Genomic DNA, 57,671 nt, shown 5'->3' on the forward strand with positions numbered 1-57,671 from the left:
ATCTCCCGCGGTGTCGCCGAGCCCGTGGCCCGCCGTCGATGCGCTCTCGTCGAGCATGCGCTGTCTCGCTCTCTGTTTTCGGGACTAGTCGGTATCGGGACGCAGGTACCGGTCGACGACGCGGGCGAGCTCGACATCGAGCCCGGCGTCGTCGAGCAGATGGCTGACCGTGCTCGCCGACTGCACGGTGGACTGGCCGATCAGCAGCAGCATGGTGGCCAGGTGGTCGGGATCGCCGGCGCGGATGGAACCGTCGCGTTGTCCCTCGCGCACAGCGGTCGAGAACACCTGGATCAATTGCCGCTGGTTGCGGCCGAGCCGGCCGAACACGTAGGTCAGCATCAAGTCGGTGTCGATGCGGAAGATCTTGGCGAACAACGGGTTCGAGCGGATCTCGGCCGCGCCCGAGACGATGCCCTCCACCAGGCGCGCACGGGCCGGGCCTTCGATGGGAATGCTCGCCGCCACGATCTCGCTGAGCTCCCGGACCAGCAGCTCGGCGATCAGCGACCGGGTGTCGGGCCAGCGCCGGTACACCGTGGGGCGACTGACGCCGGCGCGCCGGGCGACTTCACTCAGCGTGGTCCGGCGTACGCCGAATTCCTCGACACAGGCGCGTCCCGCCTCCAGGATCGCCAGGTCGATGGCCGGCACTTCGCCGTCGGGGCCGGGGGATTCGTTGGGCTCCATCAACAACTCACCAATCGATCCGTATTCGTCAACTACGTTCATGTTCGTTACTGCTTGACAGTCTATGTCAGACTGTAACGCATGGTCGACACGCGACAGGACACATCGGCAGTAAAACCGGAAAACTCGACGCCGGGCGAGTCGTCCGATCGCCCGAGTATGGTCTGGGATGCCTGGGGCATCGCCTCGGCGCATGCGCCGCTTCCGGACCGGATCCGGACCCTGGTGGCGCAGGTGTTCGGAGTGTCCGGGGACCCGGTGGCCCGTCGTGATGAGGGCGACGTGCCGCTGCGGGAATCCGGCTTGACGGCCGCGCATCGAGCGGGGCTGTCGGCGGTGGTCGGTGCGGATCAAGTGTCGACCGACCACCGCGACCGGTTGTTGCATGCGGGCGGCAAGAGCACCCCCGACCTGCTGCGCCGCCGCGCCGAAGAGCCGCAGGACGCGCCCGACGCCGTCGTCTTTCCCGCCGACCACGACCAGGTGCTGGCCGTTCTGGCCTACTGCGCCGAACAGGCCATCGCGGTCGTTCCCTTCGGCGGCGGCACCAGTGTTGTGGGCGGGGTGGATCCCGCGCGGGGTCGCTTCGCCACCGTGATCGCGCTGGATCTGCGGCGCCTCGACGGACTGTCCGACGTCGACCCGGTGAGCGGCACCGCGACCCTGGGTGCCGGGCTGACCGGACCGCAGGCGGAGAAGCTGCTCGCCGGCCACGGCCTGTCGCTGGGGCATTTCCCGCAGAGCTTCGAATACGCGAGCATCGGCGGCTTCGCGGCCACCCGATCCTCGGGCCAGGCCTCGGCCGGCTACGGCCGCTTCGACGACATGATCATGCGCCTGAAGGTCGCAACACCCACGGGCACAGTCGATCTCGGCCGTGCGCCCGCCTCGGCCGCCGGACCCGATCTGCGCGAGTTGTTCGCCGGATCCGAGGGCACGCTCGGCGTCATCACCGAGGTGACGCTGCGGGTGCATCCGATTCCGGAGACCACCGCGTATCAGGCGTGGTCGTTCCCGGACTTCGTCACCGGCGCCGCCGCGCTGCGCACCGTGGTACAGAACGGCGCGGCGCCGACCGTGCTGCGCCTGTCCGACGAGGCCGAGACCGGGCTCAATCTGGCCCGTTCCGGTAATATCGGCGGTGCGTCGGTCGGTGGCTGCCTGGCCGTCAGCACGTTCGAGGGCACCGCGGCCCATGTGGCCGCGCGGAGTGCCGAGGCCTCGGCACTGCTCGCCGCGGCCGGCGGCACCGCACTCGGTGAACAGCCGGCGCGGGAATGGGAACACGGCCGTTTCGCCGCGCCGTATCTACGCGATGCGCTGCTCGACATCGGCGTGCTGTGCGAAACGCTCGAGACGGCGACCAGCTGGTCGAATGTCGAGCGGCTCAAGGCGGCGGTCACCACCGCACTCACCGAATCGCTCGGCGCACAAGGCACTCCCGCGCTGGTGATGTGTCATATCTCGCATACCTACCCGACCGGCGCCTCGCTGTATTTCACCGTCGTCGCCAAACAGGCCGACGATCCGCTGGCGCAGTGGGCGCAGGCCAAACGCGCCGTCGGTGACGCCATCGCCGGAAACGGTGGCACCATCACCCACCACCACGCCGTCGGCGCCGATCACCGGCCGTGGATGTCGGCCGAGATCGGCGACCTCGGCGCGCGCATCCTGCGTGCGGTCAAGGACGCCGTCGACCCGGCGGGAATCCTCAACCCGGGCAAGCTGATTCCATGACCACCATCCGATCGGTCGCGCTGGTGACCAACCCGCACTCCGGTCACGGCCGGGGACTGGCCGCGGCCGCCGCGGCCGCCGCCCGCTTCGCCGAACGCGGTGTGCGGGTGCGTGAGATCCGCGGTGCCGATGCCGCGGAAACCGTTCGCCTGATCCGGGATTCGGTGCGGGGACCCGAGTGTCCCGACGCCGTCGTCTGCGCGGGCGGTGACGGACTGGTCTGCGTCACACTGCAGGCCATCGCCTCGACCGGGGTGCCGCTGGGGCTGCTGCCCGGTGGGACCGGGAACGACCTGGCCCGGGAGCTGGGCGTGCCCGACGACGATCCGCGCGCCGCGGCCGATATCGTGCTCGGCGGATTCGTGCGCACCATCGACCTCGGCGCGATCGAATCCCGGCCCGACCCCGAGCACGCCCAGGGGTGGGCGGCCGGCATCGAACCCGCGGTCGCGCATCGGCCCATGCGATTCGCCACCGTCGCCGGCACCGGCTTCGACGCGCGAGTGACCTTGCGCGCCAACAGCATGCGCCGGCCGAAGGGCTCGCTGCGGTACTCCTTCGCCGCCGTGCCGGAACTGCTCGGGCAACTCGGGGTGCCCTACCGCATCGAATTGTCCGGCGAGCCGGGTTCGGCCGGTGATCGCGTCTTCGAGACCGAGGCCGTGATGGTGGCGGTCGGCAACACCCGGACCTACGGCGGGGGCATGCTCATCTGCCCCGACGCGATCGTCGACGACGGCCTGCTCGACCTGACCGTGGTCGGCGCCATGTCGCGGCTGCAGATGGTCCGTCTGCTCCCGGCGCTGGCCGCCGGCAAGCGCGTCGATCATCCGGCGGTCGGGCACTATCGGGCCCGGACCATCACCCTCACCGCCGCGGTACCGGCGACCGCCGACGGCGACCCGGCGGGACTGCTACCGGCTACCTTCCGCGCCGAACCCGGAGCGCTGGCGATACTCGTGCCGTGACCCGCCGCGCGCAGGCGGGGCGCGGCCTCCGCATCTCGGCGGCGAATCTGCGAGCATGCTGAGTGGCAAACCCGCACCTGCACAACGGATTCGGGCAAAAGCTGAGAATTGCATATGGATTGGTGTATTGCGCCGATCCGGGCGGTAGTCTCGAAGACGTGGGCGGGGTTTTCGGTGTCCCTCATCCGCCGAAACCCCCGCCCTGCATCTTTCTCCGGTGCCGTGTGCAGGGCCCTGTCGAGTGCTCCTGCTCAACTCCGTAGAATCGCACGGTGACCAGCGCAGCCCCTGATAACTCGCGAAATCGTGCCGACGCCCTCCCCAAGAGCTGGAACCCCAGCGATGTAGAGGCCGACCTGTACGAGCGCTGGGTAGCGGCCGGTTACTTCACCGCCGACCCGGCGAGCGACAAGCCGCCCTATTCGATCGTGCTGCCGCCGCCGAACGTCACCGGCAACCTGCACATGGGCCACGCCTTCGACCACACCCTGATGGACCTGCTCACCCGCCGCAAGCGGATGCAGGGCTACGAGGTGCTGTGGCTGCCCGGTATGGACCACGCCGGTATCGCCACCCAGACCGTGGTCGAGAAGCAGCTCGCCGTCGACGGCAAGACCAAGGAAGACTTCGGCCGCGAACTGTTCGTCGACAAGGTCTGGGATTGGAAGCGCGAATCCGGCGGCGCCATCCAGGGCCAGATGCGCCGCCTCGGCGACGGCATCGACTGGAGCCGCGACCGCTTCACCATGGACGACGGCCTGTCCCGCGCGGTGCAGACCATCTTCAAGCGCCTCTACGACGCAGGGCTGATCTACCGGGCCGAGCGCCTGGTGAACTGGTCGCCCTCGCTCGAGACCGCCATCTCCGACGTCGAGGTGAAATACGAGGACGTCGAGGGTGAGCTCGTCTCGCTGCGCTACGGCTCGCTGAACGACGACGAACCGCACGTCATCGTGGCCACCACCCGGGTGGAGACCATGCTCGGCGATACCGCGGTCGCGGTGCATCCGGACGACGAGCGATACCGGGCGCTGATCGGCACCACCGTCTACCACCCGATCACCGGTCGCCAGATCCCGATCGTCGCCGACGACTACGTCGACCCCGAATTCGGCTCCGGCGCAGTGAAGATCACCCCCGCGCACGACCCCAACGACTTCGAGATCGGCCTGCGGCACAACCTGCCGATGCCGACCATCATGGACAAGACCGGCAAGATCGCCGACACCGGAACCGAATTCGACGGGATGGACCGGTTCGAGGCGCGCGTCAAGATTCGCGAGCGGCTGGCCGACGAAGGGCGCATCGTCGCCGAGAAGCGTCCGTACGTGCACAGCGTCGGACACTCCGAGCGCTCCGGCGAACCGATCGAACCGCGCCTGTCGATGCAGTGGTGGGTGAAGGTCGAATCGCTGGCCAAGGCCGCCGGTGACGCCGTGCGCAACGGCGCGGTGAAGATCTACCCGGCGAGCCAGGAACCGCGCTGGTTCGAGTGGGTCGACAACATGCACGACTGGTGCATCTCGCGGCAGCTGTGGTGGGGCCACCGCATCCCGATCTGGTACGGCCCCGAGGGCGAGATCGCGTGTGTCGGACCCGACGAGCAGGCGCCCGAGGGCTGGGTGCAGGACCCGGATGTCCTCGACACCTGGTTCTCCTCCGGCCTGTGGCCCTTCTCCACGATGGGCTGGCCGGACCCCACCCCGGAACTGGCGAAGTTCTATCCCACCAGCGTGCTGGTCACCGGCTACGACATCCTGTTCTTCTGGGTGGCCCGGATGATGATGTTCGGCATGTTCGTCTCCGACGATCCGGTCATCGCCGCCGGGAAGGACTGCGGACGGCAGCAGGTTCCGTTCGACGACGTCTTCCTGCACGGCCTCATCCGCGACGAATTCGGCCGCAAATACTCCAAGTCCAAGGGCATCGGTGTCGACCCGCTGGTGTGGATCGACGAGTTCGGCGCGGACGCAACACGTTTCACCCTGGCCCGGGGCGCCCAGCCGGGCAGCGACCTGTCGGTCGGTCCGCCGCACGTGCAGGCCTCGCGCAACTTCATCACGAAGCTGTTCAACGCCAGCAAGTTCGCGCTCATGAACGGGGCCGCGCCGGGCGAACTGCCCGAACGCGCCACCCTCACCGACACCGACCGCTGGATCCTCGACCGGCTGGACGAGGTGCGCGCCGAGGTGGACGCGGCCTTCGACCGCTACGAATTCGGCAAGGCCTGTGAGGCGCTGTACCACTTCGCCTGGGACGAACTGTGTGACTGGTACCTGGAATTGGCCAAGGTGCAGTTCGCCGAGTCGGAGGAGCGGGCCGCGAGCACGCGCATCGTTCTCGGCAACGTGCTGGATTCGGTGCTGCGCCTGCTGCACCCGGCCATCCCGTTCGTGACCGAAACGCTGTGGCAGGCCCTCATCGAGGCCGGTGAGGACGACTCGCTGGTGATCGCCGCGTGGCCGCAGTCCTCGGGGGTCGCCACCGATACCGTTGCGGCGCAGCGCATCGCGGATCTGCAGAAGCTTGTCACCGAGATCCGCCGGTTCCGCAGCGATCAGGGCCTGACCGACAAGCAGAAGGTCGCCGCGAAACTGATCGGCATCGATACCGCCGACCTCACCGGGCTGCACGCGGAGATCGCCAGCCTGGCCCGGCTCACCGCTCCGGACGCCGACTTCTCCGCGACCGCCGCCGTGGAGGTGCGCCTGTCCGGCGCCACCGTCACCGTCGAACTGGACACCTCCGGCTCGGTCGACCTCGACGCCGAACGCCGCCGGCTGGAGAAGGATCTCGCGGCCGCGCAGAAGGACCTCGCCGCCACCAGCGCCAAACTCGGCAACGAGGCCTTCCTGGCCAAGGCGCCCGACGAGGTGGTCGCCAAGATCCGCACCCGCCGCGAGGTCGCCGAATCCGAGGTGACCCGGATCGGGGCGCGGCTGGCGCAGATCACGGAGCCGGCGGCGAAGAAGTGAGCGGCGGCGAAGGATTCGACCGCGAACCGCTCACCGGCGGTGCGGACCGGCTGCGCACCGGTCCCTCGCCGGTGGACCTCGCCGAAATGGCACTGGTCGAGGCCGAACTCGACCAGCGCTGGGGCGAAACCAAGATCGAGCCGTCGCTGACGCGGATCGCGACCCTGATGGACCTGCTCGGCTCCCCGCAGCAGAGCTATCCCGCCATCCACATCGCGGGCACCAACGGCAAGACCTCGGTCACCCGGATGGTCGACGCGCTGCTCACCGCGCTGCACCGGCGCACCGGGCGGTTCACCAGCCCGCATCTGCAACTGGCGACCGAACGGATCGCCATCGACAACGCGCCGATCAGCCCGGCCCGCTACGTCGAGATCTATCGGGAGTTGCTGCCCTACGTCGAGATGATCGACGCGCGTTCGACCGACGGCGCCCTCGGTGACGGACCGGGACCGCGGATGAGCAAATTCGAGGTCCTCGTCGCGATGGCATACGCGGCGTTCGCCGAGGCGCCGGTCGATGTCGCGGTCGTCGAGACCGGGATGGGCGGCACCTGGGACGCGACCAACGTCATCGACGGGCAGGTCGCGGTGATCACGCCGATCGGCCTGGACCACACCGACTACCTGGGGCCGGATCTGGCCTCGATCGCCGGTGAGAAGGCCGGGATCATCAAGAAGTCGCCGCAGGATCTGCTGGTTCCGCGCGACACCGTCGCCATCATCGCCGAACAGGATCCCGAGGCGATGGAGGTGCTGCTGCGGCGCGCGGTGGAGGCCGACGCCGCGGTGGCGCGCGCCGGGTCCGAGTTCCGGGTGCTGTCGCGCCGCGTCGCGATCGGTGGTCAGGTGCTGGAGATCCAGGGGCTCGGTGGCGTCTACGACGAGATCTTCCTGCCGCTGCACGGCGAACACCAGGCGCACAACGCGGCGCTTGCGCTCGCCGCGGTCGAGGCGTTCTTCGGCGCCGGCGCGCAGAAACAACTCGACATCGACGCGGTGCGCGCCGGATTCGCGGCGGCGGCCAGTCCGGGCCGGATGGAACGGATGCGCAGCGCGCCGACCATCTTCATCGACGCCGCGCACAATCCCGCCGGTGCGCGGGCGCTGGCCGCGACCCTCACCGAGGAATTCGACTTCCGTAAGTTGGTGGGCGTGGTCGCGGTGCTCTCGGACAAGGATGCGGCCGGCATTCTCGCCGCGCTGGAGCCGGTGCTGGACGAGATCGTTGTCACCACCAACGGTTCACCGCGGGCGCTCGGCGTCGACGAACTCGCCGACCTGGCCGTCCAGCGTTTCGGTGATGAGCGAGTCGTCACCGCGAACAGCCTCGCCGATGCGGTGGAAACCGCAATCGCCATCGCCGAGGAAGCGGGCGACGCCGGCGAACCGGTATCCGGCGCGGGCATCGTGGTCACCGGCTCGGTGGTCACCGCGGGTGCGGCGCGCTCGCTGTTCGGGAAGGACCCCGCGTGAAGCGGTGGGCCGGAGGCGGCAGCTTGCGTCACCACGCAGGCCCGGCGGAACGCGGCATCGGATACAGCGTGAAGCGGTGGGCCGGAGGCGGCAGCTTGCGTCACCACGCGGGCCCGGCGGAACGTGGATGCAGGGTGCAGTGGGAAGCTGGTGTCGAGGGCATCGGCGGTGCGGCGCGGAGGAGGCAACGTGGGTAGCGAGGACGATGTGCGCGGCGAGGCCGGCGCACCGAAGCCGGGTGTACCCGCGCCCGCGACCGACCCGTGGAAGGGTTTCCGCGGTGTGATGGCCGGTGCGCTGGTACTCGAGGCCATCACTGTGCTGCTGGCACTGCCGGTGGTCGGGGCCGTCGGCGGCGGACTGAGCTGGTGGTCGGTAACCTACCTGGTCGGCCTGGCCGTATTGATGTTCGTAGGCTCCGGAATGCAGCGCCGCTCGTGGGCCGTGCCGTTCAATCTCGGCCTGCAGGTGCTGGTGCTGGCCGGCGGATTCATCCATCTGTCGATCGGCATCATCGGCGTCGTGTTCGCGGCCGTGTGGGCGTTCATTCTGGTCCTGCGCTCCGACGTCAAACGCCGCATGGACCAGGGTTTACTGCCCAGCCAGCGGATGCCGGGCTCGTCCTGAGGGCTCGGTTCGGAATCCTTTTGCAACGCCGGTTAGAGTGGCGCCGTGACTGAGCAGACGTTGGTACTCATCAAGCCGGACGGCGTGGCCCGAGGCCTGGTTGGTGAGATCATCACCCGCATCGAACGCAAAGGCCTGAAGATCGCGGCCCTCAAGCTCGAGCAGGTTTCCGAAGAACTTGCCGCCGCCCACTACGCCGAACATGCCGACAAGCCGTTCTACGGCTCGCTGATCGAATTCATCACCTCCGGACCGGTCGTCGCGGCCATCCTCGAAGGCCCGCGCGCCATCGCCGCCTTCCGCCAGCTCGCCGGCGGCACCGACCCGGTCGAGAAGGCCGTTCCCGGCAGCATCCGTGGCGACTACGCCCTGGAAACCCAGTTCAACCTCGTGCACGGCTCCGACTCGCCCGAATCCGCGAAGCGCGAAATCGCACTCTGGTTCTAGCTCTGTCTTTCGGCTCCGATTCGTACCGGAGGGTTCGCGGCCTCTGGGGCTCGCCGTTGCACCCGACGGCGAGCCGGCCGCGAACGGTCGCTCGGAGGACTCGCTCCGGGCCGGGTGAGCCGGTTTGCTCGCGGGTCGCGGCGACACTCCAGCCGGTGATCGATGTCGGTCGGGAAAGACCTACTCAGGTGTAGGAAAGAGCCGCCGGTCGGGCCACGGAAACGGGTCGGTCCCGCTCCGATGGCGTACCAGTGGGTCGCTGTGTGGGATACTGGAAGCGGATGTGATCGACGCCTACCTATCGGGGCAGGTGGCGAACGCAACCGAATGGCACCGCGGCTCGACGCCGATCATCGCTGCCCCGGACGGTTACAAGACTCGCTGTTCGGCGGCACGCTGGATGAGCGCTCGAGCTCAGGTGTGCAAGCCAACAGCCAGGCGCCGCGTGACCAGTTAGCCCGAACGACGTACGACAGGTGATAACCGGGCACGCGGGGCGAGACCATCAGACCTTGCGCCACAGGCGTGAGGCGAACGGACAGCGCCCCCGCGTCGGCCGCGTCACTCTCGTACGAGTGGGACGCGCCCGGGGGCCCGAGGAGATTTCGTGGCCGATCAAGAGCCGCAAGGAACATCGCAAAGCAATGGTGAATCCACCTCGACCGAGGTGGCCGGGGTAGGGGAGGCAGCGCAGTTGCCCGAACGCATCCGGGTGCACGCGCTGGCGAAACTTCTGGGAACCACCAGCAAGCGCATCCTTGCCCACCTGACCGAACTGGGTGCGGAAGCCCGCAGCGCCCAATCCAGCCTGGACCGGACCGTCGCCGAATCCGTGCGCGACGCGCTCGTTCCCCCACAGGCCGGCACCGAGCAACCGGTGGCCGAGCCCGCGACCGAACAGGCCGAGACACCTGCTCCGGCGCCCGCCGAGAGTGCGTCTCCGGCGACCACATCCACCGCCGCGGCCGATACCGCGCAGACCGCCACCGCGCCGGATACGGCCGGCGAGCCCGTGCCGAGCGAGTCCGGCGCATCCACCGCGGTTGCCGAAACCGAGGTCGCCGATACCGTGCAGGCCGCGGGCGTCGCCGAGACCGCCGGCACGGCGAACTCCGCAGTGACATCCGAGTCGCCGGCGACCCCCGCCGAGCCCGAATCGGCGCCCCACACCTCGCTGTTCACCAGCCCGTTCCAGCAGCACGCCGCGCAGCCCGAGGAGCCGGTCGTCTTCGAGCCGGCGAGTATCGCGGCCGCGCCGCTGTTCCTGCCGCCGGATGCTGCGGCGGCCGAGGAGATGCGCCGCCGCCGGCGCGCCGAACGCGAGGCCAAGGCCGCCGAAAAAGCCGCCGAGAAAGCCGCCGAGAAAGCCGCCGAGAAAGCCGGCGAAAAGGCCACCGACACCGCGCCGGATGAAACTCCGGCGGAGCCCGAGTCCGTCGCGGCAGCCGAGCCCGAGACCGAAGCCGGCGGCGACTGGGACGACGAGCAGTCGCGTGACGAGCAGGAGGACGGCGGTCGCTCGCGTCGTCGCCGCCGTGGCCGTCGCGGTCGCGGCCGGGGCCGGGGCGAACAGCACGCCGATCACGAGTCCGACGACGAATCCGACGATGAGGACGCCGAGTCGCACGCCGACTCCGACGAATCCGCCGAGGAAGCGGCCGCCGAGCAGACCGGCGAGGAGAGCGACGACGAATCGGGTTCGACGCCGGAGGGTTCCACCCGCCGTCGCCGCCGTCGCCGTCGCCGCAAGGCCGGTGAGGACAACGAATCCGAGCCCGCCGACGACGATCCGCCGAACACCGTCGTGCACGAGCGGGAACCGCGCAACAAGCGCCGCACGGTCGACGAGGTGCAGGGCATCAGCGGGTCGACCCGGCTGGAGGCCAAGCGGCAGCGTCGTCGCGACGGTCGCGAGGCCGGTCGCCGCCGCCCGCCGATCCTCACCGAATCGGAATTCCTGGCCCGTCGCGAGGCGGTCGACCGGGTCATGGTGGTCCGCGAGAAGTCGTTCCCGGCCGGTGAACACTCGCATGTCGGCGCGACCACCCAGGTGGCGGTGCTCGAGGACAACATCCTGGTCGAGCATTTCGTCACCAACACCGGGACGGCGTCCATGGTCGGCAACGTCTACCTGGGCAAGGTGCAGAACGTGCTGCCCAGCATGGAGGCGGCGTTCGTCGATATCGGCCGCGGTCGCAACGGCGTGCTCTACGCCGGTGAGGTGAACTGGGAGGCCGCCGGGCTCGGCGGCAAGGAACGCAAGATCGAGCAGGCTCTCAAACCCGGCGACACCGTCCTGGTGCAGGTCAGCAAGGATCCGGTGGGGCACAAGGGAGCCCGGCTGACCACGCAGATCAGCCTGGCCGGTCGCTTCCTGGTCTATGTCCCGGGCGGGACCTCGACCGGTATCAGCCGCAAACTGCCCGACACCGAGCGCAAGCGGCTCAAGGAGATCCTGCGCGACATCGTCCCGCAGGACGCGGGAGTGATCATCCGCACCGCGTCCGAGGGTGTGAGCGAGACCGAGCTGGCTCGCGACGTCGAGCGGCTGCAGGCCACCTGGAAGACCATCGAGAAGCAGGCCGAGAACGGGTCGGGCTCGCCGAAGACCCTGTACGAAGAGCCGGACCTGCTGGTCAAGGTGGTCCGTGACCTGTTCAACGAGGACTTCTCCAAGCTGGTCATCGAGGGTGACCGGGCGTGGACGACCGTCGAGAACTACGTCCGCACCGTCGCTCCGGACATGCTGGCCCGGGTCGAGCGCTACGAGAACAACGGCGTGGACGTCTTCGGAAGCCTGCGCATCGACGAGCAGCTGGCGAAGGCGCTCGATCGCAAGGTGTGGCTGCCCTCCGGTGGCACCTTGGTCATCGACCGCACCGAGGCGATGACCGTGGTCGACGTCAATACCGGCAAATTCACCGGTTCCGGCGGCAGCAACCTGGAAGAGACGGTCACCCGCAACAATCTGGAGGCCGCCGAGGAGATCGTGCGCCAGATGCGGTTGCGCGATATCGGCGGCATGATCGTCGTCGACTTCATCGACATGGTGCTGGAATCCAACCGCGATCTGGTGCTGCGTCGCCTCACCGAGGCGCTCGGGCGCGACCGCACCCGTCATCAGGTGTCGGAGGTCACCTCGCTCGGCTTGGTCCAGATGACCCGCAAGAAGATGGGCACCGGACTGGTCGAGGCGTTCTCCACCACCTGTGAGCACTGCCACGGCCGCGGCATCATCGTGCACGACTACCCGGTCGAGACCGCGCCCGCCGAGGAAGGGGCCGGCCGCCGCGAAGGCCGTCGCCGCCGCAAGGACAAGGATCGCGACAAGGACACCAAGCAGGCGAGCACCGTCGCGCCCGAGACCGCGGATTCGCATCCCGAGGAGGAGGCGGCCGTCAAGCGCGCTCATCCGGTCGCGCTCGCGATGGCCAGCCATCACACCGACGACGAGGTGGCCGAGGCCGCCGCGCCGGTCGAGGCGAAGGCGGAACCGAGCCCACAGGCCAAGCGCTCGCGGGATTCGCGCCGGGGACGTGCGAGGGCGGCAGCGGCGGAGGTTACCGAATCCGCTGAAGCCGAAGCCGTCCGTGCGGAACCCGTGCCCGCGGAAGCAGCCGAATCCGTGGTTGCCGCCGGTCGGGACGGCTCCGAGCCGGTCGCGGAGTCCGAGCGGCCCGCACAGGAGCCCGCTGCCGAACGGGTGCCCGCGGTGACCGGCCGCATCGGAGCACAGTTGGCGCCGTCCGAGCCCGCGTCCACTCCAGCTCCGGCGGAGACGAAGCCGGTCGAGAAGACGCCGGTCGAGAAGAAGCCGATCGAGCAGGCTCCGGAGGCAGGCGCCCGTCGTGGCCGCCGCCGGGTGGCTCGCACCGCGTCGGCTCCGTCGACCGACAGCCGGGGCGCGGTCTTCGTCCTGACCGACGCCGATCAGGACAGCGCGCCGAAGTTCTCGCTCGACGAGCTGGCTCCGGCCGAGGTGACCCCGCGGCAGCGGACCCGTCGCCGGGCCGCCGGGCGCGCCGCGGGCGCGCCGGAATCGCCGAACTGATCTGGGGCGTCGAACCGGAGAACTCGCAGCACAGGCCCCGCCCGCACGGCGGGCGGGGCGCCGCCGCGGATCGCGTTCGGAGTGGTGGCGACCCGGTTTGGTGCGTGGGGTGGCAGTCCTGTAATCTTGGACAGTCGCTGCCCGGTGACAGCACCGCGTTGTGTTGAGAAAGCGCTGCGCTGTCATGAGATCCGGCTCGAAAACGAGCCCTCCGGTGCGGAAGAAGTACCGAGGCGGCGGTGACTATCAGACCAGTCGTACGGCGGTTTCCGGTGTCCACCGGCAGACGGCCGTGTGAGCAGAGTGCCGAGCACTAGTTGAGGAAAGAGGGCAGCCGACCGATGGCAACGTACGCGATCGTCAAGACCGGCGGAAAGCAGTACAAGGTCGCGGTCGGTGACCTGGTGAAGGTCGAGAAGATCGAGGGTGAACCGGGCACGGCCGTATCGCTGTCGCCGGTGCTGGTGGTTGACGGCGCCGAGCTGACTACCGATGCTGACAAGCTGGCGAAGGTTTCGGTGTCCGCCGAGGTGGTCGAGCAGACCAAGGGCCCGAAGATCCGGATCCACAAGTTCAAGAACAAGACCGGCTACCACAAGCGTCAGGGCCACCGTCAGAAGCTGACGGTCCTGAAGGTCACCGGCATCAAGTAATTTCGACCTAGCGGAACCACCCGGTTTCGAATCGAGGAGTTTTCAGCCATGGCACATAAGAAGGGTGCGTCCAGCTCTCGCAACGGTCGCGATTCCAACTCCAAGCGACTCGGCGTGAAGCGCTTCGGCGGCCAGGCCGTCAAGGCCGGCGAGATCCTGGTTCGCCAGCGCGGAACCCACTTCCACCCCGGCGTCAACGTCGGCCGCGGCGGCGACGACACGCTGTTCGCCCTCGAGGCGGGCGCGGTCCAGTTCGGCACCAAGCGGGGCCGCAAGACCGTCAACATCGTGGTACCGGAGCCGGTGCAGGCCTGAGCCGCGCCGGAGCCTTCTCCACACATTCTTCGAAGCGGGCCAGGGTTTAGCAGATAAACCCTGGCCCGTTCGCCGTTCCGGGAGGCTCACCACCACCGTCCACCGAAACACAGAGGTCCAGCTGGCATGTCCAAATTCATCGATCGTGTGGTACTGCACGTCCGCGCCGGTAAGGGCGGCCACGGCTGTGCCTCGGTGCATCGGGAGAAGTACAAGCCGCTCGGCGGACCCGACGGTGGCAACGGCGGCAACGGCGGGGACGTGATTCTCGAAGTCGACCCCAACGTGCACACGCTGCTGGACTTCCACTTCCACCCGCACGCCAAAGCCGGCAACGGCAAACCCGGCGAGGGCGGTAACCGCGACGGCAAACAGGGTTCGGAGCTGCTGCTGAAGGTGCCCGACGGCACGGTCGTCATCGGCGACGACGGGGAGGTCGTGGCCGATCTGATCGGCGCGGGCACCCGGTTCGTGGCGGCGCGCGGTGGCCGCGGGGGACTCGGCAATGCGGCGCTGGTGTCGCGCGCCCGCAAGGCGCCCGGCTTCGCGCTGCTGGGTGAGGAGGGCGAGGAGCGCGATCTCGTTCTCGAACTGAAATCCGTGGCCGATGTCGGCCTGGTCGGGTTCCCCTCGGCCGGAAAATCCTCGCTCGTTTCGGTGCTCTCGGCGGCCAAGCCCAAGATCGCCGATTACCCCTTCACCACGCTGGTGCCGAATCTCGGCGTGGTGTCCAGCGGGGACACCACCTTCACCGTCGCCGATGTGCCGGGCCTGATCCCCGGCGCCAGCGACGGACGCGGCCTGGGGCTGGACTTCCTGCGGCATCTCGAGCGATGCGCAGTGCTGGCCCACGTAGTCGATTGCGCCACACTGGAACCCGGCCGCGACCCGATCTCCGACGTCGACGCGCTCGAGGCCGAACTGGCGGCCTACCGCCCCGCTCTGCAGGCCGACGCCGGCCTGGGCGATCTGGCCGATCGGCCGCGCGTGGTCATCCTCAACAAGGCCGATATCCCCGACGCCGCCGAATTGGCCGAGATGGTGACGTCCGAGTTCATCGAGCGCGGCTGGCCGGTGTTCACGATTTCCGCGGTGAGCCGGGAAGGTTTGCGGCCGTTGACCTTCGCGCTGGCCGACATGGTCCGCGAGTATCGCGAGGCACATCCGAAGGCGGCGCCGAAGCGTCCGGTGATCCGGCCGGTGGTGGCCGGGGAGACCGGCTTCACCGTCGAACCCGATCCGGAGGTCGAGGGCGGCTTCATCGTCCGCGGTGAGCGCCCCGAAAGATGGGTGCGCCAAACGCAGTTCGACAACGACGAGGCCGTCGGCTACCTGGCCGACCGGCTCGCGCGCCTCGGCGTCGAGGACGAGCTGGTCCGCCAGGGTGCGGTGCCCGGCGCCGAGGTCACCATCGGCGATGTGAGCTTCGAGTGGGAGCCGCAGATCTCGGCCGGCGTCGATATGGTGATGACCGGGCGCGGGACCGACCCCCGCCTGGACCAGACCGACCGCATCTCCGCCGCCGAGCGCAAGCATGCCTCCCGGGTGCGCCGCGGCCTGGTCTCGGAGGACGAGGACCAACCGTGATCGCCCGCCACGCCGGTTTCGCCGGTGTGTGCGGGCGTGCCGGTTCGGTAGTCGTCGTGCGTCACGGTGGTGGCGCGTCAAGTGAGTGAGTGTTGTTGTGACACAGGTGGATTCCGATAAGGGAGCGGTAACTACTCGGCAGTCGATCCGGACCGCGCGCAGCGTGGTGGTCAAGATCGGCTCGTCGGCGCTGACGAGCCTCGAGGGCGGACTCGACAACGCGCGCCTGGACAAGCTCGCCGAGGCGATCGAGGCCCGTATGCGCGCGGGATCGGATGTGGTGGTGGTGTCCTCCGGTGCGATCGGCGCCGGTATAGCCCCGCTCGGATTGGCCGCCCGCCCAAGGGATCTCGCGACGAAGCAGGCCGCGGCGAGCGTCGGCCAGCTGGCGCTGGCCCACGCCTGGGGCACCTCGTTCGCCCGATTCGACCGGGTTGTGGGGCAGGTGTTGCTCACCGCGGGTGACTTCGCCCGGCGCGAACACCACCGCAACGCGCAGCGCACGCTCGACCGTTTGCGTGCCCTGCACGCGGTCGCGGTGGTCAACGAGAACGACACCATCGCCACCGAGGAGATTCGCTTCGGTGACAACGACCGGCTGGCCGCGCTGGTGGCGCATCTGGTCGGTGCGGATGCGCTGGTGCTGCTGTCGGATGTGGACGGACTCTACGACGGCGACCCCCGCAAGGGCGCCGCCACATTCATTCCCGAGGTGCGCAGCAGCGCCGACCTCGACGGTGTGATCGCCGGTAGCGGCGGCGCACTCGGCACCGGCGGTATGGCGTCGAAGCTCTCGGCCGCCCGCCTCGCCGCCGACGCCGGCGTGCCCGTCCTGTTGGCCGCCGCCTCCGATGCGGCGCTGGCGCTGCGCGACGCCTCGGTGGGCACGGCCTTCGCCGCGCGCCCGGTCCGGTTGTCGGCCCGCAAGTTCTGGGTCCGCCACGCCGCCGACAGCCGCGGCGCCATCCACCTCGACGCCGGCGCCGTCAGAGCGGTTGCGCATTCGCGCCGGTCACTCCTCGCCGCCGGCATCACCGGCGTCAAGGGCCGCTTCTACGGCGGTGATGTGGTCGACCTGCTCGCGCCCGACGGCCGCACCGTAGCGCGCGGCGTCGTCGAATACGACAGCACCGAACTGCAAGCCATGGCCGGCCACTCCACCTCCGAACTGCCGGAAGGTATGCAGCGCCCCGTCATTCACGCCGACGATCTGGTGAAGTTGTAGGGACGTCACCCCCCACACCGCCGCGAAATTGTCGCGGCCGGTTCCATACGTCGGCCGCGACGATCGAGAGCGATGCCACCCGTTCGGCCAGTGCCCCGCCGCAATGGCTGCGTGTAGTTCGCGCCGCGGTCCCACAGTTCGGACTGGCGGGGCGAGGATCGCAGGCCTTTCGCGACGTGGAACGAGTCCAGGCCAAGATCGTTCGTTACGCCGTCGGCGCGAATGCCACAGGTCATCCCCGCCACGCCATCCCGCGCTGATCAGCAGCTCTACCCGGATCAGCCCGGTGGCGAGACCCCGGGTTGGTCGGGAGTCGTCGGTGTATCGGTGTTGGGGATGGGGCCGGTGATACCTGGCTGGCCTTCCTGGTCGGTGAGCGGGGGCGCCGACGGGTCAGGTGGCTGCGGGGCCGGAGGTGGTGTGGGCGTGGGGGATTGGGGTGGTGGGGTGGATGCCGACGGGTCGGGCGAGTGCGGTGCGGGGGTGTCGGAGGGTGGCGGGGGAGCCGGTGCGGTGGTGGCCGGCGGCGCGGCATTCGGATCGGGCGTCGGTGGACCCGGCGGCACCGAACCGTCCGGACCGGACGGTGCCGGTGCCTGCGTCGGGTCGGGCGAGGTGGGAGCGGAGGAGGTCGGGGGCGCCGGGGTCGGCGCCGGGCCCGGATCGTGTGTCGGTGCGGCGGGGGGCGGCGCCGAGGGACTCGGTGCCGGGTCGCCGGGCGCGGGCGGGGGTTGCGTCTGCGAAGGTGCGGGAGCTGGGCTCTCGGGTGCGGGTGCAGACGGCGATTGCGGTGCGGGTGCGGATGGCGACTGCGGCATGGGTGCAGACGGCGACGGCGGCGTGGGTGTGCCGGGGGCAGTGGCCGAGTCCGGTGCCTGATCCGGTGTCGAGGACTCCGGCTCGGAAGACGGTGGGGCGGTGGGGCTTCGGTGTGATTGCGGCCGGTCGCCGTCCGGGCGTGCGGGTGCGCTGGGGCGCGGTCCGCCGGGGTCGGCTTGTGCCGGGGGTTCGGGCAGGGCCGGGACCGCGGTGCCCGCGGCGGAGTAGGCCGGTTTGTAGATCATGTTCATCGTCAGAATCGCCTCTTGACGCATGACCTCCTGGGCGATGCGCGCATCGATCACATGCGCGGCCTCCAGCGCCCGGGCGACGGCGCCCACCGGTCCGGAATCGCCCGGCGGTGGTACCGCCATCTTGACCGCTTCCGCGGCTCCGGCGACCGCCCCGAGCCGAGCACCGACCTCACCGAAGACAGCGGCCAACTCGTCGACGGAGGCGGCGAAGCTGTGTGCGCTCGCGGCGGCGGCCTCGGCGGCCGGGCCCTGCCAGCCGGCGTGATCCATGATTCGTTCGGCCTGAGAGCGGGTGGCGGGCATGGATCCGGTCAGCGTGGCGGCCGCCTCCAGCCAGATCAGCGAGGCCTGCAGAATCTCACCGGCCTCGATCTTCTCGGTTCCGGCGTGGATCTGCTCATGCGTCATCGACTCGAAATGTTCCATGGCGCTGACGTATTGGGGGTCGGTGCGCGAAGCGGCCGGCCCGTAACGGAATTCGGCGCTCATCGCGACAGTCCGGAGGAGATCGCCCGCAGCGCGGCCGCATGCGCGGAATCGGCCTCCTCGTAGAGCCCGGCGCTGGTCAGAAAGGCCTCTTTCATGCGGTAGGCGGCGGCGATGTACTGGTCGAGCAGTTCGGCCGCATCACGCGCCTTGCGGCCGAAGCCGGCCTGCAGCTGCTGCGCGGAGAAGAAGCCTCCGAAGCCGCTGAGCTGCGACACCGAATCGAGGCGCTGCTGTAGTTCCCGAAGCCGGTCGGCCTGCTGCTGATAGATCTCCGCGCACCCACGCGCGGCCGCCGGATCGAAGGTGACGGTTCCCCCGCGCGCGGCCTGCAAGAAACGGGTGATATCGGCCTGGCTGGTCTCGATCGTCATGCGCACCCCTGAGATCGGTCGGTCCGATCAGCCTAATGGGGAACGCCCGGAGGCGGCAGCGGAGCATTACCACGTAGGGCTCCCCATTGGGCTGTAATCACACAGCCCGATGAGGGATGGCCGAGGCGGCTTCCCGGTGAGGCTGCAGGTCGACCCAGCTTACTGGTTCCGGCGATGTCCGGTCAGCCCGAGTTGCCCGAATCCGTGCATGCCACAGTCATCGCGGAATGCGTTTTTGCAGATGAGTGCCGATCTGCTGCCGGCTCGCGGGCACGATATGGACTTCGTCGCCCGCCTTGATGAGATAGCGCCCGTCGTCGGCGACGTCGATCCAGGTGTAGTACAGCGGTGCGGGTGGTGTGGCCCGGTCCAATCCGGATTCGATGCGGATATGTCCTTCGGCGGTATGCGGTTTCAGCAGCAGGCGGCGTATCCGCGGCGCCGGCGGCGAGGTCGGCCGTGGGCAGTCGTCGTCGCGCACCGCTTCGCTCGGCGCCGAGCGTGCGGGTTCGCTTCCGGCCGGGCACTCGGGCAGCAGGGCGGCGATCCGGGCGCCCAGTTTGGCGGTGTGACCGATCGACAAGCGGATGGACCCGCCGAATCCGGGTGTGCGTCCCGGTTCCTGGATCGCGAGTACGGCGTGGTCGTAGATCGCCGCCGCCACCGCCCGGATTTCTGTTCCCGAGCTGTGGGCGCCCCCGATCGCGACCACGCGGGTGTGCGGCGCGGCCAGGATGCGCAGACATGCGGACAGGTCGGGGTCCGCGCCGAGCGGCAGCCGTACCTCGAGGGTCTTGCGCAAGGTGGCCGCCTCGTCCTCGGTGCGGGGTGACTCGAGGATGCGAAGCGGGAAGGGATGGCGATCGAGGTCGGTCTCGCGCCAGATGTGCGCGAACTCGTCCGGTGTGAATGTCCAACTCACGCCGAATTACACCCTCCACCGATCGTCACGAGCCTCAACGTAGCGTAGCCGCGCGCCCGGCGGGCGGCCAGCCGATCTTGTTCGGAATTCGGTTAACACCGGTGAGCGCGGCCGGTATATCGAGACAACGCCGTGGTGACCGCCTGTGCATCGCGGCATGCCGGATACGTGATCACCGGTATTCCGAAACGTCGACACTTCAGATATATCGTTACGAACTCTGCGAGCGACCGCTGGGCAGGCGCACGGTCCGCGATGACAGGAGACCTGGTGCACGAATCCGAAGCGAGCCTTGCCGAAGCCGCGGAGGCGGGCGGGAAGGCGGCCGGGCTGCGTCGATTGCGCGATGCGGCGTTGCCGGTGCCGGATTGGCTGGTCGTCGAGCCGTCGCTGTTCGAGCACATGCCGTCCGAGATCGTCGCGGCGGCAGCGGATTTCGTGGTCGCTACCGACCTCGACGAGGCCCTGATCCGCGGCGCCCGGCTGCGCGCGAGCATCATGACCGCCACACCTCCGGATGCTCTCGTCGGCGCGATGGACGAGGTGTGGCGGCGTCTCGGCCGTGGTCCGGTGGCGGTCCGGTCGTCGGCCGCGGTGGAGGACGGAACCACGTATTCGTTTGCCGGGCAATTCGATTCGTTCCTGAACGTCTCCGGCGCCGAGGCGATCGCCTCGGTGGTGACGGCCTGCTGGGCCTCGGCGTTGTCGCCGCGGGTGATCACCTACTGTTTCGCGCACGGACTGGCGCTTCCGGAGATGCCGGCGGTCATCGTGCAACGCCTGATCGCGGCGGAGGCCAGCGGTGTGCTGTTCACCTGCGATCCGAGCACCGGCGCTACGGACCGGATGCTGATCAGTGCCGTCTACGGACTGGGCGAAGGGCTGGTCTCCGGTGCGGTGGACGCCGATACCTATGTCGCGGACAAGTTTTCGGGCGAAGTCATCGATACGATCTTGGGAGAGAAGGCGACTCGCTACCGTCCCGACGGCGACCAGGGCTGCATCGCGGTGGAGGTCGATCCCGCGCTGCGTTCGTTCCCGGCGCTCACCCCGGATCAGGTGACCCGGCTGATCGAGGTCGGCCGTCGGATCGAGAGCTCGACCGGCGCCCCGCAGGACGTCGAATGGGCCTTCGACGCGGAAGGCCGGCTCTGGGTGCTGCAGGCACGCCCGGTGACCACCGCGGTCGGAGATTCGTTGCGCGGCGCCGGGGAGACGGTGCCGGACGGCGACCTGCGAATCTGGGACAACTCCAACATCATCGAGAGTTTCAGCGGCATCACCTCACCGCTCACCTTCACCACGGCGGCCGATATCTACGGCCGGGTGTATCGCGGATACGCCGAATCCCTGGGCGTGCCGCGGGCGCAGGTTGCGCAGACCGACAGCTGGACTCCGGTGCTGCTCGGCTACTTCCACGGCCGCGTCTACTACAACCTGCTGCACTGGTACCGGATGGTCGGCATCGCGCCCGGCTATCCGCTCAACCGCCGTGTCCTCGAGGCCGCGCTCGGCGTGGCCGAACCACTTTCCGACGACATCGCGAAGACGCTGCGCCCGTTCACTTTCGGCAATCCGGTGCGGCGAGTGCTGTCCCGGACGCGCACCACCGCGATCTATCTGCGCCGCATCGCCGGGATCGACGCCATGATGCGGCGGTTCCTCGACGATTTCTACCGCGTCTACGACGATTTCGAATCCCATGACGACAGCGCCGACACCGGCGCCCAAGCCTACGCCCGCTATCGCGAACTCGATCGGGAGCTGGTGCACCGCTGGGGTCCGATGATGGTTCTGGACGCGATGCTGCTGACCCTCACCGGCCTGTTGTACTTGCTCACCCGGCTATTCCTGCCGAAGGCGCCGGAGTGGTTCCTCTACGCCGTCGCGGGGCCCGGAGCCGACGTCGAATCCGCCGAGCCGGCCCGCGCCATGTCCGCCCTCGCCGCCACCGTCCGCGAGAACGCCGAACTGCGCAAACTACTGGAAAGCACTGCCCCGGAAGGTGTGTACGACGCGCTGGTGACGGCGGGCCACGACGAGTTCCGGACGCGCGTCGACGAATACATCGACCGCTACGGCTATCGCAGCCTCGACGAACTGAAGCTCGAGACGCCGGATCTGCGGGAGGATCCGTCGGGCCTGTTCGTGATGGTGCTGGCCGCGCTACCGGAGCAGCGGGACCGCGCCGCCGACGACGCGCAACGATATCTCGATGCGCACCTGCGTGGTTGGCGCCGTGCGATCTATGAACGCTTGCGGCGCAAGGTGGCTCGCTGTGCCGCGCATCGGGAGAGTCTGCGCTTCTGCCGTACCCGCGCCTTCGGCATGGTCAAGCGAACAATTCGAATCATGGGACGAGATCTGGTGCGGCGCAATATCATCGACGAATTCTCCGATGTGTTCTATCTGACGCTGCCGCAACTGCGGAGCTGCTACGAGGGCGGCGAGACGGCCGGTCTGCGCGCGGTGGTCGCCGCCCGCAAACAGCAGCGCGCCGCCGACGCACGCCTGGTCGCGCCGGCCCGCTTCGTCACCCACGGCGGTGGTTTCGGTCCGGCCGAACTCGCGGCGGTCGGCTGGGTGCCGATCACCGACACTCCGGCGGCGACCGCGGGCGCGGTCTTCACCGGGACGCCGTCGGGCGGCGGTATCGGGACGGGACCGGCGGTGGTGGTCGACGAACCGCGCGATGTGGCGGGCGGTGTGCTCGTCACCTATCGAACCGACCCGGGCTGGGTGGCGGTGTTGCCGTCGGCGACCGCACTGGTCGTCGAGCGCGGCAGCCCGCTCACTCATGTCGCCATCGTCGCGCGCGAACTCGGTGTGCCGACGGTGGTGCAGATTCCGGGCGTCACCAGATCCGTTCGTACCGGTATGCCGTTGCGGGTCGACGGCAGCAGCGGAACCGTCACCGTGCTCGACCAAGGGGAGGCAAGCGATGCCCAGTGAACTGCCGATGACCGGCGACGACCAGGAATTGGTGCGCGGCTGGCTGGTGAATCCCGCCACCGCCACCGGCATCCACCTCGCCGACGAAGCGGACGGCTGGCAGTTCCGGAGCTACGCGGAACTCGCCGAGCTGACCTGGTCGGTCGCGGGCCGGCTGCGCGAACGGGGGCTCGCGGGCGATGACGAGGCCGGCGTCTGCGTCGTCATGCCGACCGGATTCCCCTGTGTCGCCGCGTTTTACGCCGTCTGGGCCTGCGGCGGGGTGTTCACGCCCATCGCGCCGCCGATGTTCGCCGATGTGGAGCAGTACATCGCGCATGTCGCGGCGATACTCGACCAAGCCGCGCCTCGCGTGGTCGTCACCTCGGTGGAGCTGGAAGCACTGGTCCGGCAGGCGATGACCGCGGCCGGGCGCGCCGACGAACCGGTCGTCGTGGGCGAAACCGGGACGCCCGCCGAACGGACGCTCGTGCCCGTGGCCGAAACGGCACTGCTGCAGTTCACCTCCGGGTCGACCGGAACCCCGCGCGGCGTGCGCGTGTCGTGGCACAACCTGGCCAACAACATCCGGATGATCAGTCGGCTGATCGACTGGCGGCCCGGCGAGGCGATGGTCTCCTGGCTGCCGCTCTACCACGATATGGGCCTCGTCGGCGCATTCCTCACCACGGTCGCCAATCAGGGGGACCTGTATCTGATGCGGCCCGATCAGTTCGTACGCGATCCCGCGCGCTGGCTGCGGGCGATGGCGCACGCCCAGCATTCGCCGTCGCCGTCGTTCGCCCTCGGCTATGTCGCACACCGCGTGTCCCCGGACGACATCGCCGATCTGGACCTGTCGGGATGGCGGACCCTCGCGGTCGGTTCCGAACCGGTCGAAGTCGAGGATCTGCGGTCGTTCGCCGAACTCACCGGCGCACGCGGCTTTTCCGCTCGGGCCTACACCCTCGCCTACGGTTTGGCCGAGGCCACGCTGATGGTCACCTCCTCGGCGCGCGACCGGCCGCTGACGGCCCTGCGGGTCGATACCGCGACCCTGCGGCCCGGTGAGCGGGTGCGAGTCGTCGCGGAGGTCGCACTCGCCGACGATCGGTGGGTGAGCGGCCCGGGCTGGATCACCGGCCTCGGCTTCTCCACTCCCGAATCCACCGTCGTGGTCGTGGACGAGGACGGCCGCGAACTGACCGACGGGGTGCTCGGTGAGATGGTGGTGATCGGCGATTCGGTCGCACTCGGCTATACCGACGGCGCCGGCGGCGCAACACGCATCACCGACGGCCGGCTCTACACCGGCGACGCCGGATTCCGGTATCACGACGAGGTTTTCGTGCTGGGCCGGATGGGCACGAGCCTGAAGGTCCGGGGACGTTCGGTGTTCATGGAGGACATCGAATCGCGGGTGGCCCGCGAAACCGGTATCACCAAGGGCAAGCTCGCGGCGGTCTCGCTGACCGGCGGCGCCGCACCCGGCATCGTGCTGTTCGCCGAAACCGCGCCGGGGGAGTGGATTGCCCGAGCCCGGACCGTGGTGCGTGGCGAACTGGGTCCCGCGGGCACCGTGGGCGTCGTCACCGGACCGCGCGGCTTCATCCGCCGCACCTCGAGCGGCAAACCGCGCCGCCGCCACATGTGGCAGCTGTATACCGAGGGGCGTTTGGCCGGCGCCACCGAACATCCCGCCACCGACACCACCACGACCAGTCTGTCCACCGAGCCCGCGCTGCCGCTCGATCGTGCCGAGCGGCTGCTGGCCGCCGCACTGGAAACGGTCTCGATCCCGCCGAATTCCGCCGCCCTGTTCGAGGGGTCGCTGGCGGAGGGGTTCGGCAACGAGGGTTCCGATATCGACTTCCTGATCGTGGCACCCGGTGCCGAGGAGATGCCGACCCTACCGACCGTGGTGTTCGCCGACGGCCGCCGCATCGAGATCCGCACCAGGTCCGAGGCGCAACTGCGGGCGCAACTCGCGCGGGTGGCCGGTGCGGACGGCGCCGGTGACCTCGACGAGGACGTGCTGAACCGGTGCCAGCGGTTCCGGAACGCGACGGTGGTGCGGTCGAGCGCGGCCGTGGATCTGGACGGGTTGTCGGCGCTGCTGCCCGCCGGCACCTTCGCGGCGACCGTGTCCGACTGGTGGGCTCGGCGCAGCCGGCACGCGCTGTGGTTCGCGGTCGCGTTGCACGCGATGGGCGCCGACGCGGAAGCCGACGGGTGGGCCCGCGACGGCCTGCTCCAAGCCGTCAAATCGTGGGGCGCGACGCGCGGGGAAACCTATATCGAGACGAAATGGCTTCCGCGACAGCTCGATCGAATAGCCTCGGTCGATCCGGACGCCGCCGAGCTGATCGACGCCTACCGTGGTCTTCCGGACACCGCGACACTCGACGAGCTGCTCGCACTGGCTCGGCGATTCGGCATCGCGGACATCGCCGATGATCCCGACCGGATTCTGCTGGCCAGGATCGACGGCGTGACCACCTGGCCCATCGGGGACCGGATCCATGTCCTGCGCGACGACACCGATGTGTTCGCGCTCTCGGCTCGCGGTGCCGCGGCCTGGCGTGCCGTCGTCGCCCGCAAATCGGTCGCCGACATCCTGCGCCGGTCGCCGATCGGTACCGAACTCGCCGAATTCGTCCGCCTGGGCTTCATCGGGCTGGCCCTGCGCGGCGGCGAGACACTGCGTCCCGCGCTCGCCATGTGCAAACCGCTACGCCCCGTCACGCCGATTCCGTCCACGCGGATGCCCGCGCTCGGACTCGCCGGCGGCGGCGCGGACGGTGATATCGCGACCCTCTCACCGCTGCCGGCCCAGCGCTTCGTCGCCTGTGCGATGGAGGTGGTCTGGTCGAACGTGGTCCTGGAGAACGCGCGCGAGGATCTGATGGGCGCGGTCAAGGCGGGCCAGGGTGCGGTTGCCGATATCGCGGCGCATCGCGCCATCGCCATGTGTGTGCGAATGGTGCTGTCCACCTACGGTATTCACCCGCTGCCGGCGGATGTCGCGCCCGGTCCGACGCTGACCGCGCTGGTGCCGGGTGCGGGATCGCTGCGGGAGCTGGTCGACCGCGCGTCGGCACTGCGCTTCTCCGCGGTGCTCGGATCGGGTGCGAGCGGCCTGGACGAGCTGGCCGTGCTGGACGAACTCGCGGCGGCCGTGCGAGAGATCGCCGGTGGCACGCAGTTCCCGGCGTCGTTCGATTCGCGAGAGCAATGGCGGCGCACCCTCGACATCAGCTACGACTGGCTGCGCCCGGCCGCCTACCTCGATACCGAACTGCCCCTCGACGAGGCCCGCGACCTGCTCGGCTCGGGCGGGCAGCAACCCCACCAGCACGACGGAGGACAGTGATGACGAATGTGGACAGCCCAGTGGCGGAACGGGTTCGCCAACTCGTCGTCGCGATGGCGCCGGCGCCGGCCGCCGAACCGCGTGACCGGTTGCGGCTGATCGAGGATCTCGGCTTCGACTCGCTGCGCTTGATGGAGCTGACGCTGGTCCTCGAACAGGCCTTCGGCCTACCGCGCTACCGCCCCGAACAGCTGGCCGGCGTGCGCCGCATCGGGGACGTGGTGACCCTGATCGAGGGGGTGGGATTGTGACCGGCCACGACGCCGTACTGGTGACCGGCGCGGGCGGCCTGGTCGGCGCCGAGGTGGTGGCGCGCCTCGGTGCGGCGGGACGGCCCGTTGTCGGTGTGCTGCACAGCAATTCGCGGATCGTCGGCAACGACGGTACGCAGCTGGACGGCATCGAGACGGTGCGCGGCGATATCCGGCGGCTGGGGTTCGGCCTGTCCCGGCACGACGCCGCCGAACTCGGTTCCCGCGTCGGCATGATCGTGCACGCCGCCGCGACCACCGCTTTCGATGCCACCGCCGGCGACTACGAGGAACTGAACGTGCGTGGCACCGCGCACGCGATCGAGCTGGCGCTGCGCTGGGACGTGCCGCTGGTGTACGTGAGCACCGCCTATGTCTGCGGGATGCGGACCGGTGTCGTCGCCGAGGCGGAACTCGACGTCGGGCAAGCGTTCGGAAACGGCTACGAGGACAGTAAATTCCGCGCCGAACGCCAGGTGCGCTGCACACCGGGACTGCGCTGGGCGGTCGTGCGCCCCGGTGTCGTCACCGGCGCCGCCGGCACCGGCGTGATCCGTGACTACAAGAACCTCTACACCGTGGTGAAGTTGATCGTCGAGGGCAAACTGCGCTCGCTGCCCGGCCGCTACGACGCCACGATCGCACCCGCCCCGGTCGACTTCGTCGCCGATGTGATCACCGCCGCCGCCACCGACTTCGAATCCGCTGTGGGACAGACCTTTCACGCCGTCGGCGCCGATGCGCTGTCGCTGCGCGATATTTCGGACGTCCTCGCCGAATATCCGTCCTTCCACGTCGCGACCTTCGTTCCCGAAGCCACCTTCTCGGTGGACGACCTGGAACCGCTGGAACGTGAATACTTCCAGCGTATCGGCGCGCTCTATACGAGCTACTTCGCCCGCCGCCCGCTGTTCGACACCACCGCGACCCACGCCCTGCTCGGACGGGATTGTCCCGCGACCGGCAAGCCGTATCTGCGAGTGCTCCTGGACCACTGCCTGGAGAGCGGCTACCTCGGCGATCCGCTGCCCTCGGTACCGGAGGTGCTGGCGCGCTTCACCTCGGGCGCGAAGGCGGGAGGCAACCGATGAACCTGGCGCAACTGCTGGCGGCGTCGACACCGCTGCCGGACAAGGCGGCCGCCTATGCCGAGGACACCTACGTCCAGGAGACCGTCGACCACCTCGGTGAGGCCGGACTCGACGCGGCCGGATTCTCCCGCCGATACTCACTGCTGCTGCTGAAACCGGATGCGATCGTGGCCCGGGCCGTCGAACCGACCCTGCAGTGGTTGCGGGACAACGACTTCCGTGTCGTGGCGGCCCGCATCTGCGCGGTCGACCGGCATCTGGTGCGCGCGCTGTGGTATTTCGCGTGGAATATCGCCTCGCCGGAGCGGCGGCGACTGGCCGATCTGCTGACCGAGATTTCCGACGCGCTGGTCCTCGTCGTCTCCGGCGAACCGGAGGCGCTGCCGACCTCGGTGCGGCTCACGGCGGCCAAGGGACCGACCGATCCGGGTAAGCGACAGCCGGGCGAATTACGTTATGTTCTGGGCAGATACAGCTATCTGCTGAATCTGGTGCACTCGCCGGACGATCCGGCCGATGTGCTGCGGGAGTTCGCGATCTACTTCGACACCGACACGCGCGCGCGGGTGCTGCGTGAGATCGGGACCGGGGAGGATCGAGGTGCCGAAGCCGCCGCCTGCGCGGTGAAGCTGTACTCCCGCACTCCCGCACGGGTTTTCACCCGTTCCGCCGCCACCGCGCGTCTGCTCGCCGACCTGGGCGACGTTCCGGCGGACTTCGATCCCGATCGGGACGAGGACTGTGCGCTGCTGTTGCGGCGCGCCTGGGCCACGGGCCGTGCGATCGATCCGTGGTCGGCCATCGTCCTCGGCTCCCAGGTACTTCCCATGCGCAACGGCGGGCGGCGCCAGACCCTGCCCCCGGTATCCGCACACGACTGGTTGGAGGCACGACCATGACGATCGACACCGCGACCATCCCGACCGCGAGCCATGTGCACACCATCTCCCGCCATCTCGCCCACCGCTGCGCGGTATCGGAAGTCTTCGTCACCTCCCTGCACGCCGCGCGGTCCGACGAATTCGTCGTCGGCGCCCAGCTACCCCGCATGCACGCCTTCTACGGCGACCACCTGGCACCGTGGGACGGCACCTACGACCCCCTGCTGGTGATGGAGGCGGCCCGCCAGGCGGCGATCGCTCTCACGCACGAATACTTCGGCGTTCCACAGGATTTCGGCTTCGTCGTGCGCACCTTCAACGGTGCGGTGGCCGAGAGCGACAACTGGGCGATCGGGCCCGCGCCCGCGGATCTTGTGATGTCGGTGCAGATTTCGCGCCGCCATCGGCGCGGCGAGGTGCTGCAGGGTGTGGATATGGTGCTCGACATCGAATGCGGGGGAGTGCCGCTGATGATCGTGGACGGATCCTTCACCTGGGTGTCGCCGTCGCGCTGGGAGGCGCTGCGCGGCGGTTTGCGCACCGCACTGGGGCTCGGCGACATCGGCGCCGTGCTGCCACCGGGGCAGTCGGCCGCGGCGATCGACGTGGGCCGGGCCAACGCGCGCAATGTGGTGATCGGCCCGTTGCGACGGGTGGGCGCGGCGGCGGGCGCCGAGCTGGTGATCGACACCGGGCATCCGATCCTGTTCGACCATCCGGTGGATCACGTGCCCGGCAGTGTGCTGCTCGAGGCGGCACGTCAGACGGTCACCGCGATGGCGGTGTCGGAGCCGGGCCGGCTGATCGGGGTCTCCAGTTCCTTCGAGCGGTTCGTGGAACTGGACCACCGCGCCGAATGCGTGGCGCGCGCCTCGGATTCCGTTCCGGGACAGATCGATTGCGAAATCCACCAATGCGGTGGGGTGGCCGCGCGCATCGGCCTGCGCTACGACACCGACGAGGCGGAATGCTGAGCGGTTCCGCCGCGCCCGCCGGCCGGTCGGAGCAGGAAGTGTCCGCGAACCGATATCGAGCGGCCGGATCGGCCCTCGCGCGGATCGCGCGGTTCACCGTCGCGCGTTACGAAACGCATCATCTGCTCTACGCGGTCATGTTCGTCGCCGCTGTGGAGGGCACCGCGGCGGTGGTGTCGCATCCGGACTCCGCATGGCGCCCGGGATGGGCGACGGCGGTGCGCGTCGTCGTCGTCGCGCTCCTGCTGCTGTATCTGCGCATGGTGGACGAGATCAAGGACCTCGACTACGACCGCGTGCACAATCCGGAGCGGCCGCTGGTCACGGGGGCGGTAGGTGTCGGCGAACTATGGGTCGCGATCGGGGTGATCGCGGTGGCGCTGACCGTGGTGTCGTCGCTGCTGTCGTGGTGGTCCGCGGCCCTCGTCCTCGCCGCGATGGGGTACGGCCTCGCGCTGTGGGGGCTGGAGAGCGTGTCGGCGCGGATACGCGGCGACCTGCTGCTGAACCTGGCCGTGACCTACCCGGTGCAGTTGTGGATCATCGCCTACCTCGTGCGCTCGGCGATCGATACCGGGCAGGTCGAAAACGGTTGGCGGACAGCCTGGATCGTACTGATCTTCGCGGGCGCCTTCCTGCACTTCGAATTCGCGCGCAAGACGGTGGCCGACGTCAGGCCGGGGCAGTGGTACTACTCGAATGTGCTGGGAGTGCGGGGGAGCGTCGTCGCGACCGCGGGTTTCGCGGCCCTCGCGGTCGGTGCCGATGTGTTGCTCAGCCGACCGTGGGATCATCCGCTGCCGTGGGCACTGCTGCTGTGGATACCGGTGGGACTGTTGCTACTTCCGGCCCTCGCGGCAGGCTCGTTCCTCACCAGGACATCGGCCTCGCCGTCGCCGCCCGAACCTGTCCGAGCCGGTCCGGCGTCGCCCGGTGAATCGGGCCGGGAGTCGGATTCGGCCACCCGCGCGTATCCCGTCGTCCCGGCTGTGGTATTCGTACTGGTGTTGTATCTGATTCTCATCGTCACGGCCGCGACCTGGCGATAGTTCCCATGGCGGACAGGGGCTCACGGTCCAGGGGCATCGGAAGGCCACTGAAAGGGCAGTGACCGGGCCGCCGCGAGCGCGCACGCTTGGAAGTAGCACCCGGCGCCGCAGGATTGCCCCCTTCGCATCGTGCGGCACACCGGATCCGGCGCGGTTTGCCCTTGCCGCGTCGGGCTCGCGGTCCGGTGTCTCGTTCGTGGCGTCGGGTGCAACCACGACCCTTCCGGAGGTATCCGATGTCCGCCGCCCCGCAGCCGTACGGCCGCGCCGCGCGGACCGGCCCGGGTGGGCTGCGCGGCCGGTGCGCCGCCGCGGTGGACCGGGGCGCCGTGGGGACGGGCGCCCCGGGCACGGCCGCGGAACTGCACCCCGGAATACCTGGCGGGCACGAACTACTCGCCGCCTGCTGCGGCCATATCGGCGACCAGGCCGACGACCATCCGGTCACCCGGGCCGCCCGCCAACTGGCCGAACTCCACCTCGCCCGCCGTCGCTCCCCGGTGCGCGCAGCGGAGATCGACTGCCGCAGAAGGGAAATCGTCGTCCGAATCGACCGCTGGGTCAGCGACCACACCGGCGCCCCGGCGCATGCGCGGTCCCTCGGCGCGGCCGTCGACGGACTCGCCGCCGCGCAGGTGCGCGCCACGGTCCTGCTGCGCGACGCCGAGACGGTCGACGACGAACGAATCCGAGCCGCATGGTTTCTGGTCGGCTCCCTGGCCAACTGGTGGGGTGAACTGGTCGAGCAGCATGTCGGCAATGCCCGCCCGTATCCGCGTCGGCGGCCGGGCGGACCGCGATAGCGCAGGCGGGCCCTTATACCGGTCGCGCCTCGATCACGGATTCCGGTGACACCGTCTCGGTGATGCGGGTCAGCGCGAAACCGCAGCGCGCGAGCAGAGCGCGGTAGTCACCGGCGGTGCGCTCGCGGCCGCCGCTGTTGATCAACATCTCCAGGTCGGTGTACTTGCCCGGATGCGGCCGATTGTCCTGGGGCAGCACGATTTCCACGATGATCAGCCGTGCGTCCGGGGCCATCGCGGCGCGTACGGTGCGCAGGATCTGCTCGGCGTGCGCATCCGGCCAATCGTGAATGACGTGTTTGAGCAGATACGCGTCCGCGCCCGCGGGAACCGATTCGAAAAAGGACCCCGGCGCCACCTGGGCTCGCCCGTCGAATCCGGCGGCCGCGAACCGCTCCGCCGCACCGGCCACCACATCGGGCAGGTCGAACAGGATGCCCCGGGTGCCGGGTGCGCGCGAGAGGATCTCGGAGAGCATCGCGCCGCGTCCGCCGCCGACGTCCACGATCGTCGCGAAGCGCCCGAAATCGTAAGCGGCGAACAAGGATTCTGTGGTGAGGGATCCGATGCTGGTCATCGCGCGGTCGAACAGATCACCGAATCGACGGTCGGTGCGGATGTATTCGAAGAAGGGCGCCCCGTCCAGCTGTGGCCCCACCGGCTTGCCGGTCCGTACCGCATCGACCACATGTGTCCAATGCGCCCGGTGCGTGGCCGAGCCGAAGAACAGTGCGGCATCACGCAGCGATTCCGGGGAGTCGCTGCACAGTGCACGAGCGGGCGCGGTGAGCCCATACCGTCCGTCGCGTCGCTGAGCGAAGATGCCGTGACTGATGAGCAGCCGCAACAGCCGGCGCAGCGCGTCCTCGTCCGCGCCCACGCGCCGCGCCAGCTCGGCGCCGGTCAGCGGTCCCTGCACCAGCTCATCGGCGATCCCCAGTGCCGCCGCCGCGTGAATAGCCTGCGCCAGCCACCCCGCCGCCAGTAACTCCATCAACGACAGCGGCGCCGGCGCCAACCGCCGATAAGCTTCGCCCAGCGCGTAGCGAACGGTCTCGACGGCCCGCACCACCGGTAGCGGCGGCAGTTTCGGTAACCCGAACACCATGCACAACTCCTCCGATAGGCGGACAGGGTCGCGCTCCGCAGCCTACGGCGTAAACCGGAAACGCGGCCACCGTACCGCAGGGGAGGGTGGAGACTGCCCGTCGCGGGAGCCTCTGCTCGGTCAGGTGTTGTCGGCGTTTGTGGTCGGGATGAAGCTGAACGCGGGGGCGGATCGGGGAGTAGCCGGGGCATGTCACGCCATGCGGTGTCCGCTACGTCTCACTCGGTGGTGCCGGCCCCGTTCCGGCTCTCGGTGTGCGGGTGGCCGATCGGGAAAAGTATGGGGCTCAACAGATATTGTGTCCGGCCGTCGGCCGGCTCGTTGCGCAGGCGCGGAACGATCGCGGCACGCAAATCGGCGATGAGGTCCGCCAGCTCGTCCGGGTCGAGCCACAGGGCATGCTGGCGGTACCCGACAGAGTCGGTTGCGGGATCGGCGTTCTCGCGATCGAGATAGGCGTTGAACTCCGCGAGCAGGGTGGTCATCGCGGTGGTGAAGACGGCGCGATGCTCGTCACGGCTCGCGGCGGCTACCGCGTCGGCGTCGATGACGGCTCGCTCGCGGCGCAGCCGGTAATGCCGCTCCACCGCCCCGCGCACCCGCCGCTCCTCGGTCACCTCGAGAATCCCGCCAGCGGTCAGTAGATCCACGTGGCGATAGACCGTGGCCTTCGAGACGTCGGGAAGGCGTGTGCACAACTGCGCGGTGGTCAGCGTATGGCCGCCGGACATCGCGTGCACGATGCGCAGGCGCACCGGATGTGCCAGCAGTTCGATCGGTCCCATTGGCAAATTTTCTCATCCTTGCTACCTTTCTCAAAGTTGAGAACAATAGCCGCCGCGATATGCGGTGTAAGGGAGGACCCGATGAACCGCAACGACGCCGCAGTGGGTGAGGCCGTGGTCCGGATGCTGTGCGCGGGCCGATTCGGCGAGGCCTACGAGCATTTCGGGACCTCGCTGCGCGCGCTGCTGTCGCTGGAAAACCTCACCGCCGCTTGGCATCGGGAGATCGGGCCGGGTGCGACGCCCGGCGCCGCGGAGGTCCGCGACGGCGTAGTGGCGGTGCCGGTCCCGGACCGGGAGGCGACGATCCTCATGTCGGTCGTGCGCGGGAAACTGAGCGGTCTGCGCATCGCGCACGATGTGCCGCCGTGGCAACCGCCGCACTACGCCGACTCGGCGGCGTTCGACGACGAGGAGATCGCCCTCGAGACCGCGGCCGGTCCGGTCCCGGGCACGGTGAGCGTTCCGCGTCGAACCGCCACGCGGCATCCCGCCGTCGTATTGCTCAGTGGCGGTGGACCTTTCGATCGAGACGGTACGGCAGGCGCGAACAAGACGATGAAGGACATCGCCTGGGGCCTGGCGACCGGCGGGATTGTCGTGCTGCGCTTCGACAAGCCGAGTCATCTCGAAGCGGCGCGCGGCGGGAACTGGGCGGACATCAGTCCGACCGCCGATTACGTGCCGCCGGCGGTCGCGGCCGTGCGGGCCCTGCGGGCGCGTGCCGACGTCGATCCGTGCCGGATATTCGTCCTCGGGCACAGCATGGGTGGCAGATACGCGCCGCGCGTCGCGGCGGCCGAACCGGCGATCGCCGGTGTGATCCTGCTGGCCGCCGATATCCAGCCGATGCAGCGCGCGGCCGTGCGCGTCGCCCGCTATCTGACGGCGGTCGCGCCGGAGTCCGCGCGAGCTGTGCTGCCGGATCCCGAGGAACTTCTCGTCCAGGCCGAACGAGTGGAACGCGCCGATCTGTCCGAATCCACTCCGGTCGGTGAATTGCCCCTGGGGCTGGCCGCCGAGACCTGGCTGGACCTGCGCGAATACGAGCCGGTCGCCACCGCGCTCGCGGTGCGCAAGCCCATGTTCATCGCCCAGGGCGGACGCGATTATCAGGTCACCGTCGCCGACGATCTGGCCGGATGGCGGCAGGCTTTCGACGGCCGAGGCGACGTGGACATTCGCGTATACGAATCCGACGACCACATGTTCTTCGCGGGAACCGGTGCGTCCACGCCGTCGGATTACGAAGCGCCACAACACGTCGACGAGGCTGTGGTCGCCGACATCGCAGCCTGGGTGGCGGCGGTCGCGGAGGTGGGGGCCGAGGCGGCAAGCGGGCGATCGTAAGGGCGCGGCTGCGAGTCGGAACGAGGGGGCGCCGAATGGTTGGAGCTGAACTCAGGCCCGGCGCGCCCGTCGTTCGTTCGGTTCGCCGGGCGGTGCGGCCGAAAGTGTCCGAGCGGCCGCGGATTTCGCTACCGACGCGATCTCGGGGTCGCCGGTGATGCCCGCGGTGACAATGGCCCCCTCGGCGAGCAGGTAGATCGCGTCGGCCGCGTCGGTCCCGGTCGCGTCCACCCATCCGGCGATCATGGTGCGAAACGCCGCCTTGTGTGACCGCACTTCCGCCAGGACGGCCGGGGAGTCGGCGCCGAGTTCACCGTGGATATTGATCCACGCGCAGCCGCGAAACCCGTTCTCGCCGAACCACTCCCGAAGCCACTCGAAGATCGCGAGCACTCGCCGCGTGGGGTCCTCGTGCCGTTCGACATGTTCGGCCAGCGCATGTCGCCATCGCTCGTCGCGGCGGCGCAGCATCGCCACGACGAGGTCCTCCTTGGTGGGGAACATGGAGTAGATCCGCTTCAGCGACAGACCGGACGCTTCGCGGATCCGGTCCATGCCCACCGCCTGCACGCCGTGCGCGTACATCAACTGCTCGGCGGCGTCGAGCAGCGCCGTGCGGTCGGAGGCATTGCGTTCGGCGCTGAGCGCGGCGGGCATGGACCGGACTCCCTTGACATCGAGAACGTACGTTCCCTACTGTAACGCATCGGTGGAGAATGAACGTTCTCCGTTGAAAGGCAGGAATCCGATGTCCGAAACACGCCCGCCCTATCCGCCGTTCACCCTGGAAACCGCCGCACAGAAGGTGCAGGCGGCCGAGGATGCGTGGAACACCCGCGACCCGCAGCGGGTTGCGCTCGCGTACACCCCCGACTCGGCCTGGCGGAACCGGGACGAATTCATCACCGGCCGGGAGCAGATCGTCGAATTCCTGACCGCGAAGTGGGAACGCGAACTCGACTACGCGCTGCGCAAGAGCCTGTGGGGCTTCCGCGGAAACCGCATGGCCGTCCGGTTCCAGTACGAATGGCACGACCGTACCGGTCAGTGGTGGCGCAGCTACGGCAACGAGCTGTGGGAATTCACCGATCGGGGGTTGATGGCACGCCGGGAAGCGAGCATCAACGACGTGCCCATCACCGAGGCCGAACGCCGGATATTCGGTCCGCGCCCGGCCGAGGAGCACGGGGTCGACATCCCCCTGCGGTAGCCGTCGGCGGTGATCAGTAACCGGCGGCCGGATCGATTCGGGCGATGAGCTCACGCCCTTGCGCGAAGCGGCGGACGTTCTCGGCGACGTGTTCGGCGAACGCGGCCGTCCGCAGCTGCGGCGGGTTGGAATCGTGCGGGGTGATGATCACATTCGGGAGGTCCCAGAGCGGATGGCCATCGGGGAGCGGTTCGGGATCGGTCACGTCCAGGCCCGCGCCGCCGATGGCGCCCTGCCGCAGTGCGGCGACCAGAGCTTCGGTGTCGATGAGCGAGCCGCGGGCGACATTGACCACCCACGAATGCGGTTTCAGCTGGGCGAGTTCGTCTTTGCCGATCAGGTGCCGGGTGCCGTCGGTCGCGGGGGCGGCGACGACCACGTGATCGGCGCGAGCCCACACCTCCGAAAGCCGTTGCGCCGGAATCGTGTCCGCCACATTGGGAGCCTCGATCGGCCGGCCGGAGCGGTTGACGGCGATCACCCGGGCCCCTAACGGCTCCAGCATGGCGATGACCTCGCGACCGATACCGCCCGCGCCGACGACCGCGACGGTCGCCCCGCGCAAGGTCCCGATATGGGGAAAGAACTCGCCCTGCCGCCAGCTGTGGGCGCGGATATGTTCCGGCAGATACCGCACACCGGCGAGCAGCAGCGCCATCGTGCCCTCGGCAACACTTTTCGCGAAAGCGCCCGCGGCCGAGGTGAACACCACATTCGGGCAGCGTTCGAAGATGCCGGCGGCGAAGAACTCCTCGACCCCGGCGGAGTACAGCTGCACCCATTCGATCGATGCGGGCAGGTCGGGGAATCCGTTCGGACCGCCGTCCCACACCAGCGCCCTGGCCTCACCCAGCTCCGCGAGTTGTGCTCCCGCGCCGGTGATCGCCTGTGCCACACGGTCGTCGGTGATCGGTGCCAGTGCGATGCGGGGTGCGCCCGTCATGCCTCGTGTGCTCCTTCGTCGTCGTCGAGGTCCACCTCGACCCGGTCGCGGTCCGCCCATTCCAGCAGCGTGTTCAGGTCGAAGACCGCGTCGTCGATGCCCGCGTGCAGATCGCCGAGTTCGGCGTAGCGGGCGGGGACGGTGTTGATCGTGAAGTCGTTCGGTTCGATATCGGGAATCTCGTTCCACCGCACCGGGGTCGAGACGGTCGCGGCCGCATTACCGCGTACCGAGTAGGCGGCAGCGATCGTGTGATCGCGAGCGTTCTGGTTGTAGTCGACGAACAGCAGTGCCGGATCGCGGTCGCGGCGCCACCACGTCGTGGTCACATCCTCGGGGGCGCGGCGCTCCACCTCCTGCGCGAAGGCCAGCGCGGCGCGGCGCACCTGCTGGAAGCCGTGCTCGGGGGCGATGCGCACGTAGATGTGCAGGCCGTGTCCGCCGGAGGTTTTGGGCCAGCCGACCGCGCCCAGCTCGTCGAGAACCTCGTGTGCGACCTCCGCGACGCGCTGAACCCGCGACCACGGGCAATCCGGCATCGGATCCAGATCGATGCGCCATTCGTCCGGCTTCTCGGTGTCGAAGCGGCGCGAGTTCCACGGATGAAACTCCACCGTCGACATCTGCACCGCCCAGATCACGTCCGCCAGTTCCCGCACGCACAGTTCGTCCGCATACCGGTTGTAGCGCGGAAAGTGCACGCGCACGGTCGGAATCCAGTCCGGCGCCCCCGCCGGCAGCCGCTTCTGATGTACCTTCCCGCCCGGCAATCCCTTCGGGAAGCGGTGCAGCATGCACGGCCGGTCCCGCAGGGCGTTGACGATCCCGTCGCCGACGCTCAGGTAGTACTGCACCAGATCGAGTTTCGTCGCCCCGAGTTCCGGGAAGTACACCCGATCGGGATTCGACACCCGCACCGTATGCTCGCCGACCGTCAACTCCACCGCCGGCGTCGACTTACTGGTCACCGGATCGACGATAGTGGGTGATCGATCGCCGGGCACTGTACGCGCCGCGTGCGGGCCTCACGTCGGGGTCGCCAGGGCGAAGGGAAGGACGGCGGGGGCGCCGGCGTGGCGGAGGGTGCGGGCCGCGAGGGTGAGAGTCCAGCCGGTGTCGGTGTGGGTGTCGACCAGCAGGACGGGAGTGTCGAGGCCGGTGAGGTCGGGGGTTTCCCACGAGTCGAACAGGGCTGCGACGCGGTGGGCGGAGTTGGCCGCCGACACCGGTGGCCGGTCGGGCCGGGTGTGCAGGACCCCGAGGTCGGTGAGACGGCCGATGCGGGCCAGGCGGGCGGCCAGGTCGGCGGCCAGCGCCGGATGCGTCGCCGATTGCAGTGCCATCACCGCCCCGGGGCGTTGCGTCCAATTCCATTCGCGCAGAACGGCGATGCAGGCGTCGACGATGTGGTCGGGCGCCGGGCCGTCGGGGGCGTCGAGCAGCGTTCGCAGGCGCTGGCCCCACCCCAGATCGCTGAGCCGGCCCAGGACCCGGCCCACCTCGGGGCCGTCGGAAATCTTGCCGGACAACGGAACTCCCAACTTCGACAGACCGGTCGGCCATTGCTTGCGGGGGAGCAGATCGATTCCGGGCCGGTCCAGGCGGGCGCGGATGGTGGCCACCTCGTCGGCGTCGACCGAGACGTCGAAACGGCGGCCGGTGCAGTTGTCGCAGCGACCACAGCCGGGCGCGTCCGGGGCGAGGCCCGGATCGTCGAGTTGGCGGCGCAGGAAGTTCATCCGGCACTCGGTGGTGCTCTGATACTCGAGCATGGCGTTCTGTTCCGCTTCGCGCGCCCGGTCGAGACGCTCGTAGCGTTCGGTGTCGTAGGTCCACGGTTGCCCGGTGGCCAGCCAGCCGCCGCGCACCCGCCGCACGGCGCCGTCCACATCCAGCACCTTGAGCACCATCTCCAACCGCGACCGGCTCAGTTCCACCAGCGGTTCGAGGGCCACCGTGGACAGGGGCCGTTCGTAGTCCAGCGCGGCCAGCACCGACCGCACCACCTGCTCCCGCGGAAAGGCCACGGACGCAAAGTAATTCCAGATCCGCCGGTCCTCGGGACCGGGCAACAGGATGACCTCGGCGCGGTTGGAAGGGCCGGAACCGCTCGCGACCAGTCCGCGTCCGGCGCGCCCGACCTGCTGGTAGTAGGCGATGGGGGAGGAGGGGGCGCCGACGTGGACCACGAATCCGAGGTCGGGTTTGTCGAAGCCCATGCCGAGCGCCGACGTGGCGACCAGCGCCTTGACTTCGTTGTCCAGCAGGGCCTGTTCGAGGGTTTCGCGTTCCCCGGGTTCGGTGCGGCCGGTGTAGGCCGCGACGGGGTAGCCGTGGTCGGCGAGGACGTCGGCCAGGTCGTGGGCGGCCGCGACGGTGAGGGTGTAGATGATTCCGGAGCCGGGCAGCTCGCCCAGTTGCCGGCTGAGCCAGGTGGTGCGCTGGACTGCGTCGTCGATCCGCACGACGGACAGATGCAGCGACTCCCGGTCCAGGGTGCCGCGCAACACCAGGGTGCCGGTGCCGATCTGCGTGGCGACGTCGGTGACCACGCGGTCGTTGGCGGTCGCGGTGGTCGCCAGCACCGGGATGTCCTCACCGAGGTCGGCGATCAGGGTCCGGATGCGGCGGTAGTCGGGGCGGAAATCGTGGCCCCAGTCGGAGATGCAGTGCGCCTCGTCGACCACGACCAGGCCGGCGTCGGCGGCCAGTTTGGGCAGCACCGAATCACGGAAATCGGGATTGTTCAACCGTTCCGGACTGACGAGCAGCACATCGACCTCACCGGCGGCGACCCGCTGGTGGATCTCGTCCCATTCGGTGACGTTGCCGGAGTTGATCGTCTCCGCGATCACGCCCGCCCGGCGCGCGGCGGCGACCTGGTTGCGCATCAACGCCAGCAGCGGTGACACGATCACCGTCGGCCCGCGCCCCTGCGACCGCAGCAACCGCGCGGCGATGAAGTACACCGCCGATTTGCCCCAGCCGGTGCGCTGGACGACGAGCGCCCGCCGCCGCTGGACGACCAGCGCCTCGATGGCCGTCCACTGATCCTCGCGCAGCCGCGCCTCGGGCCCGGCCAGCTCGCGCAGCAGGGATTCGGCGGATTCGCGCAGCTCGGTGGTAGTCACGCGCTCCATCGTGCCCGACCCCTCCGACACCTGGCCACCATCCGGCTACAGCCGCACCCCGTGCCCGGAAACTCGGCCCGAGAACCGGCCGGCCTGGCGGCGGACCGCCCGGTCACGGCGATATCTAACCGGTTTCGGCGGCCAGCGCCAGCAGCCGGTCCCGGACGAGGTCCGGTCGCTCCTCCGGGATGAAATGCCCGCAGCCGTGGACATATTCGACGGTGTAGTCGTCGGCCCGCGCGGTCTCCGCGGCCGCCAGCGCCGGGTGGATGGCCGCGTCGCCGGTGCCGAACAGCGCTCGGATCGGGATCGTCGCGCGGCGGCGTTCCGGATGGCGGGCGGCGGGAAGTTCCCGCAACCAGAAGGTGCGGTAGGTGTCGGTGGCCGCGCGGGCCACTGCCGGATCGCGGAACCGCTCGCCGTAGATCCGGGCGAGTTCCGGGGTGAACGTGCGCCGGGCCTCGGCGTTGAGCCGCAACAGGCGATCGACGAACGGCGTGTACCGCTGCAGCGGCACGCCGAATGTGGCCACCAGCGGCTGGTACATCAGGAAGCGCCACGCATGCGGCGCGAACGTCTTGGCGGTGATCCACGGGTGCGCGATATTGAGCGGCAGATAGCCCTCGAACCGCTCCGGCTCCCGCAGCACCATCAGGAATCCGACGAACCCGCCCCAGTCGTGACCGGCGAGCAGCAGCCCGGACAATTCGAGCTCGTCGACCAGCGCCAGCAGATCGGAGGCGACGTCCTCCTTGGCCCAGCGATGCGGAGGTGGTCCGGACCATCCGTACCCCGGCAGATCCGGGGCGATGAGGCGCAGCCCGGCGGGAGGATCGGCGAGCAGATGCCGATAGGCGTAGTGGTGCTGAGGCCATCCGTGCAGCAGCAGCACCGGCCGGCCGTCGGGCACACCGGCCTCGGTGACGTGGAATCGCACGCCGCGGGCCTCGATGAAACTGCGGCGCACTCCGGGAATTTCGGGCGGTCGGGCAGATCCGGATGTCGAGGGCATAGCCGATGCTAACCATCGGCAACCCGGGACCGCCACGCCACGAACGTTTTCCGCCCGGCGTCGGGCATTTTCGGCCGCGAGGCAGGACAATGAGGGCGATCGGACTGCGAGGTCCACTGGCATGCGCGGGAATGCGGGAGGAACGGGCGATGGCCAAGAAGTTCGAATCACCTGCGGATTGGGCCCCACCGGGGGCGCAGTTCCAAAGCCGTGGTGTCACCAGCCGGACCCTCTCGGGCGTGCTGTTCGGGCTGATCGTGACGCCCATCGGAATCGCGTTCGCCGCCAAGGGAGGAGCCGATATCCGGTACTGGGTCATCGTCGGCGCGGTGACCGATCGCTGGACCGCGGCGCTGGAGATCTTCGGCGGCTCCCTGCTGTTGTTGTTCGTCGCGGCGATGGCGGCTTTCTCGCCGGTCGGCACGATCGTGGCCAGTCTGGTGTGGGGGATCTTCCCCGGTGTGCTGCATCTGCTGTACCCGGACGACACCTTCCGCCTGATCGGCGACCTCCCCTTCACCGATGCCACGATGCAGGTGGCGCTGCACTCCTGGGTGACCTACGGCTTCGCGCTCATCTCGGGCATGATGCTGCTGGGCGCGGGCATGGTCGGAGTGCTGCGCAAATGACTCCGGTCGTTCCGGCACGCCGACCCGGCATGCCGGAACGAATCCGCATTCAGCCCTTCACACACAGCACCTGACGCAGCGTCGCGACCACGTCGACCAGATCGCTCTGCGCCGCGATGACGGTGTCGATGTCCTTGTAGGCCGCGGGGATCTCGTCGATCACCCCGGCGTCCTTGCGCGACTCCACGCCGTCGGTCTGCGCGATCAGATCCGCGACGGTGAACTGCCGCTTCGCCGCGTTGCGGCTCATGCGGCGGCCCGCACCGTGCGATGCGGACTGGAACGAGGCGGGATTTCCCTTGCCCCGCACCACATACGAGCGGGTACCCATGGATCCCGGAATCAGAGCGAGGTCGCCGGCCCCGGCCCGGACCGCGCCCTTGCGGGTCACCAGCATCGGCATGCCGTCGATGATCTCCTCCGACACGTAGTTGTGGTGGCAGGAGATGGGCTCGTCGAAACGCACCGCCAGCGAATCGAATTCGTCACGCACCGCACCACACACCAGGTCGAGCATCACCGCCCGATTACGCGCCGCGTACTCCTGCGCCCAGGTGAGGTCGCGCCGGTAGGCATCCATTTCCGGTGTGCCGGAAAGGAATACCGCCAGATCGCGATCCGGCAGATCCCGGTTCTGCGGCAGGGTGCGTGCCACGGCGATATGCCGCTCCGCCAGTTCCTTGCCGATATTGCGGCTTCCGGAGTGCAGCAGAATCCACACGCGCTGTTCGGTGTCGAGGCAGACCTCGATGAAGTGATTGCCGCCGCCGAGGGTGCCCATCTGCTTGTGCGCCTTGGACTCTCGCTGCTGCACCGCCGGGTCGAGATCGCCGAACCGGCTCCAGAACGCGGACCATCCGGCGCGCAGCGTGGCGCCGGTCGCCCGGCGGCCGTGCACGTCCATCTGCAGGCGGGTGACCTTCACCGGCTCCTTGTGCGCGTTGAATCCGACCGGAACGGCCGCCTCGATGCGCGAACGCAGCGAATGCAGATCGTCCGGCAGATCGGAGGCGGTCAGCGAGGTCTTGACAGCTTCCATCCCGCAGCCGATGTCGACGCCGACGGCGGCCGGGGCGACGGCGTCCTTCATGGCGATGACGGACCCGACCGTGGCTCCCTTACCGAGATGCACGTCGGGCATCACGCGGACGCCGTAGACCCATTCCAGTTGGGCGAGGGTGCGCAGCTGCTGCAGCGCGGCCGGCTCGACCTCGTGCTCGTGGGCCCACATGAGCGTCTGCGCCTTGGTGCCGCGCAGCTCGACGGGAAACATGATCCGATCCTTTCGTGAACGAACTCTCCCTGTTCACGGTAGGGATCTCGGGGCGAGGACGCACTCGAATATTCGATCGGTTGCCCGCCGCGGGCGACCCGCGCGTCAGCCCATCGGCCAGGACCTCCGCTGGACGGTCACGGCGTGCTCCCCGCGCGGAGCGCGAACGCCCGGCGCAGTGCCGCGAAGGCGCGTTCGTTCGCGGTGGCGGTTTCGGGCAGCGCATCGCCCATGGTCATGAACCCGTGGAACATGCCCTCATAGCGGTGCACCTCGACCGGGACACCGGCCGCGGCCAGGTGCGCCCCGTAGGCCTCGCCCTCGTCGCGCAGTGGGTCGTACTCCGCGGTGGCGATATGAGCCGGGGGCAGCCCGGCCGGCTCCGCCAGCAGGGGCGCCGCGTACGGGTCTGTGCCGTCGGCATCGCCGAGGTACTGCTCCCAGTACCAGCGCAGATGATCGGCGGTGACGAAATAGCCCTGTGCGTTGTCCCGGTACGACGCGCCGGCGCGCGTCGGGTCCAGCATCGGATACATCAGCAGCTGCGCTGCCACCGCCGGGCCGCCCAGATCGCGCGCCATCAGGGCCGCGACCGCCGCCAGATTGCCGCCCGCGCTGTCCCCGGCCACGGCGATCCGGGTGGGGTCGCCACCGTACTGCGCGATGGCCGCGCCGATCCAGCACAGCACGGCGTACGCGTCCTGCGCGGCGGCCGGGAACCGATGTTCCGGGGCTTTCCGGTAATCCACCGAAACCACCAGTGCGCCGGTCTCGTTCGCCATCGTCCGGCAGAACTGTTCGTGGCTGTCGAGACTGCAGATCACGAAGCCACCGCCATGGCAGAACAGCACGACCGGCAGCGGCTCGGCGCCACCCCGCGGGGTATACACCCGCACCGGGATGTCGACGTCATCGGGGCCCGGGACGATCGAATCCCGCACCGTCGCAACCGGAATCGGCACGATCGGCGCCGCGGGGCGGGACGCGAGCTGTCGCCGGGCCTGGGCCGCGTCGAGCACTTCGGTTCCGAGCTTGGGAAACGCGGCGGTCGCCGCATCGACCACCGCGCGTGTACGCGGCGTCATCGGCATGGGATACCGCCCGTCGCCGCGTACGCGTTCGGCCTGCTCACAGCGCCTCCTGCAGCTCCGGAGGCATGAACTTTCCGGCGGCGAGTCCGCCGTCGATGGTGACTTCCGCGCCGGTGACATACGACGATGCGTCCGAGGCGAGGAAGGCGACCAGCTCCGCGACCTCCTCCGGCACACCGGTGCGCTGCAGCGGCAGGGTCGGGAAGCTACCCGGACCGGTGGTCAGATACGGGACCATCGGGGTCGCGATCGGGCCGGGGTGGACGGAGTTGACGCGAATTCCCTTGGGCCCCAGTTCGAGTGCCGCGGTCTTGGTGAGACCGCGCAGGCCCCATTTGGAGCTGCCGTACGCGGAGTGGCCCATCAGCCCCTCGAGCCCGGCCTGCGACGAGATGTTCACGATCGACCCGCCCGCCCCGGACATCGGCCCCACGACCGACCGGATCCCCCGGAACGCGCCCACCAGATTGACCTGGAGAATCTTCTCGAGCTCTTCCGGCGTGGTGTCGGTGAGCGGTTTCGCGGTGTAGATCGCGGCGTTGTTCACCAGTACGTTCAGCGCACCGAATTCCGAAAGGGCCACGGCGACAGCGGCATTCCAATCGTCGGCGGAGGTGACGTCGTGGCGGACGAAGCGCGCCGCCTCGCCGAGCTCGTCGGCCAACCGCTTTCCGTCGGCGTCGAGTACGTCGGTGAGCACGACCCGCGCACCGCGTTCGACGAACAGGCGTGCCTCCGCCGCGCCCTGCCCGCGTGCCGCACCGGTGATCAACGCGACTTTGCCTGTGAGATCGACCATTCGACTTCTCCTCCTCGAAAATATGCCGAGATCCTGCGCCGCATGCGGCGTACTCGGCTCGCGGCAGTCTCGATGAGCGAGATCGGCGCGGGGTTCGGCTGTGACGGGTTCACTGATTCCGGAAGTGCGGGATGACCTTTTCGCCCCAGTGCCGGATCGTCTCGAGGCATGCCTCCTGCGGCACGGTGCCCATCTGGATCAGGCACAGGATCTCGTCGGCGCCGGCATCGCGCAGTCGTTCGACGTAGGCGATCGCGTCCTCCGGGCTGCCGTAGGCGTGGTCGGCGTTGAACACCGAGGTCGACCCCGCCTTCACCGGAATCTCGGCCTCGTGCAGGTAGGCGACGTGCTCGTCGGCGGCCTCCTTGATCCGCGCCATCTCGTCCACGGTGGGATCCACGGCCTCGTCCGGCACCGGGCCCGCGCCGTAGTAGTGCTTGATCGACTGCGCGAAGAACCGCTGGCCGCGGGCGCCGATCTGCTGTGCCCGCTCCCGGTCGTCGAGCACGATGGTGGGGCACAGGGCGGCGAAGTGGTCGTTGGTCACCGTCGAGACGAACCGCTCGCCGGTGCGGGCCGCGATCGCCGCGTCGTAGGTGCGGCGCAGTTCCGCGATCTCCGCCACACCCGCGAAACCCAGTACCAGAGCGCCGATTCCGTAGTCGGCGGCCAGCTTCAGGGTGTCTTTCTTGGTGCATGCCATGAACAGCGGCGGATGCGGACGCTGCACCGGACGCGGCAGCAGCGCGTGCGGCTCGATGTCGAGCAGGTCGCCGTGATACTCGAAGTCGCCTTCGGGGTCTTGCCACGCGGTGCCGATCATCCGCAGCGACTCCTCGACCTCGGCATAGGTGCGTGCCGGGTCCACCCCGCACATGGAGGTCTCGACCGGTGTCGCACCGCGCCCGGCGCCCAGATTCAGCCGGCCGCCGGAGAGCACGTCCAGCATCGCCGCGCGCTCGGCCGCGCGCACCGGATGGTTGAAGTTGAAGGGCATGCACACCACGCCGTGGCCGATCCGGATGCGCTGTGTCTTGGCCGCCACCCAGGTCAGGAAGATCTCGGGGGCGCTCATATGCGCGTACCACTTGAGCCCGTGGTGCTCGACGGCCCAGACGGTGTCGAAGCCCATCTCGTCGGCCAGCACGGCTTGCTCCACACAGTCGCGCAGCACCTGCGCCTCGTGCTCGGCGGTCGGATCGGTCATCTGGGCTTCGAAGATCATCGAGAACTTCATCCGCGTGCTCCCTGTCGTCGCGTGTATGCCTAATCGAAATAGTCCTTTCCGGACCCGCACTGGTCAGCCCGAAGTCCCGCTGGTCGGGACCGTGCCGTGTCGGCGCGGCCGAGCGGCCATAGCGTCGAATGCAACGACGGGGAAGAAGGACGGATGACACAGGAATTCGAATTCGACGTGGTGGTCGTCGGCTCGGGCGCGGCCGGTATGACCGCGGCATTGACCGCCGCCTATCGCGGGCTGTCGGTGACGCTGATCGAGAAGAGCCGCAGCTTCGGCGGATCCACCGCGCGCTCCGGTGGTGGTATCTGGATCCCGAACAATCCGGTGTTGCAGGCCGCGGGGGTGCCGGACAGTCCCGAACTGGCTCGGACATATCTGAAAGCCGTTGTGGGCGACCGCGTTCCGCAGGAAAAGCAGCGTGCCTTCCTCGATCACGGGCCGGAGATGATGCGCTACATCGGTGCGCGCAGCAAATACTGGCAGTTCGTCTACGACCGCGGCTACTCCGACTACCACCCGGAATTCCCGGGCGGGCTGGCTCAGGGGCGCAGCATCGAACCGGCTCCGATCGACGGCCGGCTGCTCGGTGGTGATCTGCACAAGATCAACCAGCCCACCATGTCGGGGCCGAAGGGAATCGCCTTCACCGTCAGCGACTTCCACGATCTGAACATGATCGCCCGCACCTGGGCGGGTAAGCGCACCGCGATGAAGGTGGGCGCGCAGGCCGTGGCGAACAAGCTGCGCGGCCGGCGGCCGCTGAGCCTGGGCAAGGCCCTGGCCGCGCGGCTGTGGCTGTCACTGCGCGACGCGGGGGTGCCGGTGTGGCTGAACACCCCGCTGACCGAGCTGGTCACCGAGGCCGGCGCGGTGGTCGGGGTGCGCGCCGAACACCAGGGCGTTCCGGTGCTGATCAAGGCGCGTCGCGGCGTGGTGCTGGCGGCGGGCGGTTTCGAACACAACCTGGAGATGCGCAAGCAGTACATCTCCGGGCCGCAGTCCACCGACTGGACGGTCGGCGCCACCGAGAATGTCGGCGAGGGCATCGTCGCGGGCCAGAAGGCGGGCGGCGCGGTCGATCTCATGGACGACGCGTGGTGGGGTCCCTCGGTGCGCAACCCCGAGGGGCCGCCGTTCTTCTGCCTGGCCGAACGCGCGCAACCCGGCGGCATCATGGTCAATCACGCCGGGCAACGGTTCGTCAACGAGTCGGCGCCGTATGTGAATGTCGTGCACACCATGTACGAGCAGCAGGCCGCAGGGGTGGACCACATCCCGGCGTACTTCATCATGGATCAGACCTTCCGGGATCGGTATCTGTTCCTCGGCAATTTCCCGAAGCGCCCGATTCCGCAGAAGTATCTCGATGCCGGAATCATCACCCAGGCCGATACGCTCGAGCAGCTGGCGAACAAGATCGGCGTTCCCGCGGCGACGTTGGCGGCCACGGTGCAGCGCTTCAACGGTTTCGCCCGCAGCGGGCGCGACGAGGATTACGGTCGCGGCGATTCCGCCTACGACCGGTATTACGGCGACCCCACCGTGCAGCCGAATCCCTGTCTGGCCCCGCTCGAGCGAGGGCCGTTCTACGCCGTGGAAATGGTGCCCGGCGACCTGGGCACCAAGGGCGGGCTGTGCACCGACGAATATGCCCGCGTGCTCGACGAACAGAACGCACCGATCGCGGGTTTGTATGCGGCGGGCAACAATTCGGCGTCGGTCATGGGTAACGACTACGCGGGCGCGGGCGCGACGATCGGGCCCGCCATGGTCTTCGGGTACATCGCCGCCAACCATCTCGCCGACGCACGCGAACCGCAGGCCGCGGCCGCCGCATCGGCGTCGAAGCGGGCGAGCAACGGCCGCAGGGCCGCCGCACGCACGGGACAGGAGTGACCATGGGCAGGATCGACGGTAAAACGGTCGTCGTCACCGGCGCAGCCCGGGGAATGGGCGCGGCGTTCGCGCAGCGGCTCGTCTCCGAAGGCGCCTCCGTCGTGATCACCGATGTGCTGGCGGAGGAGGGCAAGCAGACCGCCGCACGGCTGGGCGATGCGGCGCTGTTCCTCACCCACGACGTGACCGACGAAGCCGCGTGGAACGACGTTGTCGCGCAGGCGGAATCGGCGTTCGGACCCGTCTCGGGCCTGGTCAACAATGCCGGCATCGTGCATGTGGATCCGATCGAAACCCTCGCCGAAGCCGACTACCGCAAGGTGATCGAGGTAAATCAGGTCGGTGTCTTCCTGGGTATGAAGGCCGTTGTCGGATCGATGCGGCGGGCCGGTGGCGGGTCGATCGTGAACATCTCCTCGGTCGGCGGGATCATCGGCTTCTCCAACATCCTCGGTTACACCGCCTCCAAATGGGCGGTGCGCGGCATGACCAAAACCGCGGCACAAGAGTTCGGCCCCATGGGAATTCGCGTCAACTCGGTGCATCCGGGTGTGGTGATGACCGAAATGACCACCGATTCGGCGCGGTCGAATTCGATGTTCCACGATCAGCCGCTGGCGCGTCCCGGCACCCCGGAGGAATTGGCGAATCTCGTGCTGTTCCTCATTTCCGACGAGTCCGGTTACAGCACCGGTTCGGAATTCGTCGCCGACGGCGGATTCACCTCCCACTGACACAAAGGATTTCCGCGGTGAAGAATTTCGCAGGTAAGACCGCCGTGATCACCGGCGCCGGCGCCGGCATCGGCCGTGCGCTGGCATTGGAGCTGGCCGGCCACGGCGCTCGCCTGGCCCTGTCCGGCCGCAATATCGACAATGTCGCCGAGACCGCCGCACTGTGCGAGAAGAAGGGCGCACACGCTCGCGCCTACCGTCTCGACGTCACCGACCGGGACGCGGTGTACGCCCACGCCGACCAGGTGGCCGGCGATTTCGGTGGGGTGAACATCGTGGTCAACAACGCGGGTGTGTCGCTGACCGCCAGCACCGAAGAGGTCAGCTGGGACGATTTCGAATGGATCGTCAACATCAACTTCTGGGGCGTGGCCTACGGGACGAAAGCGTTTCTGCCGCACGTGATCGCGTCCGGTGACGGTGCGATCGTCAATGTGTCGAGCATGTTCGGCCTGGCCGCCTGCCCGACCCAGGGTGCCTACAACGCGACGAAGTTCGCGATCCGGGGTTTCACCGACGCGTTGCGCCAGGAGATGAAGATCGCCGGGCACAACGTCGCGGTGAGCTGCGTCCATCCCGGCATGATTCGGACCGAGATCGCGTGGAAGGCGCGCGCGGGAGCCACCCGGGACCGCGATGCGCTGGCCGCCAACTTCGACCGGCTCGCCAAGACCAGTCCGGAGCAGGCCGCCAACGCGATCGTCGACGGCATTCGCAAGGACAAGGCGAAGGTGCTGATCGGCAACGACGCCCGGATGATCGACCTGCTGCCGCGGATCTTCGGTTCCGGATATCAGAAGATCCTCACCGCGCAGATGCGCAACGAAGTCAGCAAGTAGGCCACTCGCGGCCGGGCCGGCGATCACCGGCCCGGCCGCGAACATCATTGCGCGCAACGTAATCGGCGCTTGTCCACCTTTCCCGCCGGAGTGCGAGGCAACCGGTCGAGGATCCGCACCGTGCGCGGAATCTTGTATCCGGCCAACCGGGTGCGACACCACGCGAGCAGATCGTCCGCGTCGAACGGCACCGTCCCGGAGGGCACCACGAAGGCGGCGCCGACCTCTCCGAGGCGCTCGTCGGGTGCGCCGACGACCGCGACCTCGGCGATCCCCGGATAGCCGCGCAACGTCTGTTCGACCTCGGCCGGAGAAACGTTGAAACCGCCGACGATGAACATATCCTCGAGCCGATCGGTGACCCGCAGATAACCGTCGGAGTCGAGTGCGCCGACGTCACCGGTATGCAGCCACCCCTGCGGATCGACGGCGGCGGCAGTGGCGTCCGGGTCGTCGAGATATCCGCCCATCACATTCGGGCCGCGCACCACGATCCTGCCCGGCGTACCGACCGGCACCTCGCGACCATCGGTACCCAGGATGCGAATCTCGCTGCCCGGCAACGCCTTACCCACGGTGTGGGCGGTGCGCTCGATATCCGTACCGGGCGGGCAGACCGTGACCACGCCGACGGATTCGGTGAGACCGTAGGCGGTGAACACCTGATCGGCGCCGAGGTCGGCGCGCATCCGGGCGATCAGCTCCGCCGGGATCGCCGTGCCGCCGGTGCCGGCCAGTCGCAGCTCCGGGTAGGACCGCCCCACCGCGAGCAGATCGGTGAACACCGTTGGCGGGCCGGCGAGTACGGTGATTCGCTCGGCCGTCATGAGATCCGCCGCGGATCGTGGATCGAACACCGCCACCGGAAACATGGTGGCCGCCCGCAACAGGCAGGCGACGATGCCCGCCTTGTATCCGAAGGTGTGCGAGAACGGATTGACCAGCAGGCAGCGATCACCGTGGCGCAAGGTGACCGCGCTCGCCCACCGATCCAGCACGGCGAGGGTTTGCCGATGGGTCGTCAGGACTCCCTTGGGCGTGCCGGTCGTGCCGGAGGTGAACAGAATGTCGGAGACTGCTTCCTCAGATACCGCGTCGGTGCGGGACCGCGCGTCCGACAACGGGATTCGCTCGGCTCCGGCCAGGAACGCCCGCCAGCCGGTCGGTGCGCTGCCCGACAGGCGCCCGGCCGGGGACGACTGGGCACCGGTTCCGGCCGAGTCCCGATGCGACCCCGATGCTCCGGCGGATGCGAACACATCGTCGGCTGTCTGTCGAGCCGCCGCTGTGCGGCGGGAGTAGGCGATCTCGGGCGCGGCGCCGGTGCTGTCCATCGTGCGCGTGTCGGACAGCAGGACCGTGAAATCCAGATCCGGCAGGACGCCCTGATCCGTGAGCAGGCTCGGATAGTCGATTCCCAGAAATCCGCGCACCGTAAACAGCCCACGGCATCGGGTGCGGCGCAGAATGTCCGCCGCTTCCGGTCCGCGCAGCCGGGTGCCGATCGGAACCAGGGTGGCGCCCGCGCCGAGCAGGCCCAGTGCCGTCACGATCCAGCGCGCACTGTTGGGCGCCCAGATCGCCACACGATCCCCGGGGGTCACGCCGCAGGCCATCACCGCGCGGGTCACCCGCGACGCCTCGGCGTGGAGTTCGGCGTAGGTGAGGCGGGTGCGGCCCTCGACGATCGCGACGGTCGGCCCGTTCCGGCGTGCCTGTTCGGATACCAGAGCCGGGATCGTCGCCCACGCTGTCGGAAATTCCGGCTCCGCCGTCATCTCTTCGCACACCATCGCTGTCCGGATATACCCTGTCGAACACACCTCGCCGGCCGCCGGTCGGGCGGTCCACGGCCCATGGTGCCGCAGGCAGGTGCCGCGCAGGCCGTTCGCACACCACGAGTCCCGGTCAGTGGTATGGCGCGCTCACCGGCGGGTCCGGCATCCGCTGAGCGGGACCATCGCTACTGGCCCGAGCCGGTCGGCGGCACTCTCGAAGGATGACCGGGGCGGCAGGGGGTTCGATGCCTCGATGGATGGACCGAAGGAGTGACATGACCGCGGGTGCGGAGCTGGCCCAACGATCCGAGACCGTCGTCGGACTGGACGGCAACTGCCCGTTGTCGCGGGACCGGATCGGCGGCAAGGCATGGAGTATCAACCACATGCGCGGGCTCGGGCTGCCGGTGCCGCCGGCATTCGTGCTCACCACCGACGCGTGGCGTGATTTCACCGAGCGGGGCGCGATCGCCGACGACATCTGGCGGGCGGTCTGCGACGGCGTCGCCATGCTCGAGCACGGCACCGGCCGCACCTTCGGCTCGATCCGCCGACCGCTACTGGTATCCGTGCGCTCGGGCGCGGCCGTGAGCATGCCCGGCATGATGGATACCGTTCTCAACCTCGGCATCAACGACGGCGTCGAACAGGCGCTTGCCGCGGCGACCGGCAGCGCCGGCTATGCCGCCGACACGCATCGGCGCTTCCGGGCGCAATATCGTGAGACGGTGCTGCAGACGCCCGACGGCGTGGTGCCGGCGGACCCGTGGGAACAGCTGCGCGCGGCGATCACCGCGGTGTTCCGGTCGTGGGATTCGGTGCGCGCCAAAGCGTATCGGCGCAACCGCGGCGTGTCCGACAACCTCGGCACCGCGGTCACCGTGCAGGCGATGGTGTTCGGCAACCTCGACGACGCGTCCGGCACGGGTGTGCTGTTCAGCCGCAACCCGAACACCGGCGACGGGCCGGCCTACGGGGAATGGCTGGTCGGTGGGCAGGGCGAGGATGTGGTGTCCGGCCGCACCACGCCGCGGCCGCTGAGCGACCTCGCCGCCACCCAGCCGCAGGTGCACGACCGGCTGATCGCCGCCGCGGAGCTGCTCGAACGCGACGGGCGCGATATCCAGGACATCGAATTCACCGTGGAATCGGGCACGCTGTGGATGCTGCAGTCGCGTCCGGCGAAGCGTTCGGCGCGGGCGGCGGTGCGGGCCGCGGTCGCGATGGCGGAGGAAGGGCTGATCACTCCGGAGGAGGCGCTGCGGCGGGTCGGGGCCGACCAGATGCGCGTCGTCCTGCAGCCCGCGACCACGGCGGCGGATGCGGGCGAAGCGCTGGCTCGCGGCGAATCGGCCTGTCCCGGTTTGGCTTTCGGTGTCGCGGTCGCCGACCCCGACGAGGCCGAGGCGCGCGCGGCGGCGGGGGAGAACGTCGTCCTCGTCCGGCCGACGACCAGTCCCGATGATCTGCCCGGCATGATCGCGGCCCGTGCGGTGGTCACCGAACTGGGTGGTACCACCTCGCATGCCGCACTGGTGAGCCGGGAACTCGGGCGGCCGTGTGTCGTCGGATGCGGCCCGGGTGTCGTGGACGCGCTCGCGGGGCGCGCGGTCACCGTCGACGGCGGCGCCGGCGTGGTGTGGGCGGGCGAGGTCGCCGGTGGAGATGTGGACGGCGCGGTCCTCGACGATGTGCGCAGGCTCGCCGAATGGGCGGACGTGGCACCCGATGAACTCGCGGGGGCGCTCGCCGGTGACGCGGAAGTCGTTGTGTCAGAAGCTGTTGCCCGAACCGTGAGTGAACTGGAACTGCTGCGGCTGATCGGGGTGAAGGGCCGGGTGCGCGGTGACGCGGTGGCCGCGAGCCTGGGCGGCGACGCGGACGAGGTGAGCGCGCGATGCGCGGATCTGGTCGCCGGTGGTTTGTGCGCCGACACGCCCGCGGGTGTGCGGTTGACGCCCGATGGGCGAAATCGCCTGGCCGAGTTGCTGACCGCCGAACGCGGCGAGGTGGACACCACCGCCATGACCGCCGCCTACGAGGACTTCTGCGTGGTCAACGCGGAGCTGAAGGAGATCGTGACCGCGTGGCAGATGAAGGACGCGGCCACACCCAACGACCACGGCGACGCCGAATACGATGCGGCGGTGCTGGACCGGCTCACCGACCTGCACACCCGGGTGCGGCCGCTGGCCGAGCGGCTGGGATCGATCGCGCCGCGGCTGGCCGGGTACCGCGAGCGGCTGGAGACAGCCGTCGAGCGGATCGCCGACGGTGACCACGCCTGGGTGGCGCGGCCGATCATGGACAGCTATCACACCGTGTGGTTCGAACTGCACGAAGATCTGATCGGGTTGTGCGGACTCAGCCGTGCCGACGAAGCGGCGGCCGGCCGTGCCGAGTAATCCGATCGCCCGGGAATTCGACGCGACCCGGCGCTGGGTCGACTTCGAAGAAATCGACAACCTCCGTGATCTCGGCGGGCTGCCGGTCGGCGGCGGTACGACGCGATTCGGCGTCGCGCTGCGGTCGAGCACCCTGCAGCAGGCGACCGAGGCGGATGTGGCGTTGCTCCTGGGCTCGGTCGGGATGCGCACCCTGATCGACCTGCGGCTACCCGACGAGGTGGAGCGGGAAGGCTATGGCCTCCTGGCCACCGTGGCGATCGAGAAGGTGAACCTGCCGGTCCGCAAATCGGCGCAATCCTCGCTCGCCGCACGGGATCTGGTGCCGGACAAGACCCGCGTGGATCTGGCGCAGCTGTACGGACAGCTGCTCGCCGGCAGTCCAGAGGAGATCGTCGCCGCGGCGCGGCTGGTCGCCGATGCCGACCGGCAGGCGGTCGTATTCCATTGCGCGGCAGGTAAGGACCGCACCGGAGTATTGGCGGCGGTACTGCTCGATGCGGTGGGGGTGGCGCCGGAGGTGATCGCCGCGGACTACGCCCTCACCAACGAGCGGATGACGCGGGTGCGCAACCGGCTCGACGCGCTGAATTCCTATGCCGGGCTGCCGCCGACGAGCACCGGGATCCTGGCTGTCGAAGCGGCCGTGATGCTGCGGTTCCTCGACGACCTGCGCCGCGACCACGGCGGTGCCGCCCGCTGGCTGCGCGAGCACGGGCTGACGGCCGAGGAGCTGACGATGTTGCGAGCCGCCCTGGTCACCGGGTGGTGAAGGCCCTCACCGCGAGTAGTCGCGGAAGGTCATCACGAAGGCGGGTGCGGCAATCATGAGGAGCAGGATGTAGGCCAGGACCTGCAGGCCGACATACGGCAGCTCGTGCACCCAGATGCCCAGGAACAGAACGCCCAACAGCAGCACCACGCCGTAGAGCGGTGTTCGTTGCGGGTGGTCGCCCATACCCATGACTCCACGATACTCAGCCGGGCCGCCGTCCGACAGCGCTCGATGAGCCGCAGGCTCGAACCCTGCTGTGACCGGCGATCCATGGGAGAATCCGGAATCGACGATGGCCGACGCCGGGAGGAACCCATGCCCACCCAACCGTTGACCCAGCAGAACTTCGAGCAGGTGATCGCGAGCCATGCGATCGTGCTCGTCGACTTCTGGGCCTCCTGGTGCGGCTGGTGTACTCGCTTCGCCCCGATCTTCGCCGAATCCGCGGCCGCGCACCCGGAGATCGTGCACGCCACCGTAGACACCGAGGCCGAGCAGGCCCTTACCGCCGCCGCCCAGATCACCAGCCTGCCGACCCTCGTCGCATTCCGCGAGGGCCTGCTCGTCTACTCCGATCCGGGCTTCCGGACCGCCGCCCAACTGGAAGAGGTCATCCAGCAGATCCGCTGGCTCGACATGGACGAGATGCGCCGGCAACTCGGCGCCCGGACCCCGGCCGTCCCCGCACCGAACCCGCCGATGGCCCGCGCCGGCGCGGCTACCGGCCGCCCGCACTACGGCTGGCCGGGTCTGAACCCCGGCTAACCCTCCGCTGACCTGCGGTGACCGTCCACGTCGATGCGGCGCACCCGTGTGGCCCGGTATCGAAAGCTGTCCTGCTGTGCGGACTCGTAGTCGAATTCCACGCGATCGCCCGCGGCCAGCTCTCGAAAGCCCTCGCCCTCGATAGCGCTGAAGTGCACCCAGGCGTCGCAGCCGTCCGGGAGTTCCGCCGCGGCGATCGCGCCCCAGCCCTTCTCCGGACGGAAGAATTTCACGGTTCCGATCGCCATCGGTCCATGATGTCAGTCGCGACGGCGGTCATGACTACCTTCTTCCTTGGAGGACAGGCTTTTTCGGGCAAGACGGAGCGCCGGGCCGGGCGGGCGCCCGGTCCGGTCGTCGCAGGGGAGATCAGGCGGAGGTGCGGAACCGCCGGCGGTACGCGCCGGGGTTGGTACCCAGCCGTCGCAGGAACGCCCGGTGCAGGGTCTCCACCGAACCCAGTCCGGCGGACCGGGCTACGCGCGACAGCGGGAAGTCGCTGGTTTCCAGCAACCGCCGGGCCGACTCGACGCGCGCGGCTTCGACATAGGCGGCCACGGTGAGCCCCATCTCCTGCCGGAACACCCGCGCGAAATGCCGCTCGCTCAGGCACATTCGGCTCGCCAGTGCGGCGGCGGACAAATCGGCGTCGAGATTTTCCGCGATGTAGGTGCGCAGTTGTTCGATATCGCGGCGGGCCGGCGCCGGACGGCGCAACGGCACGCTGAACTGACTCTGGCCGCCCTGCCGGCGCAGGTAGACGACGAGTTGGCGGGCCACCGACAACGCCAGATCCTCGCCGTGGTCGTCGGCGACCAGCGCCATGGCGAGATCCAGGCAGGCACTGATTCCGGCGCCGGTCCACACCCGGCCCGAGCGCACGAAGATCGGATCCGGATCCACCACGACCGCCGGATGGTCCGCGGCCAGCTGTCCGGCCGTCGACCAATGGGTGGTGGCCGTTTTCCCGTCCAGCAGCCCGGCGGCCGCCAGCAGATGCGCACCCACACAGACCGAGGCGATCCGGCCGGTGCGCGGCGCGACCTCGCGCAGCCAGCGAACCACCTCGTCGTCGACGCGGGCGAGCGGGCCGGACGGCGCCGGATCCACCGCGCCCGGCACGATGAGAGTGTCCACGCCCGAGTCGATGTCGTCGAAGGCCAGATCGGTGACCAGCCGGATGCCGGCCGAGGTGCGCACCACACCTCCCTCCGGTCCGGCCAGTAACACCTCGTAGCCGGCGGTACCGCCGCTCTCCCGATTGGCTAGTGCGAACACCTCCGCCGGCCCGGTGACGTCGAGCAGATCCACGTCCGGAAAGGCCGCGATAACCACACGATGCTTCGATGACATGCCTCCCATCCTCTGGGTTGCCCCGTGGCGATCGCAACGACGGATCACTGTCGGATCCGGTCATGTGCGCGGACGGAACGCCCACCCCGCTGCCGCGGCCAGCAATCCCATCGCCGCCATATAGAGCCAGCCGGCGCGGAAATCGGCGAGGTCGTAGCCCGCGGTGCGGGTGAGGATCGCGGTCAGCACGGCGACGCCGAGTGCCGACGCGGTCTGGCGCGCCATCATCAACGTGCCCGAACCCAGGGACAGTTGATCCGGCGGCAGCAACGACGAGGCGCCGAACAGCGGCGGTTGCAACAGTGCCGTACTGACGCCCGCGAGCACGGCTCCCGGCAGGAAGACCAGCGGATACGAAGCGCCGCAACCGCTCAGAGCGATCCACCACCCCGCGCCCGCCGCGATGGCGAGCCCACCCAGCGCGGCGGAGGCACGGGCGCCGATGCGAGCGACGAGGCGGCCGGACAGTGGTGACACCACCAGGCAGCTGATCGGAATCGGTGCGATCCCCAGGCTGGCTCCCAGTTCGGAGTAGTGCCTTTGCGCGGTGAGATACAGGGTTCCCGAGAGCAAGAGGGCCGCGAAGGCCAGGTAGTAGCAGAACACGCCGAGGGTGGCGATGCGAAACATGCTGTGCCGCAACACTGCCGAACTCACCACAGGATCGGGATGGTGTCGCACGTGGTAGGTGAAGGCCGCCGCGAGTGCGACCGCTCCGGCCAGTGTCGCGACCGTGGCCGCCGACCCGTAGCCCCACGCCGCGGCTTGAACGAAGACGGTGGTCAGTGCTGCGGTGGCGCCGAGAATCAGTGCGGCGCCGAGCAGGTCGAGCCGGCGCCGCACCCGCGCCCGGATGTCGGGCAGTACCCGCCATCCGACAGCGAGCGCCGCCATCGTGATCGGCACGTTCAGCCAGAAGATCCACCGCCACCCCCATTCGAGCAGCAGACCGCCGATCACCGGGCCGCTACTGGCGCCCGCCGCGGCGATCGCGGTCCAGATCCCCATCACGGTCGGATGTTCACGAACGTCGAAGGAGGGCAACACGAGTCCGAGGCCGGTCGGAACCAGCAGCGCCGCCGCCGCGGCCTGCACGACCCGCGCGGCGATCAAGACCACCAGTGTCGGCGCGACCGCGCAGCCGATCGAGGCCACGCCGAAAAGTGTCATCCCGATGAGGAATCCACGTCGGCGGCCGGTGTCGTCGGCCAGGCGGCCCGCGGGGACCAGCAGTGCGGCCATCACGATCGTGTAGGCGTTGAGCACCCACGACACGGTGTTCGGAGAGGCGCCGGCGAAGGAGGTCTGCAGGGTGGGGAAGGCGACGGTGACTGCGAAGAGGTCGAGAATCGCGAGGAATTGCGCGACGCTCGCCACCGCCAGAATCCGCCACCGCCGCGGCGATTCGGTGATCGGCGTATCCGCGCGAACATTGGCCGTAATTGTCATGTATGCAACTATTCAGCCGCAGAACCATCGGATCGAGTGGCAGATTCGCCAACATGCGCTAGATTTCCGACATGACTGCCGAGGTGATGCGCGAAGCCGGACACGCCGGAACAGTGGCGGTCGCGGTGGCGCCGGGCCAGCCGGTGTT

The 57,671-nt window shown here is 69.1% G+C and carries 50 protein-coding genes (2 of these 50 only partly in view); 29 read left to right on the forward strand and 21 right to left on the reverse strand.

Annotated features, from left to right (window positions below; genetic code table 11):
* On the reverse strand, positions 1–57 hold the beginning of the coding sequence (locus tag IG65_RS0100290; protein WP_051755057.1) for a glycerol-3-phosphate dehydrogenase/oxidase. Its footprint begins 1,524 nt before the window's first position; the window shows 57 of its 1,581 coding nt (coding positions 1–57); it begins with the start codon at positions 55–57; its stop codon lies off the left edge, out of view.
* Between the two features lie 27 nt (positions 58–84).
* Positions 85–690 (reverse strand): TetR/AcrR family transcriptional regulator, encoded by a 606-nt coding sequence (locus IG65_RS0100295; protein WP_030512738.1) that lies wholly within the window; start codon positions 688–690, stop codon positions 85–87.
* Positions 691–849: 159 nt separating this feature from the next.
* Between IG65_RS0100295 and IG65_RS0100300 the strand changes: the two genes are divergently transcribed.
* From IG65_RS0100300 to proB, 11 genes are all read left to right on the forward strand, one after another.
* Positions 850–2,427 (forward strand): FAD-binding oxidoreductase, encoded by a 1,578-nt coding sequence (locus IG65_RS0100300; protein ID WP_030512739.1) that lies wholly within the window; start codon positions 850–852, stop codon positions 2,425–2,427.
* Positions 2,424–3,395 carry a diacylglycerol kinase family protein gene (locus IG65_RS0100305; protein ID WP_030512740.1) on the forward strand — a complete coding sequence of 324 codons (972 nt, stop codon included), beginning with the start codon at positions 2,424–2,426 and terminating at the stop codon, positions 3,393–3,395. The genes IG65_RS0100300 and IG65_RS0100305 overlap by 4 nt, the downstream gene beginning before the upstream one ends.
* Positions 3,396–3,667: 272 nt before the next feature.
* Entirely contained in the window at positions 3,668–6,370 is a 2,703-nt protein-coding gene (locus tag IG65_RS0100310; protein ID WP_030512741.1) for a valine--tRNA ligase, read from the forward strand.
* 86 nt (positions 6,371–6,456) lie between these two features.
* Positions 6,457–7,845: a folylpolyglutamate synthase/dihydrofolate synthase family protein gene (locus IG65_RS0100315; RefSeq protein WP_051755166.1), complete on the forward strand. Its 1,389-nt coding sequence runs from the start codon at positions 6,457–6,459 to the stop codon at positions 7,843–7,845.
* Positions 7,846–8,130: 285 nt separating this feature from the next.
* Positions 8,131–8,472 carry a DUF4233 domain-containing protein gene (locus tag IG65_RS0100320; RefSeq protein ID WP_081879212.1) on the forward strand — a complete coding sequence of 114 codons (342 nt, stop codon included), beginning with the start codon at positions 8,131–8,133 and terminating at the stop codon, positions 8,470–8,472.
* 45 nt (positions 8,473–8,517) lie between these two features.
* Positions 8,518–8,919 (forward strand): nucleoside-diphosphate kinase, encoded by a 402-nt coding sequence (gene ndk / locus IG65_RS0100325; RefSeq protein ID WP_030512744.1) that lies wholly within the window; start codon positions 8,518–8,520, stop codon positions 8,917–8,919.
* A 607-nt stretch (positions 8,920–9,526) separates the two neighbouring features.
* Positions 9,527–12,970 (forward strand): translation initiation factor IF-2 N-terminal domain-containing protein, encoded by a 3,444-nt coding sequence (locus tag IG65_RS0100330; RefSeq protein ID WP_030512745.1) that lies wholly within the window; start codon positions 9,527–9,529, stop codon positions 12,968–12,970.
* Between the two features lie 341 nt (positions 12,971–13,311).
* Complete coding sequence (gene rplU / locus IG65_RS0100335; protein ID WP_030512746.1) at positions 13,312–13,623, forward strand: 50S ribosomal protein L21; 312 nt, start codon at positions 13,312–13,314, stop codon at positions 13,621–13,623.
* A gap of 48 nt (positions 13,624–13,671) precedes the next feature.
* A complete protein-coding gene (gene rpmA, locus IG65_RS0100340; protein ID WP_030512747.1) occupies positions 13,672–13,938 on the forward strand; it encodes a 50S ribosomal protein L27 in 267 nt (88 codons plus the stop codon).
* 126 nt (positions 13,939–14,064) lie between these two features.
* Positions 14,065–15,525 (forward strand): GTPase ObgE, encoded by a 1,461-nt coding sequence (gene obgE / locus IG65_RS0100345; RefSeq protein ID WP_030512748.1) that lies wholly within the window; start codon positions 14,065–14,067, stop codon positions 15,523–15,525.
* 106 nt (positions 15,526–15,631) lie between these two features.
* On the forward strand, positions 15,632–16,750 hold the full coding sequence (gene proB, locus IG65_RS0100350; protein WP_030512749.1) for a glutamate 5-kinase: 1,119 nt from the start codon (positions 15,632–15,634) through the stop codon (positions 16,748–16,750).
* Positions 16,751–17,028: 278 nt separating this feature from the next.
* On the opposite strand, the gene IG65_RS0100355 is transcribed toward proB, so the two are convergent.
* From IG65_RS0100355 to IG65_RS0100365, 3 genes are all read right to left on the reverse strand, one after another.
* The gene (locus tag IG65_RS0100355; protein ID WP_051755059.1) at positions 17,029–18,312 is read right to left on the reverse strand and encodes a hypothetical protein; all 1,284 of its coding nucleotides are present in this window, start codon (positions 18,310–18,312) and stop codon (positions 17,029–17,031) included.
* Positions 18,309–18,683, reverse strand: a complete 375-nt coding sequence (locus tag IG65_RS0100360) for a hypothetical protein (protein WP_030512751.1) — start codon at positions 18,681–18,683, stop codon at positions 18,309–18,311. The genes IG65_RS0100355 and IG65_RS0100360 overlap by 4 nt, the downstream gene beginning before the upstream one ends.
* A gap of 217 nt (positions 18,684–18,900) precedes the next feature.
* Complete coding sequence (locus IG65_RS0100365; RefSeq protein WP_030512752.1) at positions 18,901–19,605, reverse strand: ESX secretion-associated protein EspG; 705 nt, start codon at positions 19,603–19,605, stop codon at positions 18,901–18,903.
* 270 nt (positions 19,606–19,875) lie between these two features.
* Here IG65_RS0100365 and IG65_RS0100370 point away from each other — a divergent pair, with 270 nt between their 5' ends.
* From IG65_RS0100370 to IG65_RS35630, 8 genes are all read left to right on the forward strand, one after another.
* Positions 19,876–22,557, forward strand: coding sequence for a phosphoenolpyruvate synthase (locus tag IG65_RS0100370; protein ID WP_231508995.1), 2,682 nt, complete (start codon positions 19,876–19,878; stop codon positions 22,555–22,557).
* Positions 22,547–25,909, forward strand: coding sequence for an AMP-binding protein (locus IG65_RS0100375; RefSeq protein WP_231508996.1), 3,363 nt, complete (start codon positions 22,547–22,549; stop codon positions 25,907–25,909). Before IG65_RS0100370 ends, IG65_RS0100375 begins: the two co-directional genes overlap by 11 nt.
* On the forward strand, positions 25,909–26,160 hold the full coding sequence (locus IG65_RS0100380) for an acyl carrier protein (protein ID WP_030512755.1): 252 nt from the start codon (positions 25,909–25,911) through the stop codon (positions 26,158–26,160). Before IG65_RS0100375 ends, IG65_RS0100380 begins: the two co-directional genes overlap by 1 nt.
* Entirely contained in the window at positions 26,157–27,251 is a 1,095-nt protein-coding gene (locus IG65_RS0100385) for an SDR family oxidoreductase (protein ID WP_030512756.1), read from the forward strand. The genes IG65_RS0100380 and IG65_RS0100385 overlap by 4 nt, the downstream gene beginning before the upstream one ends.
* The gene (locus tag IG65_RS0100390; RefSeq protein WP_030512757.1) at positions 27,248–28,150 is read left to right on the forward strand and encodes a nucleoside-diphosphate kinase; all 903 of its coding nucleotides are present in this window, start codon (positions 27,248–27,250) and stop codon (positions 28,148–28,150) included. Before IG65_RS0100385 ends, IG65_RS0100390 begins: the two co-directional genes overlap by 4 nt.
* Complete coding sequence (locus IG65_RS0100395; RefSeq protein ID WP_036522666.1) at positions 28,147–29,106, forward strand: ScbA/BarX family gamma-butyrolactone biosynthesis protein; 960 nt, start codon at positions 28,147–28,149, stop codon at positions 29,104–29,106. The genes IG65_RS0100390 and IG65_RS0100395 overlap by 4 nt, the downstream gene beginning before the upstream one ends.
* Entirely contained in the window at positions 29,100–30,155 is a 1,056-nt protein-coding gene (locus tag IG65_RS0100400; protein ID WP_156055438.1) for a hypothetical protein, read from the forward strand. The genes IG65_RS0100395 and IG65_RS0100400 overlap by 7 nt, the downstream gene beginning before the upstream one ends.
* A 236-nt stretch (positions 30,156–30,391) precedes the next feature.
* Positions 30,392–30,958, forward strand: a complete 567-nt coding sequence (locus IG65_RS35630) for a hypothetical protein (protein WP_051755062.1) — start codon at positions 30,392–30,394, stop codon at positions 30,956–30,958.
* A gap of 13 nt (positions 30,959–30,971) precedes the next feature.
* Here the strand turns inward: IG65_RS35630 and IG65_RS0100410 are convergent, their stop codons facing one another.
* Together IG65_RS0100410 and IG65_RS0100415 are read right to left on the reverse strand one after the other, a co-directional pair.
* Positions 30,972–32,066 (reverse strand): methyltransferase, encoded by a 1,095-nt coding sequence (locus IG65_RS0100410; protein ID WP_030512761.1) that lies wholly within the window; start codon positions 32,064–32,066, stop codon positions 30,972–30,974.
* Between the two features lie 218 nt (positions 32,067–32,284).
* A complete protein-coding gene (locus tag IG65_RS0100415) occupies positions 32,285–32,851 on the reverse strand; it encodes a helix-turn-helix domain-containing protein (protein WP_030512762.1) in 567 nt (188 codons plus the stop codon).
* Positions 32,852–32,932: 81 nt separating this feature from the next.
* Between IG65_RS0100415 and IG65_RS0100420 the strand changes: the two genes are divergently transcribed.
* On the forward strand, positions 32,933–34,201 hold the full coding sequence (locus IG65_RS0100420; RefSeq protein WP_051755064.1) for a S9 family peptidase: 1,269 nt from the start codon (positions 32,933–32,935) through the stop codon (positions 34,199–34,201).
* Between the two features lie 51 nt (positions 34,202–34,252).
* Here the strand turns inward: IG65_RS0100420 and IG65_RS0100425 are convergent, their stop codons facing one another.
* Entirely contained in the window at positions 34,253–34,858 is a 606-nt protein-coding gene (locus IG65_RS0100425; RefSeq protein ID WP_051755066.1) for a TetR/AcrR family transcriptional regulator, read from the reverse strand.
* 91 nt (positions 34,859–34,949) lie between these two features.
* Here IG65_RS0100425 and IG65_RS0100430 point away from each other — a divergent pair, with 91 nt between their 5' ends.
* Entirely contained in the window at positions 34,950–35,411 is a 462-nt protein-coding gene (locus IG65_RS0100430) for a nuclear transport factor 2 family protein (protein WP_030512765.1), read from the forward strand.
* 13 nt (positions 35,412–35,424) lie between these two features.
* Here the strand turns inward: IG65_RS0100430 and IG65_RS0100435 are convergent, their stop codons facing one another.
* The 4 genes from IG65_RS0100435 to IG65_RS0100450 all read right to left on the reverse strand — a co-directional run bounded on the left by IG65_RS0100435 (position 35,425) and on the right by IG65_RS0100450 (position 40,497).
* On the reverse strand, positions 35,425–36,354 hold the full coding sequence (locus IG65_RS0100435) for a D-isomer specific 2-hydroxyacid dehydrogenase family protein (protein WP_030512766.1): 930 nt from the start codon (positions 36,352–36,354) through the stop codon (positions 35,425–35,427).
* Positions 36,351–37,322: a non-homologous end-joining DNA ligase gene (ligD, locus tag IG65_RS0100440; protein ID WP_030512767.1), complete on the reverse strand. Its 972-nt coding sequence runs from the start codon at positions 37,320–37,322 to the stop codon at positions 36,351–36,353. The genes IG65_RS0100435 and ligD overlap by 4 nt, the downstream gene beginning before the upstream one ends.
* A 57-nt stretch (positions 37,323–37,379) precedes the next feature.
* Positions 37,380–39,494, reverse strand: a complete 2,115-nt coding sequence (locus IG65_RS0100445; RefSeq protein ID WP_030512768.1) for an ATP-dependent DNA helicase RecQ — start codon at positions 39,492–39,494, stop codon at positions 37,380–37,382.
* Between the two features lie 115 nt (positions 39,495–39,609).
* Positions 39,610–40,497 carry an alpha/beta fold hydrolase gene (locus tag IG65_RS0100450; RefSeq protein WP_030512769.1) on the reverse strand — a complete coding sequence of 296 codons (888 nt, stop codon included), beginning with the start codon at positions 40,495–40,497 and terminating at the stop codon, positions 39,610–39,612.
* Between the two features lie 149 nt (positions 40,498–40,646).
* Between IG65_RS0100450 and IG65_RS0100455 the strand changes: the two genes are divergently transcribed.
* Positions 40,647–41,126, forward strand: a complete 480-nt coding sequence (locus IG65_RS0100455) for a hypothetical protein (protein WP_030512770.1) — start codon at positions 40,647–40,649, stop codon at positions 41,124–41,126.
* Positions 41,127–41,175: 49 nt separating this feature from the next.
* Here the strand turns inward: IG65_RS0100455 and IG65_RS0100460 are convergent, their stop codons facing one another.
* From IG65_RS0100460 to IG65_RS0100475, 4 genes are all read right to left on the reverse strand, one after another.
* Positions 41,176–42,399, reverse strand: a complete 1,224-nt coding sequence (locus tag IG65_RS0100460; protein WP_030512771.1) for an RtcB family protein — start codon at positions 42,397–42,399, stop codon at positions 41,176–41,178.
* 137 nt (positions 42,400–42,536) lie between these two features.
* On the reverse strand, positions 42,537–43,490 hold the full coding sequence (locus IG65_RS0100465; protein WP_030512772.1) for an alpha/beta hydrolase: 954 nt from the start codon (positions 43,488–43,490) through the stop codon (positions 42,537–42,539).
* A gap of 37 nt (positions 43,491–43,527) precedes the next feature.
* Positions 43,528–44,289, reverse strand: coding sequence for a glucose 1-dehydrogenase (locus IG65_RS0100470; protein WP_030512773.1), 762 nt, complete (start codon positions 44,287–44,289; stop codon positions 43,528–43,530).
* A 109-nt stretch (positions 44,290–44,398) separates the two neighbouring features.
* Positions 44,399–45,526 carry an LLM class flavin-dependent oxidoreductase gene (locus tag IG65_RS0100475; RefSeq protein WP_030512774.1) on the reverse strand — a complete coding sequence of 376 codons (1,128 nt, stop codon included), beginning with the start codon at positions 45,524–45,526 and terminating at the stop codon, positions 44,399–44,401.
* Positions 45,527–45,679: 153 nt separating this feature from the next.
* Here IG65_RS0100475 and kstD point away from each other — a divergent pair, with 153 nt between their 5' ends.
* The 3 genes from kstD to IG65_RS0100490 are packed head-to-tail and all read left to right on the forward strand — an operon-like array spanning position 45,680 to position 48,998.
* The gene (kstD, locus tag IG65_RS0100480) at positions 45,680–47,425 is read left to right on the forward strand and encodes a 3-oxosteroid 1-dehydrogenase (protein ID WP_036522669.1); all 1,746 of its coding nucleotides are present in this window, start codon (positions 45,680–45,682) and stop codon (positions 47,423–47,425) included.
* 2 nt (positions 47,426–47,427) lie between these two features.
* Positions 47,428–48,159 (forward strand): glucose 1-dehydrogenase, encoded by a 732-nt coding sequence (locus IG65_RS0100485; RefSeq protein WP_030512776.1) that lies wholly within the window; start codon positions 47,428–47,430, stop codon positions 48,157–48,159.
* 17 nt (positions 48,160–48,176) lie between these two features.
* Positions 48,177–48,998 (forward strand): SDR family oxidoreductase, encoded by an 822-nt coding sequence (locus tag IG65_RS0100490; RefSeq protein ID WP_030512777.1) that lies wholly within the window; start codon positions 48,177–48,179, stop codon positions 48,996–48,998.
* A 44-nt stretch (positions 48,999–49,042) separates the two neighbouring features.
* Here the strand turns inward: IG65_RS0100490 and IG65_RS0100495 are convergent, their stop codons facing one another.
* Positions 49,043–50,776 carry an AMP-binding protein gene (locus IG65_RS0100495; protein ID WP_030512778.1) on the reverse strand — a complete coding sequence of 578 codons (1,734 nt, stop codon included), beginning with the start codon at positions 50,774–50,776 and terminating at the stop codon, positions 49,043–49,045.
* Positions 50,777–51,051: 275 nt separating this feature from the next.
* Here IG65_RS0100495 and IG65_RS0100500 point away from each other — a divergent pair, with 275 nt between their 5' ends.
* On the forward strand, positions 51,052–53,181 hold the full coding sequence (locus IG65_RS0100500; protein WP_063833518.1) for a pyruvate, phosphate dikinase: 2,130 nt from the start codon (positions 51,052–51,054) through the stop codon (positions 53,179–53,181).
* Positions 53,147–53,953: a tyrosine-protein phosphatase gene (locus tag IG65_RS0100505; RefSeq protein WP_051755070.1), complete on the forward strand. Its 807-nt coding sequence runs from the start codon at positions 53,147–53,149 to the stop codon at positions 53,951–53,953. The genes IG65_RS0100500 and IG65_RS0100505 overlap by 35 nt, the downstream gene beginning before the upstream one ends.
* Positions 53,954–53,959: 6 nt before the next feature.
* Here the strand turns inward: IG65_RS0100505 and IG65_RS0100510 are convergent, their stop codons facing one another.
* A complete protein-coding gene (locus IG65_RS0100510) occupies positions 53,960–54,145 on the reverse strand; it encodes a hypothetical protein (RefSeq protein WP_030512781.1) in 186 nt (61 codons plus the stop codon).
* 126 nt (positions 54,146–54,271) lie between these two features.
* On the opposite strand from IG65_RS0100510, the gene IG65_RS0100515 reads away from it, so the two are divergent.
* Complete coding sequence (locus tag IG65_RS0100515) at positions 54,272–54,721, forward strand: co-chaperone YbbN (RefSeq protein ID WP_036522809.1); 450 nt, start codon at positions 54,272–54,274, stop codon at positions 54,719–54,721.
* On the opposite strand, the gene IG65_RS0100520 is transcribed toward IG65_RS0100515, so the two are convergent.
* The 3 genes from IG65_RS0100520 to IG65_RS0100530 form a co-directional block, all read right to left on the reverse strand.
* A complete protein-coding gene (locus IG65_RS0100520) occupies positions 54,718–54,969 on the reverse strand; it encodes a cold-shock protein (RefSeq protein WP_051755072.1) in 252 nt (83 codons plus the stop codon). The genes IG65_RS0100515 and IG65_RS0100520 overlap by 4 nt on opposite strands.
* A gap of 121 nt (positions 54,970–55,090) precedes the next feature.
* Positions 55,091–56,074, reverse strand: coding sequence for a GlxA family transcriptional regulator (locus tag IG65_RS0100525; protein WP_030512784.1), 984 nt, complete (start codon positions 56,072–56,074; stop codon positions 55,091–55,093).
* Between the two features lie 60 nt (positions 56,075–56,134).
* The gene (locus IG65_RS0100530) at positions 56,135–57,523 is read right to left on the reverse strand and encodes an MFS transporter (protein WP_156055441.1); all 1,389 of its coding nucleotides are present in this window, start codon (positions 57,521–57,523) and stop codon (positions 56,135–56,137) included.
* A gap of 71 nt (positions 57,524–57,594) precedes the next feature.
* On the opposite strand from IG65_RS0100530, the gene IG65_RS0100535 reads away from it, so the two are divergent.
* Positions 57,595–57,671: the start of a GlxA family transcriptional regulator gene (locus IG65_RS0100535; protein ID WP_231508997.1), read on the forward strand. The gene runs 946 nt beyond the window's last position; the window shows 77 of its 1,023 coding nt (coding positions 1–77); its start codon is at positions 57,595–57,597; its stop codon lies off the right edge, out of view.

Source organism: Nocardia sp. NRRL WC-3656 (assembly GCF_000720265.1).
GTDB lineage: Bacteria > Actinomycetota > Actinomycetes > Mycobacteriales > Mycobacteriaceae > Nocardia > Nocardia nova.

What these genes read in the sequence shown, in the direction of transcription:
- IG65_RS0100295 (WP_030512738.1), bottom strand. Translation starts at nt 690, where the DNA reads ATGGAGCCCAACGAATCCCCCGGCCCCGACGGCGAAGTGCCGGCCATC.
- IG65_RS0100300 (WP_030512739.1), top strand. Translation starts at nt 850, where the DNA reads ATGGTCTGGGATGCCTGGGGCATCGCCTCGGCGCATGCGCCGCTTCCG.
- IG65_RS0100305 (WP_030512740.1), top strand. Translation starts at nt 2,424, where the DNA reads ATGACCACCATCCGATCGGTCGCGCTGGTGACCAACCCGCACTCCGGT.
- IG65_RS0100315 (WP_051755166.1), top strand. Translation starts at nt 6,457, where the DNA reads ATGGCACTGGTCGAGGCCGAACTCGACCAGCGCTGGGGCGAAACCAAG.
- IG65_RS0100320 (WP_081879212.1), top strand. Translation starts at nt 8,131, where the DNA reads ATGGCCGGTGCGCTGGTACTCGAGGCCATCACTGTGCTGCTGGCACTG.
- rplU (WP_030512746.1), top strand. Translation starts at nt 13,312, where the DNA reads ATGGCAACGTACGCGATCGTCAAGACCGGCGGAAAGCAGTACAAGGTC.
- rpmA (WP_030512747.1), top strand. Translation starts at nt 13,672, where the DNA reads ATGGCACATAAGAAGGGTGCGTCCAGCTCTCGCAACGGTCGCGATTCC.
- obgE (WP_030512748.1), top strand. Translation starts at nt 14,065, where the DNA reads ATGTCCAAATTCATCGATCGTGTGGTACTGCACGTCCGCGCCGGTAAG.
- IG65_RS0100355 (WP_051755059.1), bottom strand. Translation starts at nt 18,312, where the DNA reads ATGAGCGCCGAATTCCGTTACGGGCCGGCCGCTTCGCGCACCGACCCC.
- IG65_RS0100360 (WP_030512751.1), bottom strand. Translation starts at nt 18,683, where the DNA reads ATGACGATCGAGACCAGCCAGGCCGATATCACCCGTTTCTTGCAGGCC.
- IG65_RS0100375 (WP_231508996.1), top strand. Translation starts at nt 22,547, where the DNA reads ATGCCCAGTGAACTGCCGATGACCGGCGACGACCAGGAATTGGTGCGC.
- IG65_RS0100380 (WP_030512755.1), top strand. Translation starts at nt 25,909, where the DNA reads ATGACGAATGTGGACAGCCCAGTGGCGGAACGGGTTCGCCAACTCGTC.
- IG65_RS0100390 (WP_030512757.1), top strand. Translation starts at nt 27,248, where the DNA reads ATGAACCTGGCGCAACTGCTGGCGGCGTCGACACCGCTGCCGGACAAG.
- IG65_RS0100395 (WP_036522666.1), top strand. Translation starts at nt 28,147, where the DNA reads ATGACGATCGACACCGCGACCATCCCGACCGCGAGCCATGTGCACACC.
- IG65_RS0100400 (WP_156055438.1), top strand. Translation starts at nt 29,100, where the DNA reads ATGCTGAGCGGTTCCGCCGCGCCCGCCGGCCGGTCGGAGCAGGAAGTG.
- IG65_RS35630 (WP_051755062.1), top strand. Translation starts at nt 30,392, where the DNA reads ATGTCCGCCGCCCCGCAGCCGTACGGCCGCGCCGCGCGGACCGGCCCG.
- IG65_RS0100410 (WP_030512761.1), bottom strand. Translation starts at nt 32,066, where the DNA reads ATGGTGTTCGGGTTACCGAAACTGCCGCCGCTACCGGTGGTGCGGGCC.
- IG65_RS0100415 (WP_030512762.1), bottom strand. Translation starts at nt 32,851, where the DNA reads ATGGGACCGATCGAACTGCTGGCACATCCGGTGCGCCTGCGCATCGTG.
- IG65_RS0100420 (WP_051755064.1), top strand. Translation starts at nt 32,933, where the DNA reads ATGAACCGCAACGACGCCGCAGTGGGTGAGGCCGTGGTCCGGATGCTG.
- IG65_RS0100425 (WP_051755066.1), bottom strand. Translation starts at nt 34,858, where the DNA reads ATGCCCGCCGCGCTCAGCGCCGAACGCAATGCCTCCGACCGCACGGCG.
- IG65_RS0100430 (WP_030512765.1), top strand. Translation starts at nt 34,950, where the DNA reads ATGTCCGAAACACGCCCGCCCTATCCGCCGTTCACCCTGGAAACCGCC.
- IG65_RS0100435 (WP_030512766.1), bottom strand. Translation starts at nt 36,354, where the DNA reads ATGACGGGCGCACCCCGCATCGCACTGGCACCGATCACCGACGACCGT.
- IG65_RS0100445 (WP_030512768.1), bottom strand. Translation starts at nt 39,494, where the DNA reads ATGGAGCGCGTGACTACCACCGAGCTGCGCGAATCCGCCGAATCCCTG.
- IG65_RS0100450 (WP_030512769.1), bottom strand. Translation starts at nt 40,497, where the DNA reads ATGCCCTCGACATCCGGATCTGCCCGACCGCCCGAAATTCCCGGAGTG.
- IG65_RS0100455 (WP_030512770.1), top strand. Translation starts at nt 40,647, where the DNA reads ATGGCCAAGAAGTTCGAATCACCTGCGGATTGGGCCCCACCGGGGGCG.
- IG65_RS0100460 (WP_030512771.1), bottom strand. Translation starts at nt 42,399, where the DNA reads ATGTTTCCCGTCGAGCTGCGCGGCACCAAGGCGCAGACGCTCATGTGG.
- IG65_RS0100465 (WP_030512772.1), bottom strand. Translation starts at nt 43,490, where the DNA reads ATGCCGATGACGCCGCGTACACGCGCGGTGGTCGATGCGGCGACCGCC.
- IG65_RS0100470 (WP_030512773.1), bottom strand. Translation starts at nt 44,289, where the DNA reads ATGGTCGATCTCACAGGCAAAGTCGCGTTGATCACCGGTGCGGCACGC.
- IG65_RS0100475 (WP_030512774.1), bottom strand. Translation starts at nt 45,526, where the DNA reads ATGAAGTTCTCGATGATCTTCGAAGCCCAGATGACCGATCCGACCGCC.
- kstD (WP_036522669.1), top strand. Translation starts at nt 45,680, where the DNA reads ATGACACAGGAATTCGAATTCGACGTGGTGGTCGTCGGCTCGGGCGCG.
- IG65_RS0100485 (WP_030512776.1), top strand. Translation starts at nt 47,428, where the DNA reads ATGGGCAGGATCGACGGTAAAACGGTCGTCGTCACCGGCGCAGCCCGG.
- IG65_RS0100495 (WP_030512778.1), bottom strand. Translation starts at nt 50,776, where the DNA reads ATGACGGCGGAGCCGGAATTTCCGACAGCGTGGGCGACGATCCCGGCT.
- IG65_RS0100500 (WP_063833518.1), top strand. Translation starts at nt 51,052, where the DNA reads ATGACCGCGGGTGCGGAGCTGGCCCAACGATCCGAGACCGTCGTCGGA.
- IG65_RS0100510 (WP_030512781.1), bottom strand. Translation starts at nt 54,145, where the DNA reads ATGGGTATGGGCGACCACCCGCAACGAACACCGCTCTACGGCGTGGTG.
- IG65_RS0100515 (WP_036522809.1), top strand. Translation starts at nt 54,272, where the DNA reads ATGCCCACCCAACCGTTGACCCAGCAGAACTTCGAGCAGGTGATCGCG.
- IG65_RS0100520 (WP_051755072.1), bottom strand. Translation starts at nt 54,969, where the DNA reads ATGGCGATCGGAACCGTGAAATTCTTCCGTCCGGAGAAGGGCTGGGGC.
- IG65_RS0100525 (WP_030512784.1), bottom strand. Translation starts at nt 56,074, where the DNA reads ATGTCATCGAAGCATCGTGTGGTTATCGCGGCCTTTCCGGACGTGGAT.
- IG65_RS0100530 (WP_156055441.1), bottom strand. Translation starts at nt 57,523, where the DNA reads ATGACAATTACGGCCAATGTTCGCGCGGATACGCCGATCACCGAATCG.